The 57671-nt window shown below is 39.9% G+C and carries 42 protein-coding genes and 2 pseudogenes (2 of these 44 cut by a window edge); 14 read left to right on the forward strand and 30 right to left on the reverse strand.

Annotated elements, in window-relative coordinates; all coding sequences use genetic code 11:
- Positions 1-442, forward strand: partial view of a methionyl-tRNA formyltransferase gene (gene fmt, locus H6G28_RS11795; protein ID WP_190670930.1) — the end only. The gene continues 563 nt to the left of window position 1, outside the view; 442 of the gene's 1005 nt are visible here — the last part of the coding sequence; its start codon lies off the left edge, out of view; the stop codon is at positions 440-442.
- Positions 443-462: 20 nt separating this feature from the next.
- Here fmt and H6G28_RS11800 read toward each other — a convergent pair whose 3' ends face one another.
- From H6G28_RS11800 to H6G28_RS11815, 4 genes are all read right to left on the reverse strand, one after another.
- Positions 463-816 carry a DUF6464 family protein gene (locus H6G28_RS11800; RefSeq protein WP_190670932.1) on the reverse strand — a complete coding sequence of 118 codons (354 nt, stop codon included), beginning with the start codon at positions 814-816 and terminating at the stop codon, positions 463-465.
- Positions 817-1043: 227 nt separating this feature from the next.
- Positions 1044-1640 carry a hypothetical protein gene (locus H6G28_RS11805; RefSeq protein ID WP_190670934.1) on the reverse strand — a complete coding sequence of 199 codons (597 nt, stop codon included), beginning with the start codon at positions 1638-1640 and terminating at the stop codon, positions 1044-1046.
- Positions 1641-1683: 43 nt separating this feature from the next.
- Positions 1684-2709: a glucokinase gene (locus tag H6G28_RS11810; protein ID WP_190591760.1), complete on the reverse strand. Its 1026-nt coding sequence runs from the start codon at positions 2707-2709 to the stop codon at positions 1684-1686.
- 124 nt (positions 2710-2833) lie between these two features.
- A complete protein-coding gene (locus H6G28_RS11815; RefSeq protein ID WP_190591761.1) occupies positions 2834-3481 on the reverse strand; it encodes a histidine phosphatase family protein in 648 nt (215 codons plus the stop codon).
- A gap of 449 nt (positions 3482-3930) precedes the next feature.
- Between H6G28_RS11815 and cysC the strand changes: the two genes are divergently transcribed.
- Entirely contained in the window at positions 3931-4512 is a 582-nt protein-coding gene (cysC, locus tag H6G28_RS11820) for an adenylyl-sulfate kinase (RefSeq protein ID WP_190670936.1), read from the forward strand.
- Positions 4513-4782: 270 nt separating this feature from the next.
- Here cysC and H6G28_RS11825 read toward each other — a convergent pair whose 3' ends face one another.
- The 4 genes from H6G28_RS11825 to H6G28_RS11840 form a co-directional block, all read right to left on the reverse strand.
- The gene (locus H6G28_RS11825) at positions 4783-6210 is read right to left on the reverse strand and encodes an AAA-like domain-containing protein (RefSeq protein ID WP_396020663.1); all 1428 of its coding nucleotides are present in this window, start codon (positions 6208-6210) and stop codon (positions 4783-4785) included.
- A gap of 457 nt (positions 6211-6667) precedes the next feature.
- The gene (locus H6G28_RS11830; RefSeq protein WP_190670938.1) at positions 6668-7072 is read right to left on the reverse strand and encodes a response regulator; all 405 of its coding nucleotides are present in this window, start codon (positions 7070-7072) and stop codon (positions 6668-6670) included.
- Positions 7073-7280: 208 nt separating this feature from the next.
- A complete protein-coding gene (locus H6G28_RS11835) occupies positions 7281-7652 on the reverse strand; it encodes a response regulator (RefSeq protein ID WP_190670940.1) in 372 nt (123 codons plus the stop codon).
- A gap of 174 nt (positions 7653-7826) precedes the next feature.
- Positions 7827-9650 (reverse strand): response regulator, encoded by a 1824-nt coding sequence (locus H6G28_RS11840; protein ID WP_190670942.1) that lies wholly within the window; start codon positions 9648-9650, stop codon positions 7827-7829.
- Between the two features lie 773 nt (positions 9651-10423).
- Here H6G28_RS11840 and H6G28_RS11845 point away from each other — a divergent pair.
- The 3 genes from H6G28_RS11845 (at position 10424) to H6G28_RS11855 (ending at position 14449) form a co-directional block, all read left to right on the forward strand.
- The gene (locus H6G28_RS11845) at positions 10424-10912 is read left to right on the forward strand and encodes a hypothetical protein (protein ID WP_190670943.1); all 489 of its coding nucleotides are present in this window, start codon (positions 10424-10426) and stop codon (positions 10910-10912) included.
- Between the two features lie 70 nt (positions 10913-10982).
- Positions 10983-11810 carry a fimbrial biogenesis chaperone gene (locus H6G28_RS11850; RefSeq protein WP_242049133.1) on the forward strand — a complete coding sequence of 276 codons (828 nt, stop codon included), beginning with the start codon at positions 10983-10985 and terminating at the stop codon, positions 11808-11810.
- On the forward strand, positions 11807-14449 hold the full coding sequence (locus tag H6G28_RS11855; RefSeq protein ID WP_190670945.1) for a carboxypeptidase-like regulatory domain-containing protein: 2643 nt from the start codon (positions 11807-11809) through the stop codon (positions 14447-14449). The genes H6G28_RS11850 and H6G28_RS11855 overlap by 4 nt, the downstream gene beginning before the upstream one ends.
- A 31-nt stretch (positions 14450-14480) precedes the next feature.
- Here H6G28_RS11855 and H6G28_RS11860 read toward each other — a convergent pair whose 3' ends face one another.
- From H6G28_RS11860 to H6G28_RS11880, 5 genes are all read right to left on the reverse strand, one after another.
- Positions 14481-15575, reverse strand: coding sequence for a hybrid sensor histidine kinase/response regulator (locus H6G28_RS11860; RefSeq protein ID WP_190591768.1), 1095 nt, complete (start codon positions 15573-15575; stop codon positions 14481-14483).
- A 110-nt stretch (positions 15576-15685) separates the two neighbouring features.
- A complete protein-coding gene (locus H6G28_RS11865; RefSeq protein ID WP_190591769.1) occupies positions 15686-16420 on the reverse strand; it encodes a response regulator transcription factor in 735 nt (244 codons plus the stop codon).
- A 170-nt stretch (positions 16421-16590) separates the two neighbouring features.
- On the reverse strand, positions 16591-19791 hold the full coding sequence (locus tag H6G28_RS11870; RefSeq protein ID WP_190670947.1) for a PAS domain S-box protein: 3201 nt from the start codon (positions 19789-19791) through the stop codon (positions 16591-16593).
- A gap of 120 nt (positions 19792-19911) precedes the next feature.
- Positions 19912-20259: a hypothetical protein gene (locus H6G28_RS11875; protein ID WP_190670949.1), complete on the reverse strand. Its 348-nt coding sequence runs from the start codon at positions 20257-20259 to the stop codon at positions 19912-19914.
- A gap of 87 nt (positions 20260-20346) precedes the next feature.
- Positions 20347-20643, reverse strand: a complete 297-nt coding sequence (locus H6G28_RS11880) for a hypothetical protein (protein WP_190670951.1) — start codon at positions 20641-20643, stop codon at positions 20347-20349.
- A gap of 819 nt (positions 20644-21462) precedes the next feature.
- Between H6G28_RS11880 and H6G28_RS11885 the strand changes: the two genes are divergently transcribed.
- Both H6G28_RS11885 and H6G28_RS11890 read left to right on the forward strand, forming a co-directional pair.
- On the forward strand, positions 21463-27537 hold the full coding sequence (locus H6G28_RS11885) for a PAS domain S-box protein (RefSeq protein WP_190670952.1): 6075 nt from the start codon (positions 21463-21465) through the stop codon (positions 27535-27537).
- 9 nt (positions 27538-27546) lie between these two features.
- Positions 27547-28617, forward strand: a complete 1071-nt coding sequence (locus H6G28_RS11890) for a hybrid sensor histidine kinase/response regulator (protein ID WP_190594071.1) — start codon at positions 27547-27549, stop codon at positions 28615-28617.
- A 281-nt stretch (positions 28618-28898) separates the two neighbouring features.
- On the opposite strand, the pseudogene H6G28_RS11895 reads toward H6G28_RS11890, so the two are convergent.
- Together H6G28_RS11895 and H6G28_RS11900 are read right to left on the reverse strand one after the other, a co-directional pair.
- Positions 28899-29441 (reverse strand): annotated as a pseudogene (locus H6G28_RS11895) (ABC transporter ATP-binding protein); the annotation flags it as partial.
- Positions 29442-29479: 38 nt separating this feature from the next.
- Positions 29480-30112, reverse strand: a complete 633-nt coding sequence (locus H6G28_RS11900; RefSeq protein WP_190670954.1) for a Uma2 family endonuclease — start codon at positions 30110-30112, stop codon at positions 29480-29482.
- A gap of 288 nt (positions 30113-30400) precedes the next feature.
- Between H6G28_RS11900 and H6G28_RS11905 the strand changes: the two genes are divergently transcribed.
- Both H6G28_RS11905 and H6G28_RS11910 read left to right on the forward strand, forming a co-directional pair.
- A complete protein-coding gene (locus H6G28_RS11905) occupies positions 30401-30952 on the forward strand; it encodes a Uma2 family endonuclease (protein ID WP_190670956.1) in 552 nt (183 codons plus the stop codon).
- Between the two features lie 2 nt (positions 30953-30954).
- Positions 30955-31140 carry a DDE transposase family protein gene (locus tag H6G28_RS11910; RefSeq protein ID WP_190594065.1) on the forward strand — a complete coding sequence of 62 codons (186 nt, stop codon included), beginning with the start codon at positions 30955-30957 and terminating at the stop codon, positions 31138-31140.
- 108 nt (positions 31141-31248) lie between these two features.
- Here H6G28_RS11910 and ctpC read toward each other — a convergent pair whose 3' ends face one another.
- The 5 genes from ctpC to H6G28_RS11935 all read right to left on the reverse strand — a co-directional run bounded on the left by ctpC (position 31249) and on the right by H6G28_RS11935 (position 38621).
- On the reverse strand, positions 31249-32538 hold the full coding sequence (gene ctpC / locus H6G28_RS11915; protein WP_190594063.1) for a carboxyl-terminal processing protease CtpC: 1290 nt from the start codon (positions 32536-32538) through the stop codon (positions 31249-31251).
- 259 nt (positions 32539-32797) lie between these two features.
- Positions 32798-34024, reverse strand: a complete 1227-nt coding sequence (gene ispG / locus H6G28_RS11920) for a (E)-4-hydroxy-3-methylbut-2-enyl-diphosphate synthase (protein ID WP_190594062.1) — start codon at positions 34022-34024, stop codon at positions 32798-32800.
- Positions 34025-34058: 34 nt separating this feature from the next.
- The gene (locus tag H6G28_RS11925) at positions 34059-34232 is read right to left on the reverse strand and encodes a hypothetical protein (RefSeq protein WP_190670957.1); all 174 of its coding nucleotides are present in this window, start codon (positions 34230-34232) and stop codon (positions 34059-34061) included.
- A gap of 22 nt (positions 34233-34254) precedes the next feature.
- Entirely contained in the window at positions 34255-36753 is a 2499-nt protein-coding gene (locus tag H6G28_RS11930; protein WP_190670959.1) for a LamG-like jellyroll fold domain-containing protein, read from the reverse strand.
- A 1244-nt stretch (positions 36754-37997) separates the two neighbouring features.
- The gene (locus H6G28_RS11935; RefSeq protein ID WP_190594059.1) at positions 37998-38621 is read right to left on the reverse strand and encodes a 4Fe-4S single cluster domain-containing protein; all 624 of its coding nucleotides are present in this window, start codon (positions 38619-38621) and stop codon (positions 37998-38000) included.
- Between the two features lie 495 nt (positions 38622-39116).
- Between H6G28_RS11935 and H6G28_RS11940 the strand changes: the two genes are divergently transcribed.
- Positions 39117-44234, forward strand: a complete 5118-nt coding sequence (locus H6G28_RS11940; RefSeq protein ID WP_190670961.1) for a PAS domain S-box protein — start codon at positions 39117-39119, stop codon at positions 44232-44234.
- 146 nt (positions 44235-44380) lie between these two features.
- Here the strand turns inward: H6G28_RS11940 and H6G28_RS11945 are convergent, their stop codons facing one another.
- From H6G28_RS11945 to acs, 3 genes are all read right to left on the reverse strand, one after another.
- Positions 44381-44866, reverse strand: coding sequence for a YcxB family protein (locus H6G28_RS11945; protein ID WP_190594057.1), 486 nt, complete (start codon positions 44864-44866; stop codon positions 44381-44383).
- A gap of 5 nt (positions 44867-44871) precedes the next feature.
- On the reverse strand, positions 44872-46512 hold the full coding sequence (locus H6G28_RS11950) for a CocE/NonD family hydrolase (protein WP_190670963.1): 1641 nt from the start codon (positions 46510-46512) through the stop codon (positions 44872-44874).
- A gap of 379 nt (positions 46513-46891) precedes the next feature.
- Positions 46892-48865 carry an acetate--CoA ligase gene (gene acs, locus H6G28_RS11955; protein ID WP_190670965.1) on the reverse strand — a complete coding sequence of 658 codons (1974 nt, stop codon included), beginning with the start codon at positions 48863-48865 and terminating at the stop codon, positions 46892-46894.
- 296 nt (positions 48866-49161) lie between these two features.
- Between acs and H6G28_RS11960 the strand changes: the two genes are divergently transcribed.
- The 4 genes from H6G28_RS11960 to H6G28_RS11975 all read left to right on the forward strand — a co-directional run bounded on the left by H6G28_RS11960 (position 49162) and on the right by H6G28_RS11975 (position 51772).
- Positions 49162-49809, forward strand: coding sequence for a restriction endonuclease subunit R (locus H6G28_RS11960; protein ID WP_190670967.1), 648 nt, complete (start codon positions 49162-49164; stop codon positions 49807-49809).
- A 25-nt stretch (positions 49810-49834) separates the two neighbouring features.
- On the forward strand, positions 49835-50542 hold the full coding sequence (locus H6G28_RS11965) for a Uma2 family endonuclease (RefSeq protein WP_190670969.1): 708 nt from the start codon (positions 49835-49837) through the stop codon (positions 50540-50542).
- A gap of 69 nt (positions 50543-50611) precedes the next feature.
- Positions 50612-51304, forward strand: coding sequence for a hypothetical protein (locus tag H6G28_RS11970; protein WP_190594050.1), 693 nt, complete (start codon positions 50612-50614; stop codon positions 51302-51304).
- Between the two features lie 42 nt (positions 51305-51346).
- Entirely contained in the window at positions 51347-51772 is a 426-nt protein-coding gene (locus H6G28_RS11975) for a hypothetical protein (protein ID WP_190594048.1), read from the forward strand.
- A 264-nt stretch (positions 51773-52036) separates the two neighbouring features.
- On the opposite strand, the pseudogene H6G28_RS36810 reads toward H6G28_RS11975, so the two are convergent.
- From H6G28_RS36810 to H6G28_RS12000, 7 genes and pseudogenes are all read right to left on the reverse strand, one after another.
- Positions 52037-52369 (reverse strand): annotated as a pseudogene (locus H6G28_RS36810) (IS4 family transposase); the annotation flags it as partial.
- Positions 52370-52820: 451 nt separating this feature from the next.
- Positions 52821-53030 (reverse strand): hypothetical protein, encoded by a 210-nt coding sequence (locus tag H6G28_RS36570; RefSeq protein WP_242054540.1) that lies wholly within the window; start codon positions 53028-53030, stop codon positions 52821-52823.
- A gap of 99 nt (positions 53031-53129) precedes the next feature.
- Positions 53130-53609 carry a DUF2752 domain-containing protein gene (locus H6G28_RS11980; protein ID WP_313949907.1) on the reverse strand — a complete coding sequence of 160 codons (480 nt, stop codon included), beginning with the start codon at positions 53607-53609 and terminating at the stop codon, positions 53130-53132.
- A gap of 50 nt (positions 53610-53659) precedes the next feature.
- On the reverse strand, positions 53660-53926 hold the full coding sequence (locus H6G28_RS11985) for a TM2 domain-containing protein (RefSeq protein WP_190594047.1): 267 nt from the start codon (positions 53924-53926) through the stop codon (positions 53660-53662).
- Between the two features lie 296 nt (positions 53927-54222).
- The gene (locus H6G28_RS11990) at positions 54223-54501 is read right to left on the reverse strand and encodes a TM2 domain-containing protein (RefSeq protein ID WP_190594045.1); all 279 of its coding nucleotides are present in this window, start codon (positions 54499-54501) and stop codon (positions 54223-54225) included.
- 1000 nt (positions 54502-55501) lie between these two features.
- Positions 55502-57055 carry a CPBP family intramembrane glutamic endopeptidase gene (locus H6G28_RS11995; RefSeq protein ID WP_190670970.1) on the reverse strand — a complete coding sequence of 518 codons (1554 nt, stop codon included), beginning with the start codon at positions 57053-57055 and terminating at the stop codon, positions 55502-55504.
- 146 nt (positions 57056-57201) lie between these two features.
- On the reverse strand, positions 57202-57671 hold the 3' portion of the coding sequence (locus H6G28_RS12000; protein WP_190594041.1) for a Uma2 family endonuclease. It continues 166 nt past the right edge of the window; 470 of the gene's 636 nt are visible here — the last part of the coding sequence; its start codon lies beyond the right edge, outside the window; it ends in the stop codon at positions 57202-57204.

Consider the following 57671-nt stretch of genomic DNA (forward strand, 5'->3'; position numbering starts at 1 on the left):
AGAAATTCAACCAATTCCGCAAAATAACGCAGAAGCTACCTACGCACCTTTGATTCAAAAGCAAGATTACCAGTTAGATTGGACAAAGAGTGCAATACAATTACACAATCAAATTCGGGGATTTTACCCTAATTGTTGGACAACTTTTCGGAACCAGACTCTGAAAATTACAGCTACCCTTCCCCTTGGTTCTGCTGACGCTGAAGAAATACCACCAGAATTAGCAACCATACGCCAAAAACTACCTGATTTATCCAATATATCTGGCATTCCTGGAGAAATAGTCAGCATTACCAAGGGAATAGGTGCGATCGCCCAAACTGGAGCAGGTTTATTATTATTACGGGAAGTTCAGTTAGCGGGTAAACGTCCCCAGTCGGGATGGGATTTTGTTAATGGTGCGCGGTTGACAGTGGGAGAAATTCTGAAGTCTGAAGTGTGAAGTCTGAAATTTTTCATACTTCATACTGGTTCATAGTAGCGACAGTCTTGGCAAGGGCCTTGGGGGTTGACTGCACAGCGAACAATTTCAGAATGAGCATTATAAACACAAGTAGCGTCACCAACCACCCAGCGTCCATTTAGTAAACTTTTTTCTGCTGGTCTTTGAGCAGATTGGACGTAGATTGCTATATTGTGCAGTCGATAACGCCCAGATTTAAATTGATATCTATGGCGACGCTCTAGAACAGCGTAGGTTTTACCTTGAAAATCAAGATAGTTTCCTGGTTGGGGTGTCCAGTCAAGTTGCAATTTACCGAGGGACTGACGCGGGTGCGTCAGTATCACCTCGGTTGGTAAAGAGTCTGGCTCCATAGGTTTATGTGATGTGATTTACATTATAAAAATAGTATCGCAGGAGCCTACTTTTGCTGATCTGACCTCGACTATAATTAACGATCGCCTTCATAGTGATCCACTTTAGGATGCGATCGCTCTAGCGTGGTAGTGTCAAGTTTGAGAATCCAAAAAATTATCTGTAAAGGCTGGGAGTGGCGAGTAGGGAGGGGTATTTCCCTCCTGCCTCCTTAATACTTGTCTTGCTATTTCAAAACAACTTGGAAAGAATTCAAATACCCGGTAATAGTTTTGTTGAGGGTTTGTTGTTGCTTTTTCGTAGTAATAGCCATGACTTGATACAACCTACCTTGGGCAACATACATCCGACTGCGAGTAATTTTACCGCCGGGATTAATAAACTCAATTTCTTTGCCGGGATGACCATTAGAACTGCGAATATTACGCTGACGAATCAAATTACTTTTTGTCGTTTTTAGCACCATAACTTGTGCTTGGTCTAATATGGTCTGCGGATTGGTCAATGTGCCGTAACTGTGGGGGAAATCATTATAAACAACTACATAAGCAACTTGCTGCTTTGGTGGTTGAGCAAAAAATATATTTAAGTCAATTTCCCCTATCTGGGTTTTTTGGGTTTGGGTTTCTTTGTTTGGTGTTCCCGGCATTAATACGGTAAAACGTCCATCAGGCGCACGGAATAATTTCCATTTTGGTTGGACTGGTTGCGCGGCGGTTTCTGGCTTTTTAACTGCCGTTTGGGGTTGACGTGCTTCTACAACAAAACAGCTACCACAAACCAGTGTGGCAGCTATCAAAGGTAATAATTTAGGGAATGTCATAGTTTTAGCTTTACTGATGCAGATATCACTGATGATGATAGTGTTATAACCTAGCTGCACACAAAGCCGCACCTATTAATCCTACTTGGGGGTTGAGAATAATATATACTGGTACTTCTTCTAAAAGAGAACGCATTCTGCCTTTTTGAGTGAAGTTCAATAAAAAACTACCATTTTGAATTAATGGCAGAATTTTCGGTGCAATTCCCCCAGCAATGTACAAGCCACCGTAGGGTAAAAGTTTCAAGGCGAGGTTGCCAGCTTCTGCACCGTAAGCATCAACAAATAATTGTAATGTTTGTTCCGAGAGGCGATCGCTTTTTTGAACTGCGGCTTTACCAATCACTGCACCGGGATCAACACTTTTTTCTGGCTGTCCGGCTTCCTGTTCCCAGGTTCTCACAGCTTGGGCAATTTCTGGCGATTCCGTGGCATGTTTGCGGTCGCGCAAAAATTGGTAGATAGCAACAATACCTAAACCAGAAACCACTCGTTCTACCGAAACACGCTGAATATCATGTTTATCCAGCAAATATTTCAGCAGTTGAAATTCTAACTCGTTGCGGGGGGCAAAGTCGGTGTGACCACCTTCGGAGGGAAACACTTGATAATGATTTCCCTGCTTGATTAAAAAGCCTTGTCCTAATCCTGTACCGGCACCAATCACAGCGATGGGTGCTTCTGGTTTTGGTTTACCTGGTTGTAAAGTCAGTAAATCTGGGGAACTTAACCCAAAAATGCCATAGCCAACAGCCGCAAAGTCATTAATTAAGGAAATTGCGGCGATACCTAATTCTTGTTGCAGACGTTCGGTATCTAAAAACCAAGCTAGGTTAGTAAGTTTAGCAGTGTTGTTGACCACTGGCCCGGCGATCGCAAAACAAGCCTTTTGGGGAGTAGCTGTATTTGCTTTGAGTAAAAATTGCTGTACCATCGGCACTAAATCAGGAAAATCCCCACTGCGATAACTGTCCTCATAAACTGTCTGCAATTCTGATGAATTTGAGGTTTCCACCAATCGCAAAATAGTTTTTGTGCCGCCGATATCTCCTGCTAGTAACAAAGTCATAAATAATTACTTAGTAGTTTAGTTATTGTTTTTGTAGAATTAATTCCCGCCTGAAAATAGATTCAGACTTCATCTTTCATCTTCTTACGGCTTATAACCCCAGTCTTCTCTCCTGTTGCGGAATTTACGCAAATCGAACCACTTCTTCGACTTGAGTTAAATGAGAAGTATCCCCCTTTAGTTCTAACAACCATTCTGGGCCTTGAAGTACAACCTTGACTAAAGAACATAAAGAAGCTTTAACTTCGGTTTTGGCAACTTCTCCCACTAACCCCATTGCTGCGCCTAACACAGAAGCACCATGCGCTACCAATAAAATTTGTTCGGGAAAACATTCTGTGGCTAAACATCTGGCTGTTTGTCCAGAACGTGCGCGTACTTGTTCGTGAGTTTCGGGATATTTAGCGGCGATGCGTGGTGTGTAGCTATGGTCAATCCTGGGAAATAATTCTTTTAAGGCAAGAGTGGAAAGTCTTTCTGGTTCTTCTGTCATCCATTCAGGATTTAACCATTCACTCAAACCTGTTTCTAATTTGATAGATAAATCCAAGGCTTCGGCTACTGCATTAGCTGTTTGCACCGTTCGCAAAAAGGGAGAAGCAAAAATATGGGTGATTTTCTCACTTTTCAAGCGTTGAGCTAATTGTTTTGCCTGCACGAAACCATCATCAGATAAAGGCGGATCGTAACGTCGTTCGGCGGTGAGGAACCAATCAGGATTTACAAAGTCGAGGCGGTTGGCGTGTCTTGCTATCCAGACTATTTGACTCATGGGTGTTTTCAGGCCAGTAAAGTTTACACCTAGAAAAAATTAAGGTGCTAAAAGATGGTTGCAAACCCAATATTATGACAAATCTTGTAATGTTTTGTAATAATTAAATGTTTTCACAGGTATAAACTCAGATAATCAATTAATTTCCTAAATATTTAGGACTTACGCAAAAAAACGAAAAAATAAGGTTTTAGTAAAGGGTGCGGGGGTATAAGGGTGTAAGTATTCAAAACTCTTACACTCCATACCCTTTCACCCCCACACCCAATCCCCACAGACAATTGTGGTGCGTAAGTCCTGAGATTCTGGACTGCGATCAACAAACACTCCCTAGAAATATAAGTATAAAATTTGTAATATATGATACTTAGATTCAGTCTTCCTGATCTATCCACCTACATCAGATTGACATTTAGTCACAGTTATTAAAGATTTATTGTAGAGGTAAGATGGTAGAGAAACAGCGTGGTATCACAATCTGGTTAACTGGTTTGAGTGGTGCTGGTAAAACCACTATCTGTCAGTTTTTGGAAACAGAACTGCGATCGCAAGACTATAAACTGGAAGTACTCGATGGTGACGTAATTCGTCAAAACTTAAGCAAAGGTTTAACCTTCAGCAAAGAGGATCGAGACGAAAATATTCGGCGGATTGGTTTTGTTGCACACTTGCTAACGAGAAATAATGTGATTGTGATTGTTGCGGCTATCTCGCCATATCGAGCAGTTCGAGAAGAAGTCAAAGCCAAAATTGGAGATTTTATTGAAGTATATATCAACGCTCCATTAGAAGTTTGCGAACAGCGTGATATTAAAGGTTTGTATAAAAAAGCCAGAGCCGGGGAAATCAAAAACTTTACTGGTATTGATGATATCTACGAAGTACCTCTGACACCCGATGTTGAATGTAAAACCAATCAAGAAACAATTGCTCAAAGCGCCAGTAAAATTTTAAATAAATTAGAAGAATTAAGATATATCCAACCTTTCACATCACCCCAATTACAAAATCATCATTCACCTGTAGGATAAAAATTATGAATTTATGGATCTTCTCTAGTATTAGTTGATAAATCAGTTGGGATTTTGCTTGAAGAGACCATTTATAAAGTAAATATGAGAAATTCTAGTTTTACTTTATAAATCATCTCTGAGTTATTTGAACAATAGAGAAGTTATGTAGGACTCATATTTGATTTGGGAAAAAAATCAGTACACTCAGATCAGGCTTCTTTCCTACTCCCGACTCCCCATTCCCTATTCCCGACCTACACAAATAAATTCAGAAATCAAACCGGATTCCTATACCATTGTTGTATGTAGCTGTTTTTGAAAATAATTACGGTAAAGTTCGCAACGCGGTAGAATGCGATCGCCATCAAAACAAATCAATCCTAAACTTTCCAGTTTATAAGCATCAATAGGGTCAACAGACATGCTTGCCTGTGAGCCAACTAGCTCAGTATATTTTTTAACCAAATTGGGATTACCTTGTAATTTAATCCAGTGTCGCCAGAGGTGATGGCGATAGATCCCTCCGTTGGCGATCGCTTCTGTGATCAAATCTTGTAAAGTAGTAATACCAGAAGCTAGATGATATAAAGCTAGTTGAATTAAAGCTGGATGACCACCAACTAAAGACATCAATTGAGTAGATTCTTGACCAGGACTCCAGTCTAACTCATATCTTCTGGCTAAATCTTCCACCTGGGTTTGGGTAAATTCACTCAGACGTATAGGTAAGCCAATATTAAATGGAGAACGATTAATATCTAGAGAAACATATTGTTCTGTAGAATATACCACTACTAATCTCAGTTTTTGCCAAGTTTGATTTTGACGTGCTTCCTCACACCAAGAACGCAACAAAGCAAAAAATTCTTGAGCTATATGGGGATAATCAAAAAACCGATCCACATCACTCAATACCAATACTATGGGGTTATCACTTTGTTGCAGAATATACTTTTGTAAGTAGAAACTACAGCTTAATTTATAACCAACCTCTTCATCCCATTCATCATCCAAGTTAGGCTCAATTTCTAATTGTTGGGCAATTTCCCAGCAAAGACAACGTAAAAGCTTATTTAAATCAGTCAAACAATGGTTATCTATTTGATGACAATTAACATTAACAGTCCGATATTTTTTGAGATTTGCAAAAGCTAAAAGACGTAATACTAAAGAACTTTTACCCATCTGTCTCGGAGCGCGAATCCGAATCAAACAACCTGGGCGAGTAATTTCTCGACAAACTATTTCTTCGATTGGTGGACGTTCAATATATAAGGGAGAATCTAAAGCTACAGGGCCATTGGGATATAACCAATACTGTTCTTGGTGATGAGAAAATTGAGCAAAATTATCTGTTTGCAAGGATGAATATTTTGATAGAAAACTGAATATTCCTGTTTCTTCTGCGTCATTTAAAATGGTGTAATCTTCTTTTTGTAGTTTTAAATTAAATGCACTAAAGCATAATTTGAGAGTTTTTTGATCTACACCTTTACTCAAAGACCATAATCGGCTTAAAGTTTTTGTAGAAATATTTACCTGTCTACTCAGTTCCTCTAGAGTTAAACGATATCCCTGATTTTTAAGAATTTCCCAAGATATAATTGCTTCTTGTAAACGTTGTATACCTGTGGAAGTGAGTATAACACCTCTCCTTCTCTTAGTTTTATGTTGCTGTAGATTCATGGTTTTTGGAGCAAAATTTTTGGCGTACATAAAATCTAATGGATAAATTGTGATGGTTTATCTATGCCGAGAATTAGAGGGAAACTAGTATGTATTTTGCTCTACTTGCTTTAAGTGTCAAGAGTTATAGGAATCCGGTTTGATTTCTGAATTTATTTGTGTAGGTCGGGAATAGGGAATGGGGAGTCGGGAGTAGGAAAGAAGCCTGATCTGAGTGTACTGATTTTTTTCCCAAATCAAAGATGAGTCCTATATTTAGCAAAGTAATTGTGATTTAGTTCACAGTATCTGATACCAATTTTATGTAAATCTGCACAGTATTTTACCCCTCCCTAACCCTCCCCTTATAAAGGGGAGGGAACTAGATTGTCTTATTTCCCCCCTTTCCAAGGGGGGAATAAGGGGGGTAATTGATTTTTATATGCGTCTTCATATTAAATTGGTATGAGATGGCAAAACATGATATTGTTTGTGGCTTATTTATTATTTAAAGAACAGATTCACATTCAGGTTTTACACTCCAGCCTAAAGCGCAAATAATTTGCTCAGGTAAAGTTAAGGGGTTAAAAGGTTTAGCAATTGCTTTCACCACACCAAGTTGCTGGAGTTGTTGTGAGGTAAACCAATCAGCAATTACACTCAAAAAAATTATTGGAATTAATTTAGTTGAATGTCTTTCGTGAAATCTATGCAAAAATGTCGTAACGTCCATACCGGGCATAACAACATCCAGCAGGATAGCATCAGGAGATTCTACCTCTAGGTGTTGAAGGGCGGCTTGGGCGGAAGCAGCAGTTATAACTTTCCATCCCACCAAATCGTGTAAACAAATTTGTACCAGTTCTCGAATAGTCGGTTCATCATCAATTAACAATATTGTCTTGATGGTCATGTAAAAAACGCTGGATGAATAGTGATGAACTCAGCTTAAATCAAGAAAATAAGAAACTGATAAGGGTGTTCAATGATCATTTGTTATTGGTCATGATTATCTACCTCCAGGGGTGTGGGAAGGGTGGGAGGATGGTGAAGAAATCTTTCCCCCCACACTCCCCATACGTGAGAAATTCGGGATCTACTCCCAACTCCCCTAATTAGGCTTACCAAGCAAGCATTTGAGCTATTTGTTCACAAATCAGAACGGGGTTAAATGGTTTATTGATGATGCCTTCTATATCTAATTGAGCAAAACGCTTGTAGTCGTCTGGTAAGACTTTGGCGGTGAGTAGAATTATGGGAATTGTTTGGGTTTTAGGGTTGGCTTTGATTTGCTCGTAAAATTGAAACCCATCCATATCAGGCATAGACACATCTAGGAGAATAGCATCTAAAATCTGCTCTTGGACTTGTAAAAGTCCTTCATGGCCTGATTGGGCGGGTATTGTTTCCCAGCCACCTAAATCTTCTAAGCATGTGCAGGCTAAATCTCGAAGTGATTCTTCATCATCGATGACAAGAATGCGTTTGCTCATGGTTCTGTTAATGCTACTGACAAAATTGTGGAAGTGCGATCGCTTGGGTGGTAAGGTAATTAATACAGCAGACTCGATGTTGATGAATGATTGAAAAAAGTAACGAGTAAAAAATTTACTTATTACTCATTACTCATTACTTAATACTCAGAGTACTGTATGAGTGTGGTCTTATTAAGTCAAGAGTTGTTGCTGTACACGATAGCGATCAATTCGGCTCATAACACGATGGATTAAATCTGTCCCCACCACAGGTTTCCCAATAAAATCATCGGCTCCTGCTGCTAATACTTGTTGAACAGATTTCATATCTTTATGGGCAGTTACTACTAAAATTGGTAAATTTCTCCAATGAGGATCTTGTCTCACCACCCGACACAAGTCTACACCACTATATGTCGGCATTTCTAAATCAATCATTAATAAATCAGGTTGAGTTTCAACCAGTGCTTCCCAAAATTTTTGCGGATTTTGCAATGTCTTGACTTGTAATCCCCAAGATAGAAGTATGTTGCTCAATATCTCCAGCATCATCGGATCATCGTCTAAAATCATCACCTTAGCTGGATGAGCCGGAGTTTTGGGTAAAACTTGGGTGATTACTTGAAAAACTTCCCTAGTGTTGGGGTTAGAGAGAAATCCTTGGACACCAGCACGAGCCACCGCAACTCGCTGCGTTAAATTTTCCTGCTCGGCGATGACAAAAATTGGGATTTTAGGAAACTGTTGTTTGAGTTGATTCAGCAGTTGTAAACTCTTTGGCATTGATGCTTGCTCATTTAAATAAAGCAAAATCACCTTGGGCAGTTGTGAAACTTGATGTTGAATACTCTCCCAATTCATCGCTACTTCTATCTGCATTCCCCAATTCACAGCTTCCGTTTTGAGTTGGTGATTAAAAGATTGATCATTGATAGCCAGCACGAGAGGAAGTTGGATATTGACAAATTGCTCAAGGGTGCTGGATGTGGGTGGTTGAGTTAGTGTTTCTTGGATTTGAGTAATTAATTGCGATAGTTTCACTGCATCCTGTGAGGTGAGATTTTTATCCTGAATCAGTAAATGTTCAATAGACTGAGCTAACTTTGAGCCTGTGCTGTAACCAAACGAGCCTAATGTTCCGGCTAGTTTATGTGCTTCTTGACTGGTTTGCTGTCGTAGTTTAGATGATAGTTGTCCTTGCTGTAAGGCTTGTGCAGCTTGTTCTAGCAAACTTACTCGTTGGTGAAATGTATCTTTGTAGCGTTCTAGAGTTTTCTTAATAGAAGCGATCGCAGTTTGCCGTTTTGCTGTTATTGTGATGTCTGTCTGCTGAGTTTGTGGCACAGTCTTCAGCCGATAACCCAAACCATAAACTGTCTCTAATAATTCCGCAGACATTCCTGCTGTTTTCAGCTTGTGTCGCAAGTCTTTAATCAAATTAGTCACAGCGCCTTCACTAGGTGACGTATCGATTGACCAAAGACGGTCAATAATTTCACTGCGACTAAATACGCGCTGTGGATGACGCAAAAACAGCCCTAGCAAACTATATTCCTTGGGACTTAAAGATATAACTTTATCTTGGTATGTCACTTCTGCTGAGACGGTATTAATGCAGAGATTTTCCCAACGCAGCAGACTTGGTGTTAGTTCTGTCTGTCCACGCCGCAGCAATGCTCGTATCCTGGCTAATAATTCTGAAATATCGTAAGGTTTTGTGACGTAATCATCTGCACCTGCATCCAATCCTGTAACCACATCATGACTGTGGTCTTTCGCCGTGAGCAACAGAATCGGCTTCTGCACCCCCTGAGCGCGGAGTTGACGACAAAGATTAATTCCATCGAGTTTGGGTATCAGCAAATCTAACAATATCAAGTCAAAATTAGACAAGCTTGCTAAAGCCAATCCCTTTTGACCATCGGTTGCTAATTCAACTGTATAATACTCCGCCTTGAGAACATCACTCAGTACGGATGCAGTTGGTAAATCATCTTCTACCAGCAGAATTTTCACAACTTCTACGATTTCCTAACCAATGAGCCACCCTACTCAGCACAGCCAAAAAAATCTTAATTTCTGAAAATTAAGCTCATAAGGCGAAATCGCCTCAGATGGTTTTAGCTATGACTTTATTTAGCAGACACTTTTTAAGATACATCTGTTTGCTTGATAGAGCAAGCATAAATTATGCCTGATCGCCAGTGGGACTTACGCAAAAACTTTGTCTGTTAAAAATGGGTGTAAAGATAAGTAGTTAGTGCTGCAACTACGGATACCTTTAAAAGTATACAGACAAATATACGCAAGTTGATCTGCAAAGCATCTGGGATACTGCCTGTAGCATTTTTGCTTTAACCTGCTGACTCTGCGGATTGAATAATCAGGCTTTACTCAACAAAACTTTATACTCCCTTGTCTCCTTATCCCCCTACATACATACATAAACCCTGATAGGAAAGTTAAGGATTCAGAACAAACACTTACTTCTGTACTGGAAGTTTTGTCGTAGTTTTACTTGGATAGCATCTATTGAGATTTTGGTAATTTTTCGCTTCTTCATAGTTGATGAAATTGTTAAATTAACAATATCGAAAGCAACAAAATTGAAGAAGAAACACCTAAATAACTTCTAATATTGTTTGCTTTTCAAATCACTGAGTGTCAGTAATTGGTTTGATGTTTGGTTGAGCATTTAGCTAATATTAATTAGCTAAATGCCAGCTTTTGGAACATTGAATTCTTTGATAAATCAATTCCATTAACTTATTGAATAGGGGGGATTTACTATGGTTCGTCGTTTTTTAGTTACTGCTGCTTTATTGGTTACAGGTACTTTATTGGCTGCTCCCAGAGCCTTTGCTGAAACTCAAAATGTTTCTGCAAGCGGTACTATTGCTCCAACTTGTGTTTTTGGAAGTGCTACCGCAGGTGCTTTAGGAGTTGCAGGTGCTAACTCAACTTCTATTAGTACAGCCAATGGTAGTACTGGTTCAACCAGTGTTACTTGTAACTATGCTGCCAAATTGAGTATCTCTGCACCAACTCAAAGTGGTAGTGATACTGTTGCTTTAGGTAGTGCCACAAAGACTAGTACATTAACAGCAACTAGTACATCTTTAAATTCAAGTAACACCACGACAAATGCTGGTACTCCTGTGACTTTAGCGACTGGTGAAGCCACAAATATTTCAATTGGGATGAATGTCAGTAATGGTTCGACTATTATTCCAGCCAGTACATACAATTACACTGTTACTTTAACAGTTGCACCATAAGTAATTCTGAACTTGATGTAGGGGGGTTAATGGCTCCTAAAAACTTTTTTAGGAGCTTTAATTTTTGAAAATGATTACCAAAAATTTATTTATTAAATCAACTTTAAAACTAGCAAGTTGGAGTTTACTAGCAACTTTGTTAGCGAATATTCCTGCACATTCACAAGTCAATCTTTCACCAATGATTGTTGAGTTGCAGGCTAATCGTGGTCAAGCCCAAGCTAGTATTAATGTTAGTAATACAAGTGATCAGCCCTTTCGCGCTCGTGTCTATGCTCAACCTTTTACCTATGACCGCGTGACGGGATTTACAACTTTAACTTCTAGTCCCAATGACCTGAATCCATATCTGCAATTCTCACCGCGAGAGTTAGTCATCCCTCCAGGAGTCACCAGAAAAGTGCGTTTGATAACTCGCTTTCCGCCTAATTTCCCTGAAGGAGAATATCGGGCGGTAATTTTTACTGAAAAATTGGACGAGGTGAAAGATAACAGTGGTAATAAAGTTAATATTGCCACAAGAATAGGCGCAACCATTTATGTCCACCAAGGCAATTTATCTCCCAATTTAGTAGTTGATAGTGCCGTTTGGAATCCAGAACAGCAGCAAATTCAATTATTAATTAAAAATTCCGGTAAAGTCTCTGCTAAAACAACAGTTAAATGGACTTTACAGCAAGATAACAAGGTAATTAAACAAGGTAGGGCAGAGTCTAATTATATTATTGCTGAAAGCGATCGCTACATTCCCATCAATTATCTACAGCCAGGAAAAACAGCTTTAGCATCTGGTCAATATCAGCTAACAGGTGAATTGCTCTGGGGTGATAAACAACAAAATCAGCAGAAATTCAATGTCAATTTCATAATTCCTGTGCATACCGTTTCTGGTAAATGAATCAATTTCCCTGGGTGCTAGTATTTTTTACTTTTTCTCTACTACCAATCACTTCTTGTCAAGTATTTGCGGCAGATTCTCACTCAAATTTATTCCGCCAAAACACACAATCCTCTGCACCACAAATCGGGGTACCAGAGGAATTTTCTATTTTTCCCGTAGGAATCAATGTCGGTAAACAAAATGTACTTCCCAGTGTATTTGTCCGTGGTCAAGAAAACGGCACAGCAGCCGTTAACTTAGAACACTGGTTGATTTCCTATGATGCGGTGATTCAAGCTCTCAAATTATCTGTGACATCTTTAGGCGATGGTCAGATAGAAGTGCGTTCTCCTGGGTTCGTAATTCGCCTTGACTCCCAGCAATTAATTCATGATCCAGAATTAGGTGTAGTATTTTCGATTCAACAATTACAAACTTTGTTTGGGGTAACAGCAGAGTTTGATATTAATGATTATGCCATTATCTTAAATCCGTCTTGGTTAAACCAAACAGTATCTTCTGTTGAGCAGAAAAATGTAATTCCTCTGCAATTAGCTGGATTACCAACTGTTAAAGCTCCTCAACAAACTATTACAGCCATTGAGCAAAGAGTTAATACCAGTGGTTCAGGTACTTCAACGCCTACTTTTGTAGGAGAAACTATAGCTGTTGGTAGTATTTTTAATGGTAGTTTCTTTCTGCGTGGGCAGCAAAAAGACTTAACAGACTCCCAGACTTGGAATTTAGCAGAAGCTCAATATTTAAGAGAAACAGATAACGCTGATTATATTGTTGGTTCTCAGCCAACTTTTTGGCGTAGTCACAGCAGCAAACAATATTGGGGTTTGACTACGATTCAAAGACAGGGATTCAAAGCATTAATCCCCCAAGAAGGTGGTAGTTTTAGCCCCACTCAACGTTTACAAGCTGAAAAAATTAGCCGCACAATTGTTGGTGAAGCTGCACCGGGAACATTAGTTAGGTTAATGCAAGGTTTAGGCGATCGCCCAATCGCCGAAATTTTAGTAGATTCTGCGGGGATATACCGCTTTGAAAATTTAACTAGTGGACAATTATCAGCAGGTAACTATCGTGTCTTTCTGTATCCCGAAGGAAGACTAACAGCACAACCAGAAATTCGCGCTGCAACTTTCTCCAATATTCCCGGACAAATTCCCCCAGGTGCATCAGCAACAATTGTTTCCGGTGGCTGGCGACGAAAATTATCTGGCGAACCAAGTCAAAATTTTTTTGGAGATTTGCAGGAATTTCAAGGGGGAATCGCCCGTAGGTGGGGTGTGTCAGAAAACTTAACATTAGGCGCTGGCTTGATCTACGATCAAAATCTTCAAGCATTAGGGGAAATATTTTTTCGACCAGATAATTTTCCTCTAGAAGTAGCAGCTTCCGTACTTTCAGGCGATCAAGATGGTAAGTGGGATCTTGATGCGAATGCGCGTTTCTTTCCCACTCAGAATTTAACTGTCAAATTGAATACTGATAAATTTTCCAGCCGATTGAATTTGGATTGGCGCTTTTCGCCTCATTTAACTTTGTTGGGTAACTATGACAGTCGTCATGGTTGGGAAACTGGTGTGCAGACATCATTTAGTTTTGGAGAATGGTTTTCTTTAGGTCGTTTTAGCTTGGATGCAGAAAACCATTGCCATTGGAGCCTTGATCAACGTTTAGGGTTATTATCTTTGAGTCATCAAGGTAATGAAATTGCTACCAGATCCCAACTAAATTACAACTTATCTGGTGATACGGTTTTACAAAGTGGACATTCTCTCAGACTGGGTTATGAAACACGCAACTTAAATCACTTTGATAACTTAGCAACTTTAGCTTGGCGTTATCGTACACCAGAACGAACTGCTGATGGTAGAAATCTTTGGGATGTGGAATTGGGATATGGTATTGGTTCTCGTCATTCAGGGTTAATCGTCACTTTGCAAACTGCGGTGATTCCGGGGCTATTAGTGCGAGGAAGATATGAAGGCGGTTCCATTAGTTCTGATCAAACTTCTTACAGTTTAGAGATTGTCTCTAGTCTGAATTTTCATAACGGGATATTTCCTGGCGATCGCCAATCAGATCGATTGCGTTCTGTGGGAGGATTATTGATCCAACCATTTTTTGACAAAAATAATAACAACAAACGCGATCGCGGTGAACCAATATATACAGAAAACTCTGATTTACTCTTCATCCTGAATAATTTACCCATCAAATCATTTCGTCCAGATGTTCAAAAAAAACGCATTATAGTCTCGTTAGTACCTGGAACTTATCGTCTGGACATTGATCCTTCAGGATTCCCGATAGATTGGGAAACCGCAGTTGATAGCTATGCAGTTGAAGTCATTGCTGGTAGTTATACTCCTGTGCTTGTACCTTTTCACCTCTGCTATAGTCTCTCTGGGATAGTTACAGATGAATCAGGTACTCCCATTGCAGGTGCGCGTGTCGAAGCAATTGCGCCCCAAACACAACAACGCCGTTTTTCTGTAACTAATGATGCTGGCGTTTACTATTTAGAGCGGTTGCCCCAAGGTACTTATCACATCAAAATTAATGAGCAAGTAGCAAAACCCGATAAATTAATTTTGAATGAATCTTCTCAACACTTCCAAGAATTAAACCTCAAACAGTAGGAGCAGATATTTCTCTGTTCCTACTAACAAGTCATAAACAAGGTAAAGTAACACTAATCTTAGTGCCTTGACCAGGAGTACTATGAATGAAAAATTCACCTTGATACAATTTCACGATATGCTGCACAATCGCTAATCCTAAACCAGAACCTTGTTGTTCATATAACTTGCGATTAAATTGAATTAATGCCCCAATTTTTTCGATTTCTTCAGATGTCATACCTTGACCATGATCAATGACATCTAATTGATATTTATCACCATTTACCTGGCTCAAGACTTGCACTTCATTACTGGGGAGCGAAAATTTCAAAGCATTATCTATTAGTTCTTCAACCAGAATATGCAATTTTTCTTGCGGTAATTTTAGCAGAGATTCGGTTAATCCTAACTTTAAATCTTTTTCTCTACTTGCTGCTTTCACTTTCTGAAAGCAAATCTCACTAATTACTGTTTTACTCAAGCAGTTATCTAATTCTTCTTGAATTTGTCGCACCTTTTCTGGGTTTCTGGCGACTAGTTCCAAATTACTATAGAGTAAAAACCTTTGTGCTAGTCTATGCAACCGATTAGCTGATGTGTAAATCGATTCGACAATTTCAATTTCTTCAGATTCATCAATCATATCTGAATGCTCAATTAACAATTGAGTCATCCCAATAATGCCATTTAAAGGCGTATTAATTTCATGGGGTAATGAGTGGATAATATTCATCCGTAACTCATCTAGCTTGGCTTGCGATTGGCGATCAACCATAGCTTTTTTGTTCAGCCGGACGGCAATTGCATTCAGCAGTTCTTCGGGAGTAAAGGGCTTAGTTAAATAGTCATCAGCACCAAAATCCATTCCTACACGAAAATCTGAACGTTCTGCTTTTGCCGTCACAAATATTAAAGGGATATTAATCGTTGCTTCATTTTGACGCAGCGCCGACAGCACACTATAGCCATCTAACTCAGGCATCATAATGTCGCAGATAATTAAATCGGGTAATTGTGTCTGAGCAATTTCTAATCCTATTTTGCCATTGGGTGCTGCCAAGGTTTCAAAGTTGGAAAATTGTAAAATTTCCAGAATATTTTCTCGAACTTGGGGTTCGTCTTCTATAATCAAAATTGTGTTCATCTAAAGAATTTAAAAAGATAAATTATTGTTTTTGGGAATAGAATGACAACCCTGATAGCCTTAAAAATATATAGGTATTGGAATCAATAATCTCAGGCATCAAATACAATTTATTTACTGTGATGAAGTAAATTAAACTTTTGCAAAATTTTGGCATTTTCTGGAGTTAATAATGCTTGTAAATTTTTCATTTCATTTAAAAGCATTATTTCCCGGTCATACTCTTCTTGTAAAATCTTCAAGTAGCGATCGCGGTCATTATCTGATTGCACCTGCTTGAGCATATGCACCGCCATATTAATATTAGAAAGCGGATTACTTAAATCTTGCAACAGCTTTTCTAAAACATCATTCCGCATATCAGCCAACTGCTTAGTTTCTTCTAACTTTTGCTGGCTAACTTGAATTTCTTGTTTGAGTTTGATATTTTGTTGACGTTCTTTTTCATACTTTTGTTTCATCAAGGTAGGTTTTACTACCCGTGCTAATCTCATCTCAATTGCCTTCAACAGTTCTTCTGGTGAAAAAGGTTTTGTGATGTAATCATCTGCTCCTAATTCCATGCCATAACGTAAATCACTACGCTCAACTTTTGCTGTCAGCAAAATTACCGGGATAGAATCAGTTTCCGGGTCTTCACGTAAGGCTTTAAGTACGCCATAACCATCTAAATCAGGCATCATAATGTCACAACATATCAAATCTGGTTTGTCTGATTTAGCTAGGCTTAATCCATCGATGCCATTATTAGCACTAATAGTCTGAAAATCCGATAAACCTAAAATCTGCTGAATGTTCGAGCAGATTTGAACTTCATCTTCAATCACTAATATTTTTTTGGTCATTAATTTTATTAAAAAATTATCTCAAAAGTTTCCCCATATTCATCTGCACAGAAGAAAGTCTATGAGGAAGTTTGCTAAGTCTAGAAGTTAGCTCACCTAGACTTATTACCACATAGATTCTCTATATTTATATTTCCCAAAAATCCGTGATGAATAACATCAAATAAAATTTAATTTATCGATTTAACCACCAAGGGTAATTCCACTCTAAATGTTGTCCCAAAGCCGACTTGACTGGCGATGGTAATTCTGCCTTGATGTAGGTCTACACACTTATGAACGATTGCCAAACCCAATCCTGTACCGGGGACATTCCCCACATTACTAGCTCGGAAAAATGGCTCAAACAAGTTTTGATGTTCTTCGGGAGAAATGCCAATACCTTCATCTTGAATGAGAAAAACAGCATTTTGATTTTGAATTAATAAATCAATTTGAATACGACTGTTATTTGGTGAGTATTTGACTGCGTTAGAAAGCAAGTTGCTTAAGATTTGTCGCAGGAGTTTTTTATCCATATAAGCCATGACTGACTCACCATCTAGCTGGCTATTTTGAGGCGGATGACAAAAAACTAAATGATGTTCAGGAGAACTCAGTTGAATTTCTTCGACTAAGGTATGACAGAAATTGACTAAATCAAGATAATTTGGCTCAAAAGCTAATTTACCTGCTTCAGCTTTATTAATTAGCAAAATATCATCTAAAAGTTGAGTAGTGTGCTGTACATAGGTTTGAATGCACTGGAGATGTTTTTGTTTTTGTTGTTCCTCCAGTTTATGGCTGAAGCTTTTTAAAATACCAGCCGAAGAAGCAATGACAGCTAAAGGAGTGCGGAACTCATGGGAGGTCATGGAAATAAACCGAGATTTTAACTCGCTGAGTTCTTTTTCTTTGGCTAATGCTTTGCAAATATCTGCTTCTGCTTTTTTGCGATCGCTAATATCCCGACAGACACAAATTAAATCACCTTGTTCGGAAATAGTTAAGGATACTTCCTCAGCAAAATAACTACCATCTTTACGTTTGGCGATCGTCTCCCCTCGCCAATGTTTCTGCTGCATTAAAGTGGGAAAAATTTCGTTTTCAAAACGTTGAACTTCTTGTGGCTCGTAAATTTCTGACCAACTCTTACCAATCAGTTCTTCTGGATTAGTATAGCCAAACATCTCAACATGAGCTTGATTCAGATAAGTGTAGACATTACCACTTAAAATTGCAATTCCATCTATAGCCGCTTCAACTGCGGCAAATTGACGTTTTAAATCTTCTTCGGCTTGTTTTTGATTCCGAATATCTTTCACTATTCCCACCGAATAAAGTGGTTTACCAACCACATCTCGAATTAGAGAAACTGTGAGATTAATCCAAATCGGATGACCATTTTTATGTAAACACCGCTTTTCTATGGAAAATGTTTCTATTTCTCCTGAAATTAATTTTGCTAAGTTTTTTTGATGATGGGCAATATCATCTGCATAAGTCAAATCTTTAAAGGTTTTATTCATCAGTTCTACTTGGCTATAACCCAACAGTTCACATAATTTTTGATTGACCTTGAGTAACTGCCCATCTAAAGTTTCTAGTTTAATTCCTACAGCAGCTTGATTAAAAATAGCTCTGAGTTCAGCTTCACTTTCTTGTAATGCTAAAGTGCGCTGCTCAACCCTAGCTTCTAAATCTCGATTCAGTTGTTGCAGTGCTTCTTGCGCTCGTTGTAAAGCAATTTCTGTTTGCTTGCGATCTGTAATATCGTTGGTAATAATTACTGCACCTGTAACTTGTTGGTTGTGCCAAATGGGGCCAATCTGAGAGTGACAATATTGCAAATTTGTTTGCCTGTCTAAAGCACGAGTTTCGTAGCTGACAACTTCTCCTTGGGCAAAAACCTTCTCTAAAGCAGAACGTTGAATTTCCGAGTCTTCTGGTAATACATAGTCATCAATACTTGTACCTACAACTTCCTCCCAGGATAGATGGGGTGTAGTTTGGTTAATAAAAGAAATTTTCCCTTCAGCATTAACAACTCGTACCATGCTAGGTGTACTTTTCAAGACAGAGCGCAACATGGCTTCTGATTCTGCTAAGGCAATTTCTGCTTGCTTGCGTTCTGTAATGTCAATTCCCACAGCCACCGCCGCCGTGTTTTGTTGATATTTTTGCGCTATGACTAAGTATTTACGTGTGAACCCGTTGATTTGGGTATCGACAACACTAGAATCAGCTACATCTTGTCGATGTAGAAAGTCGTGCATAAACTCTGTAAATTGGGGGCTATTTTGCAGAAAACCCAATTCTTGTCCCACAAAATTATCGGCTGTTAAGTTGAAACTTTCCGCCAAATGACGATTCACCCCTAAATAATAGCCATCCGTACTTACCCAAGATACAAACCCTGGTACTGCATCTAAGACTGTTTGTAATTGTTCTTTGGCTTGTTGCAGTTCTTCTTGGGCTTGGCGACTTTCGGTGATGTCTATCCCTGTACAGACGATATAGTGAATTTGGTCATCATTATTGAGTAAAACTTTATTTGACCAGGAAATTAAGCGGCGATCGCCATCCTGATTAATTAAAATAGCTTCATAACGTTGGGGAAACTCTCTGGTTGCCAAATTTTGAAAGAGATTTTTCAGACATTCTGTGATGTCTGGTAACATCAGCACATTCCAAACAGATTTTCCTTGAGCCGCTTCAAATGCGTAACCTGTAGCTTGTTCGCAAGTCTGATTAAAGCGGACAATTCTTCCTTGACTATCTAAGACAACTACTAAAGCATCTGTCAGATTAAAAATTGTCGAAATAAAATTACGCTCTAAACGCAACTCAGCCTCAATGCGTTGGCGTTCGGCAAGCTTGACTCGCGCATAATTATATAGTCCAGCTTGTTGAATAGTAACTGCCAGTAGACTCGTAGGTGTCACTAATCCAATCAATTCCTCTTGCTCCCCGATAATTGGTAGATGACAAATCCGATGTTTTCTCAGTAAATTTAACGCTGTAAAAACATCTTTAAAATCTTCTATCTTCAGCGTTACTAACTCTGTTGTCATCACTTCAGCAACACTGATACCTTCTAGATTCTTTCTTTCGGCTGCCATTTTAATTAAGTCTCGCTGGGTGAGAATCCCGACTAACTGCGAGTCATCAACCACTAAAACACAACTAGCAACTTGAGATGCAATATTATTAATATCTTTAGTGAAGTTGTTTGATGCAGAATTATTTTTGCTAGGCGCATCCCGAAAATTAGCTTGTGCTTCATTTATGAGCGCAATCACATCCAGAAGCCGCATCTTGGGATGAACCGTTAGCGGCTGACGGACGATAGTCTGGTGTATATTATCGGGGCTGTGATAGTTGAGAAGCATTATATAGATGTCTGGAACAAGATAGATGATGAGATGTCAGGTATCATTAATATTTTTGCTTACAAAAATTTAATACACCTCAGTATTTTCTATGATCAGAATTAATCTTAAACTTGCCAGTCAAGGATGGGAATATATCGACCTTTTTGCAGGGAATAAAGTTGTGGGAATTGATGGCACTACTTCTATCATACAAAGTGTTCCCATCAAGGCTGTAATAATTCTTAAACCAGACTTGGTAACTATTACTTGATTTAGTTGCTGATAAATTGGGTAATTGAGACGTTTTTTAGATTTTTTATCCTTACCAACCCTGATTATTAGAGAAAAATGCTGCTTTGGTAAAGGAATAGAGAATTTGATATCCACAGCCGCACAATTACTAAATTTTTGTTGAAATGCTTGTTGAATTGCTATTAATTGTATTTCCGTAAACGTTGCTGCTGTTTGCGGCGGAATACTAGCCAAAAACTGTTTTAGAAAAGCATGATGTTTGTGCGTAGTACTTGTTAAGCTATGGCAATACATATCTCTATGAAGGATTGTGACGGAGGATTAAAACATTAAGCTATGTTCATGATCCCAACATTTATTATCCTGCCAACTTCTGCCAGTATGTCTACAGTCAGACTCATTATTAATCCAAGGAATAGATGTCGGATGAGCCGTAGGTAATGAAAGGGCAGAAGTAATTGCAGGAATAACAGAAGAGAGGATCATCAAGCTAGAAGTTGATAAAATGATGCAGGAACTTACAAAAAACACGATGTTAATAGGATTAGCAAAAGTTTGGGTGTTTTTTGCTGTGTGTAGTGCTTGATGAGAATGACTTGGGATGCCTGCGAAAGACATAATTCTACACTCCTTTGGTGATTGTAGCTAAATCTACTTTTCTCAAAGAAACTAACGACAATTACAGAAAATCTATTCTTATGTCTAGCTATTAGCTAGGAGGAGAAAGAGTTGAGAATTGGGAGTTAGTGCCAATTGAGAATTAAAAAACCTCAAGGTAGATGCAGAATTGATTTGAGTTTTTGAATTTAGATAACTGAAAATTCAAAAGCCTCTGGCAATGACATTAGGAAGTGACTAGCTTCTTTGTCTTTACCATAACTTTATTATTCAAGTTTTTGAGCAAAAAAGAATCGAGGAAAAACAGGAAATTTGTTACTGATGAATTTGAGAGAATTTACTTGTGTATAAATTTGGGATGAGGGCGAGAATACGGAGGTTCTTGACTGGATAATCTGAGGATTTACGCAAAAAAAACGAAAAATAAGGTTTTGGAACAGGGTACAGGGGTGTGGGGAGTTTGGGGAGTTTGGGGGGTGTGGGAAGTGTGGGGGGTTTGGGGAGTTTGGGGGGAAAGATTTCTTCACCATCCTCCCACACCTCCCACCCCCTTTTCCCTGCGGTTTTGATGCTCAGTCTTTTACCGGACATGATATAAGTCCTATCTACGGAAAACTGTACGTGGGTTCTTAAGTATGTTTGCGAAACTGATTGGTGAATAGCACGGAATGAGGATGGGGATACAAAAGTTTATTATGAAGATGAGGTTTTTTGGGAAGTATAAACATAAGAGAGGTATTGCAACTGTTCTACTTCCCTGTTGAGAGTGGACTGGATTAGTCAAGACCTATAATTCTATCGCGTCGGTATCTTTGACTTATGAGCGATCGCTCTGCCCTAACTATCTTCTTAATTGATGATTCTGCTGTAGATCGTTATGTCTATCGTCAGTATTTACAGCACGACAGATTGCAGTCTTATGAAATTTTAGAATTTGAGACGGCAACACAAGCGATGCTCTGGTGTGAGCAACAAACACCAGATGTAATTTTGCTGGATTATTTATTGCCAGATGAAGATGGACTAGAGTTTTTGCAACAGTTGAGACAAAAGCTTCAGAATCGGCAATCTGCTGTGATTATGCTCACAGGGGCTGGGGATGAAATGATCGCCGTTAACGCGATGAAATATGGCGCTCAAGATTACTTGGTGAAAAATCATTTCACGCCCAAAGCCTTACACAATGCCATTCATCATGCAGTAGAACGAATACATCTGACTCGCAAGTTAGAACAAATTCAGGAACAACAACAACTGATTGCCACGATCGCTTTACGCATTCGCCAATCTCTCCAACTCTCAGAAATTCTCAGTACCACAGCCACAGAAGTACGGCAATTTTTACAGGCAGACCGAGTACTGGTTTATCAATTTGAGTCGGATATGAGTGGCAATATTGTAGCCGAGTCAGTGCTACCTGGCTGGACAATCGCTTTAGGAAGGCAAATTCAAGATACCTGCTTTCAACAGGGTGGAGGGCGTGATTATCACCAAGGCACAAAAAGAGCCGTCGATAATATTTATCAAGCCGGTTTAACCAAATGTCATTTACATCTTTTAGAACAATTTGAAGTCAAAGCTTATCTCGTAGTCCCAATTTTAGTCAAAGAGCAATTATGGGGATTATTAATTGCTCAACAATGCAGCAATTTTCGCCACTGGCAAGCGGTAGAGTTGGACTTGTTAGATCAATTAGGGGTGCAAATTGCGATCGCCATTCAACAAGCCAGTGCTTATGAACAATTAAAAACAGAACTAGCAGAACGAAGACGTGCCGAATCAGCCTTAAAAGCCAGTGAAGAGAAACTCAAGCTAACCTTAAATTTTACGGGGATTGGCTATTGGGAGTGGAATCCCATTACTAATCAAATCGTTGCCAGCCAAAACGCTATTCACGGAGTTATCAATAGTATCAATGATTTACTATTGACTTTAGAAGAATGGTTGAGTTATGTACATCCAGAAGATCGGCAATGGGTGGAACAGAAATTGAGACAGGCGATCGCCACCCAAAACGATTATGCTGTGGAATACCGCGTGATTTGGCAAGATAGGAGCATTCACTGGGTATCCGTGAAGGGTAGGGGAATCTATAACAAGACTGGACAACTGCTCAGAATGCTAGGCGTGTTGACAGACATTACTGAACGCAAACACTCAGAAGCAGAACGGCAGCAATCAGAAATGCTGCGAATGGAATTAAATCTCCTAGAACAAATTCTCGAAGTTAGTCTAGCAGGTTATTGGGACTGGGATATTCCCAACAATCAAGAGTACCTCAGCCCCACCTTCAAGCAAATGTTTGGCTACGCAGATCATGAATTGCCCAACACGCCAGAAACATGGCAAAGGCTGATTTTTCCAGAAGATTTAGCCAGTTCCCTAGAAATGTTCCAGCAGCATGTTCAAAGTCATGGCAAAATCCCTTATCACAGCGAGTTACGATATCAACATAAAGATGGTTCTACTGTGTGGGTCATTTGTTCTGGGCGCGTCATTGCCTGGGATCAAGAAGGTAATCCCCTGCGAATGATTGGTTGTCATGTTGACATTACCCAACGTAAACAAATCGAAGCCCAATTAATTGCCGTCAATCGCTTGCAACAAGCCATTTTAGATGGCAGCGACTATGCAATTATTTTCAATAACTGCAATGGTATCCAAACCTTTAACAAAGCTGCTCAAACAATGTTGGGCTACACAGCAGATGAAGTGATCAATCAAATCAAGCCGACTGTGTTTCATGATCCAGAAGAACTCCAACAACGAGCAGTAGAGCTTTCTGCAAAACTAGGGAGAGAAATTGCCCCAGGGACAGAATTTTTTATGACTGTCACTCAAAATGGCAATACCTATGAAAATGAATGGACTTACATTCGCAAAGATGGGACTCGCTTCCCTGTATTTTTGTCAGTGAAAACCTTGCTCGATATAGAAGGTAATAACATCGGATTTTTAGGGATTGCCAAAGACATTACCGAGCAGAAACAAATTGAAGCCGCCCTCAAAGAAAGCCAACGTCGTTATGAAACTTTAACAGAAGCCGCGCCAGTGGCAATTTTCCGGCTGGATACGACTGGTCAATGTCTTTACGTGAATGATTACTGGAGCAAGCTCACAGGTAGACCAACATCAGAGGCAATAGCACTGGGTTGGTTAGAAAGTTTACATCCCGAAGACCGCGATTGTTTGTGGATGCAGTTATCCCAGGGACTTTGGCAAATTCGCCAAGAAGGTAGATATTTACATCCAGATGGCAGTATCACTTGGTTTTACTTGCAACTCCTCGCAGAAAGTAATCCTTTCGGCAATATTATTAGTTACATTGGCACTTTTACCGACATCACTGAACGCAAACAAGCAGAAGAAGCACTCAAAGAAAGCGAAAGTCGTTATGCCCATTTAACAGAAGCTGCGCCTGTGGGGATTTTCCGCATGGATGCTGCTGGTCAATGTATTTATGTCAACGATCGCTGGAGCGAAATGACTGGTAGACCAACACAGTCTGCATTAGGTCTGGGGTGGTTAGCAGCAATTCACCCAGAAGACCGCGATCGCTTAAAGCAAGAATGGGAACTTACATTTGATCAGGAAACTGTTGACTTCCGAGAATACTATGAAAGTGAAGGTAGACATCTGCGCCCAGATGGTAGTATTAGCTGGTTTTATGTCCAGGGAGTACCCGAAATTGATAGTAACGGCAGTGTTAGTGGCTACATCGGCACATTAACAGATATTAGCGATCGCCGTCAGGCAGAAGAAGCCCTACAAGATAGTGAACACCGTTATGCTACCCTAGCTAAAGCCGCGCCTGTGGCTATTTTTCGACTAGATGCCGCAGGTAATTGTGTCTACATTAATGATCGCTGGAGTGAAATGACAGGTAGACCCACATCAGCCGGATTAGGAACTGGTTGGTTAGATGCTATACACCCAGAAGATAGCGATCGCATTCTCCAGAAATGGTTTGCGGCAGATTTAGCACCAAACGAACTGTTTGACAACGAAGGTAGACATCTGCTTCCCGATGGTAGTGTGAAGTGGTTTCACTGCTATGTGTTAGCCGAGACTAACGCCAATGGAGAAGTAATTGGTTATATCGGCACACTCACAGATATTACCAGTCGCAAACAAACCGAAGAACAACTGCATCACCTCTCAGAAAGACTGACTTTAGCACTGCAATCAGGGAAATTTGGGATTTGGGAATATGATTTTGCCGAAGCAAAACAAATTTGGGATGACCAAATGTATGAACTGTATGGGTTGAGTCCAGGGGAGTTTAGTGGTACTTATGATGCTTGGTTGAACTTCTTGTACCCAGAAGATTGGGATTATATGTTGGCAAGTATCCAGCAAGCGATTGACGGTAAGCAAGAATATAATGTTGAGTTTCGGATCATTCAACCCAGTGGAGCAATTCGCTTCCTCAAAGGCTATGGTATTCTCAAGCGTGACGCGCAAGGTGAACCTGTACGAGTGATTGGCGTAAACTTTGACATCACCGATCACAAACAAGCAGAACAAGAACTGATTCGCAACCGAGATTTGCGGGAAGCAATTTTTAACGAATCAGCCGATGCAATTTTCTTAGTTGATTGGTCTACTCTACTCACCTTAGATTGTAATCGTCGGGCTGTAGAACTATTTGAAGCAGCAAACAAAACTGAATTAATTAATATTAATGGTCAGGCACTCCAGCGCCAACCATTCACTGCCCAGGAAACCCAGGCAATTATGGCAGAAATGGAGTGTCAAGGAGTCTGGAGCCGCGAAATTGAATATGTAACCTTAAAGGGTAATATTTTTTGGGGAAACGCTGCCGCCAAACCAATTACTGTCGCCGGACGTACTATGAATATAGTGCGGATAACTGACATCAGCGATCGCAAACAAGCCCAAGAAGCCCTGGCGAAATATGCCCATGAAGTTGAAGATTTATATAATAATGCTCCTTGTGGCTATCATTCCCTAGATCAAGAAGGTCGGTTTATTAAAGTCAACGAAACAGAATTGCAATGGTTGGGCTACAGTCGTGCAGAAATGATTGGTCAACCATTAGTCAACTTTTTCACCGCCGATAGTCGCTTGGCCTTTGAGCAGAACTATCCTCGCTTCAAACAGCAGGGCTGGGCTAAAGACTTAGAGTATGAAATGGTGTGTAAAGATGGCACAATCTTGCCAGTATTGATTAACGCTACGGCGGTGAAAGATGCTGAGGGTAATTATTTATATAACCGCGCCACTTTATTTGATATTAGCGATCGCAAACAAGCCGAAGAAGAACTCCGACAAACCAATAAGCAACTGGTGAACACAAATATCGAACTGGCTCGCGCCACTCGACTCAAAGACGAATTTTTGGCAAACATGAGCCATGAATTACGGACACCACTGAATGCAATTTTGGGGATGTCAGAGGGTTTGCAAGAAAGTGTGTTTGGCTCACTCAATGAACGCCAAGTCAAAGCGATTGCCACCATTGAACGCAGTGGTAGACATTTACTTGAACTAATCAATGACATCCTCGACTTATCAAAAATTGAGTCTGGCAAACTGGAATTGCAATTAAGTGATGTTTCTGTCAGAAGTTTGTGTGATGCAAGTCTCACCTTTGTCAAACAAATGGCGTTAAAAAAGAATATCCGCCTCAATACTTGTATTGATGGCAACATCGACAGTATCCAAGTAGATGAGCGCCGTCTACGTCAAGTACTGATCAACCTACTAAGCAACGCTGTCAAATTCACCCCAGAAGGAGGTTCTGTCACCATCGAAGTCCGGCAGGAAACAACAGAAATCACTTCAGCCACCAATAATGCCCATCTGTACTTTCATGTGATTGATACGGGCATTGGCATTGCTCCAGAAGAAATCGGTAAATTGTTTCAGCCCTTTGTTCAGCTTGACAGTAGCCTGAACCGCCACTATAATGGCACCGGTTTAGGTTTGGCACTGGTACAGCGCATTGTCAATCTGCATGGGGGAACAGTCTCAGTTAGCAGTAAAGTTGGCGAAGGAAGTTGTTTTACTGTCCGCGTTCCCAGTCATAGCAGTGAGCATATAGTTACAACACCAATCATTACTGCTCCCTTACCCAGCCATAGCTGGCCTGTGGACAATGCTCAGGTTTTGATTATCGAAGATTCTGTCGCAGCAGCAGATCAAATTACTCGCTACTTCCAGGAAATGGGAATCCAACCCATTACCTATCCTCAAGGGGAAGGAGCCGTAGAAGAAGTGCTACGGGTTCAACCTGCCTTAGTCATTTTGGATTTGCAACTACCTAACCTATCGGGTTGGGATGTGCTTCATCAACTCAAGACTCATCCCCAAACTCAAAATATTCCTGTGATTATCTTTTCTGTCGTTGATGAGCGTCTTAAAGGACTAGCTCAGGGCGCATTTGAATATTTAGTGAAACCGATTACCCGCGAGCAACTCCAGTCTACTATTGGCAAGCTGCGAAATTCTTCGGCTGCGGCAGAGCAGAATCTCAATTTAGCACCTGCGGCAACTTTAGCTAATCCAGTGATTTTGTTAGTAGAAGATAATCAAGCAAATATTGATACGATGTCTGGTTATCTGGCAAGTCGAGGCTATGATTTGATATTTGCCCACAATGGACAACAAGCTATTGATTTGGTGACAATTCATCGCCCAGACTTAATTGTGATGGATATTCAAATGCCGGGAATGGATGGCTTAGAGGCTATGCGTCGCATCCGTGGTGATCAGCAGTTTATGAATATCCCGATGATTGCCCTGACAGCTTTAGCTATGCCGGGCGATCGCGAAACTTGTTTAGCTGCTGGTGCTAACGAATATTTAACCAAACCCGTAAAACTTAAACAACTGGTAGCCACCATTCAAACACTTTTAGGAAGATCGTAAAACTTTTCGATGAAGACTCAACCCACTATTTTAGTTATTGATGATGAACCGGATAACTTTGATGTTGTTGAAACTTTGCTGGATGGTGAAAACTACCAGTTACACTATTCTCCTGATGGTCAACAAGCCCTAAGTCGTCTTGATAATTTTCAGCCTGATTTGATTTTGTTGGATGTAATGATGCCTGATATGGATGGGATGGAAGTTTGCAAACGCATCAAGTCCCAACCCAAGTGGCAAGCAGTCCCGATTATTATGGTGACGGCATTAACGGCAAAGGAAGATTTAGCTCGATGTCTGGCTACGGGTGCAGATGACTTTATTAGTAAACCCGTCAACCGGGTAGAATTACGTGCCAGAGTTCATTCCATGTTGCGAATTAAGCAGCAGTATGACAGCCTGCAATTATTACTCAAACTGCGCGAAGACATGGTAAACATGATTGTCCATGATTTGCGAAATCCCCTGGCCAGTATTATTTTAGGGGCTGAAATGCTGAAATTCCCTGGCTTATCTCAAAAACAGCAACAAGGCAAAGTCGAGCAAATTTTACTGGCTGGACAACAACTCCAATCTTTAATTGATAGCTTGTTGTTGATGGCGAAGCTAGAATCAGGCAAAATGGTTCTCAATTACAGTCAAGTAGATTTACATTCTTTGTGTAAATCAGCATTATCAGATGTGGAAGCGATCGCTGCTCAAAAGAAAATCACCTTAATTAGTGAATTACCAAACCCCGGTGACACAATTGAAATCGATGCTTTAATGTTCCGCCGCGTTTTAGATAATTTATTCACGAATGCCATTAAGTTTTCCCCATCCAACTCACAAGTTACCTTGCGTGCAGAATATTTACCAACAGGTGGGGCGAAATTACAAGTGATTGATTCTGGTAAAGGGGTTTCTGAAGATTTACGCAAAATTATTTTTGAGAAATATGAAGTAGGAACCAGGATGCCTGATGTGTCACAAATTGGCTTAGGATTAGCTTTTTGTAAAATGGCAGTCGAGGCACATTGCGGCACAATTACCATTGAAAATAATCAATCTAGGGGTAGTATCTTTACAGTCACAATTTAAAATAATTCGGCATGAACCTATCTCTAATTCCTCGGTACTGACCTATCATCATCAAAAATTAATTATTATCCCAAATAAGCTTTTTTCACCCGCTCATCACTAATTAATTCTGATGCTGCACCTGTTAAAGTGATAGAACCAGCTTCGAGTACATATCCCCGGTCAGCAATTTGTAAGGCTAAATTTGCGTTCTGCTCAACTAATAAAATAGTTACACCTGTCGCCCTTAAATTTTCAATAATTGCGAAGATTTCTTTGACAATAGCTGGTGCTAAACCCAAGCTTGGCTCATCTAACAATAACAATTGTGGTCTACTCATTAAAGCCCTTGCGATCGCCAACATTTGTTGTTCACCACCACTGAGAGTTCCGGCTAACTGATTGCGGCGTTGTAGCAATCGCGGAAATAACTCAAATTGACGTTGAATATCAGCTTTAATTTCTGCTTGATTAGAACGGATATAAGCACCTAATAATAAATTATCAAAAACAGTTTGCTTTGCCAAAACTCTCCGCCCTTCTGGACAATGGGCAATCCCCAATTTCACAACTTCATGAGGTTGACGGCGGGTAACATTGCGTCCACTATAAATAATTTCGCCACGCACAGGATTAACTATTTTGGATATAGCTCTGAGTGTAGTAGTTTTACCAGCACCATTCGCACCAATTAAAGTAACTACCTCACCTTTATTAATAGTTAAATTAATCTTTTTCAGTGCTTGAATCCCGCCATAGTTTACATCCAAATTTTGAACATCCAAAATTTTAAAATCTTCTGTATTTTCATATCGGCGTTCATCGGCGTTCATCGGCGGTTGCATCTCAAAAGTATCTATAAAAAATTATCTACCTTTGTGAATCATTTTTGTGTGGATACAAGAAAGTTCCGCAACCATCTAATTGCTTCGCTTGTCGTGTCTTCCCGCGCAATTCGGAAACAGTGCTGTACAATTTCTGGAATGTTAGGAAAATAACTGCTTTCACTCAGTGTATAATCTTCCCCTTGTAACCTATAAATTAACAACTGTTTATTTCTCAGCAGCCAGACCTCCGGCACTTTATATACTAAATAATCATTAACATCGGTATAACTAGTAACATCTATTTCAATGGCTAAATCTGGCGGCGGATCATTTTGCCAATCAATCCAGCTTTTACCGACTGCTGATTGCCAATTTTCAATATAAAAGCAAAAATCAGGCTCAATACCGCTAACCTCTGGCAAACTCATGGTGATGGGTGTAAACGACTCATACTTACGGTTTAAATAGTCAAGTATAGTTATTGCAACCAACGCCAGTAAGCTTGTATCTCTTCCATGTTCTGGTAATGGTGCCATCAATAAAATCTCCCCTGGTCGATATTTAATCCGAGGGATGGAGCGATCGCCTAACACTGATACCATTCTTTGATAGTCTTGCCAGTTTCCCAAAAGTTTCAGGACAGCGCCAGCAGGGAGATGAATTTTTTCTGATGTAACTACGGTATTCATGAGTTATGCAGAAATATAACAGTCATATTTGAGAAATTAACAAAAGAGACAAGGTAGACACAGGAGACAAGGGAGAGAGGTTTGTTAATCATTTAGGATTGCTATCTTAAGAATGATCTAATAGAAAATATCAATATATTTAATGGCTACTAACTTTTCTAGTCCCTAAGTCTTGAGAATGTTGGGTTCCGTTCCTCCACCCAACCTACACCTTTTCTAGCCCCTAATCCCTTCTCTCACCCTCTTGCTAAGATAACATCATGATTGACATGGGAGGAATCAATCGTCATGAGTGTGATTGTGGCTAAATGGACGATTGACGAATATCATCGCATGATTGAGGCTGGCATTTTAAGCGATCGCCAAGTTGAACTTTTGCAAGGAGAAATTATCGAAATTTCACCAGAAAGCGAACCTCATGCTTATTCTAGTGATGAAGCGGGTGAATATCTAGCAAAGTTACTGGGTGAACGAGCCTCAATTCGTGAAGCTAAACCAATTACCTTACCTAACAACTCTGAACCAGAACCAGATATTGCCATTGTCCAACGTTTGGGACGGCAATATAAACACCATCATCCATATCCAGAAAATATTTTTTGGTTGATTGAGTATGCTAACTCTAGTTTAGAAAAAGATTTAGAGATAAAAACTAAAATCTACGCCCTAGCAGGTATTTTAGAATATTGGGTTGTGAATTTAAAAAAGCAAAGTCTCATTATATTTCGAGAAATTCTCAATGGAGAATACACCTCAAAGCAAACATTAACGGCTGGTATAATTCAGCCACTAGCATTTCCCGATGTTGATGTGGCAGTAGAAAAAATTATTAATAACTAATAATGGAAAATACACAACTTTGGTATATTGTCAAGCGCAAAGCCCAAAACTGCGAAATCGTCCCCAGCAATTTAGTTAGAGACGATGATCCAGAGATTATAGAAAAGTGGGGAACATTTACTTCCCAAGAAGAAGCGATCGCGCGGCGGATCGGGCTAATCAGGGCTGGTAAATGCCAACCCCAATAATAGTGCTGAGTGCTGAGTATGCGGGATGAATTGCGATTTTAGCCAAGCTTAAAGGTTGATTTTTTGCGTCTTGGCACGAGTCAGAAATCATCCCATGTTTAAAACCCTCTAATTATTTTTCTCCGCCCTAGTTATACCTTTGGCAGCAATTTGTTTACCCAAAATTTCCACGCCTTTAGCATATTGTGGATCAGCCATAGTTGCTAGTTTGTCACGCTCATGCAGCCATAAATCTTGCCGTTGAGCATCTGTCAAATCCACTTTCACATCGGGGTCAATCCCGTGCTTATTAATATCTTTACCGCTAGGAGTGTGATATTTAGCAATTGTCACCGCCAATCCAGAGCCATCATCTAGGGGACGCACCGACTGTACCAATCCTTTACCAAAGGTTTGAGTACCTACCAAAACAGCCCGTTTATTGTCCTTTAAAGCTCCCGATAAAATTTCACTAGCACTAGCAGAACCCTTATCTACCAACACTACTAATGGTTTATTGGTGAGAGCGCGGCCATTGGCAACTTCTCGCTCTTGCTCGCCTTGGCGGTCAATGGTAGAAACAATTGTGCCTTTATCTAGCCACATCCGAGCAATTTCTACACTAGAGAATAACAAGCCACCAGGGTTGCCACGCAAATCGAGAACATAGCCAGCAACTTTCTTAGACTCTAAATCTTTGATGGCGTTTTGCATTTCTTTACCAGCATTAGCACTGAATTGGTTCAGGCGGATGTAACCGATATTCCCTGCTGGTGATTTTTTTTGCGAATAACGTACTGGATGAATTTCAATCCTGGCGCGTGTGATGTTGAACTGCTTGATAGCACCGTTACGCTGAATTGTAAGTGTAACTTTAGTATTTGGTTCGCCACGGATTAAGGATACAGCTTGGTTTGTATCCATACCCTTAGTGCTTTTATCATTAATTTTGAGGATGATATCTTTGGCTAAGATTCCCGCCTTAAATGCCGGTGTATCTTCAATGGGCGCAATCACAACCAATTGCTTGGTTTTTTCATCCTGACTGATAGTAATCCCGATACCTGTGAGTTCTCCAGAGGTATCAACCTGCATATTTTTGAACTCTTCCGGGTCCATAAACCTAGTGTAAGGATCACCAAGTTTCTTCAGCATTTCCCGGATGGATTTATAGGCTTCTTGCTGATTACTGTAGGACTTGTTCAGGTACTCCTTACGAACAGCCTGCCAATCTACTTGGTTAAAAGTGCCATCTACGTATTGGCGGTTAACAATTTGCCAAACTTCATCTACTGTTTCCTTGGGACTTGCTTTAAATAAAGCCTGACCACGCGAGTGAATGCCCAAGCTAGTAACAGCAATTGTGGAGAGTGTTACTGCCGTAGCACCCAAAACAAGCCTACTTTTTGTAATCACCATAATGACAGCTGTGTCAGAGGGAAAATAATAGTCAGTATGCCCAATCTAACACAGGTATTCTGCAAAGACCGGGTATGTATTTCTAATTTCATGAAAATACTTGACAATCCGGCGAACTTGGGAAGTATAAAGTCTGAAGTATGAAGGATGAAGTATGAAATTGAGCTTTGATGGTTCCTGGTAGTGATGGGTTTCGCTTCTTACAGACAAGCAGCCCCAAACAATTTTACATAACTTCATACTTCATACTTCACACTTCTTATGGATCTACCCAACGTCCATCGGCTTTAATCAAATTGATTAACTCTTCTACACCTTGGTCTTCTGGAACTTTTTTAATTTCCTCTCGCCCGCGATATAAAGAAATGTAACCAGGAGTTTTGCCCACATAACCATAGTCAGCATCTGCCATTTCGCCAGGGCCGTTGACAATACAACCCATCACGGCGATATCTAACCCTGTTAAGTGTTTGGTGGCTTCCCGGACTTTATGTAGTACTTCTTCTAAGTTAAATAAGGTGCGTCCACAGGAAGGACAAGCGACATATTCCACCATTGTTTTCCGCAGTCCCAAAGCTTGCAAAATGCTATAGCAGACCGGGATTTCGTTTTCTGGTGCTTCTGTGAGGGAGACGCGGATGGTGTCACCAATGCCATCTGCTAGTAAGGTGGCAATACCCGCCGTAGACTTGATTCTGCCGTATTCACCATCACCTGCTTCTGTGACACCCAAATGTAAAGGATAGTCCATACCTAATTCGTCCATCCGCTTGGCTAACAGACGATAGGCGGCTACCATCACGGGAACGCGAGAGGCTTTCATGGAAACCACTAAGTTGCGGAAATCTAATGATTCACAAATACGAATGAATTCTAAAGCTGATTCCACCATTCCTTCTGGAGTATCACCGTAGGTAAATAGCATTCTTTCCGCTAGGGAACCATGATTTACCCCAATCCGCATCGCTTTGCCTTGGTCGCGCAAGGAAACTACTAGAGGCTCTAGAGTTTCGCGGATTTTATCGCCAATTTCCTCAAATTCGGATTGAGTATATTCGGTACGGTTGGCGTTTGGTTTTTCAAACACATACAATCCAGGGTTAATCCGTACTTTCTCGATGTGTTTGGCAACTTCTAAAGCAATTTTCATGCCATTGTGATGTACATCAGCCACAATGGGTACATCTTGGTAAGTTGTAATGATTTTTTGCTTAATTTCTGCCAATGCTACAGCGTGAGCGAGGCTAGGCACTGTGACACGAACGATTTCGCAGCCGACTTCGTGCAAGCGACGAATTGCGGCGACAGAACCATCAATATCCAGAGTGTCTTCGTTAATCATTGACTGCACCACCACAGGGTGTCCGCCGCCGATGGTGACATTGCCTACTTTGACTGGCCGAGTTTTACGCCGTTTGATTGTAGTATCAAAGGTGGGTTGACTAGATGTGGTGTTTGAGCTTGTAGGTGTAGGCAGAGTTTGCATAACTCATTCAGTAAATTTTTGTAGCTAAAAATATTCAGACTAAACAATCCTGTCTCTCAGAGTGCCACAATGGGGGCTTTTTTTGGCGACGGGATGGGAAAAAAGCAGATGACGATCGCCATACATCATCATATATAGCAGGTGATAGGTGACAGGTGATAGGGATAAAATGAAAAGCGATCGCATCATCACGGCGATCGCTCTTCATTTTTACTATTTTAGTTCTGTGCTTAATTCGGCTTAAATAGCTGCCAAGCTATCAGTAAAATCAGCACAATCAAAAACAAATAAACAATTAGGTCGGTTTTATCATATCTAGTCTTAGTTTGGGTTTGACGCTGATTGTTGTTAGCTCTGCTATTATTTGTGTCTGGTCTTGGTTGCGGTGTGATTGGAATAACAGGTTTAACTTGTTCTGCAACTGGAAGATTATTGGTTTCTGGCGGTGATGGTGGTGTCACTGGTTGAACAGGTTTGATTTGTTCTGCAACTGGAAGATTATTAGTTTCTGGCGGTGATGGTGGTGTCACTGGTTGAACAGGTATGACTTGTTCCGCTACAGGAAGATTATTAGTTTCTGGCGGTGGTGGTGGTATGACTGGTTCCGCTACAGGAAGATTATTGGTTTCTGGCGGTGGTGGTGGTGTAACTGGTTCTACAGGTATAACTTGTTCCGCCACAGGAAGATTATTGACTTCTGGCGGTGGTGGTGGTGTGACTGGTTCCGCAACTGGAAGATTATTGGCTTCTGGCGGTGGTGGTGGTGTGACTGGTTCCGCAACTGGAAGATTATTGGTTTCTGGTTGTGGTTCTGGCGTTACTGGTGCAATAGGAGTGACTTGTTCCGCAGTCGGTTTGCTATCTTCAGCCGGAATAACTTCCAGGTTCCACTCATTACCGATACCTGTACCCCAAGTTGTGACACCTTGTTGAGAGTCTGGACGATGTAAGTAATCACCTTTCCAAGATTTTAGTCTGATGGTGCGATCGCTTACTGATTCCACCAGCCACTCATTACCGATACCAGTTCCCCAAGTGGTGACACCCTGTTCTGAGTCTGGACGATGTAAGTAATCACCTTTCCAAGATTTTAGTCTGATGGTGCGATCGCTGACCGACTCCACCAGCCATTCATTACCGATACCAGTTCCCCAAGTGGTGACACCCTGTTCTGAGTCTGGACGGTGTAAGTAATCACCTTTCCAAGATTGCAGCTTGATTTTGCTATTGTTTGGTAGATTTACTGCTGCATCTGTAGAATTTTTTTCAGGTTCAATGTTAGTTGTGGCTGACTCTGGCTGTGGTGCAACTGCTGGTTCTACTGCTTTTTCAGGTTCAAGGTTAGTTGCGGGTGCAGGTTTGATGAGTAGTTCTTGCTGTTGCCAAATCGCGCCGTTAACTGTACCGTTGTTTGCACGGCTAGTCTTGTCGGCTACTACAGTACCGGAACATTCATTTAACTGCCAGTAACCAACTAACCCGTCCTCATTTCCTGCAAGTCTGCTGTGCAGATGCTGTTGAATTTCTGCTTGGCTGCGAGCAATATTCCAAACCCGCACTTCTGAAATTTGACCATCAAAGTAACCATCCTGCGGCCAGTTACTTCTACCGATGTAGTTTTGTGTCCGGTTAATATTTGCTGGGAGTTGTAGCTGTCCACTTTGAATTAACTCACCATTTTTGTAAAGTTTCGCAAATCCTGACTGATCAATTGTTGCAGCTAAGTGCGTCCACTTGCCAGTTTCTAGAACTGCGGCGCTAGTAATTCGTCTTTCTCCGGCGCTAGTTTTGACATCTAAAGCTAGTTGATTAGTGGTTTCTGGATTGGCAAAAACAATATTATTGCTACTTACGCCATTGCCAAAATCGATAATTCTTGACCAATATTTAAAGCTGTTGTAGCGTACCCATGCTTCTACACTAAAGCCCTGAGAATAATCAATATTTACAGCAGGTAAAGATACATAATTATTTTGACCATTAAATTCTAAAACACACTGTCTAAGTGCAGTTGGAAATTCATAAAGTTCTTGAATATCTTTTTCAGATAATGCTCGATTATAAATCCGCACATCATCTATCACACCTTTGAAAAATTCGGTATGAGAGTTATGGGCTGCACCAATTTTTAAAGTTAAAGAATTAGTATTAACTGCCTCACTATGATGTTGTCCTGAACCATCAAGATTACCATCTAAATAAAAGGTTGATACACCTTTAGAGAAAACTACAGCTACGTGATGCCACTCGTTGAGAGAATAAGCAGTGTGAGCAGATACGTTTTGTTTTCCGCCAGTTAGACGCAATCTTCTGCCAGTACTGCCATCGTAGGTATCAAAATTATAGCCATCGTTGACACCTGCTGTAGTTTTGTCAATTAGTCTGTAACCTCTTAATGAATTATCTTCTGGTTGGTTAATCCAGAGGGAAATAGTAAAGTTATCAGTAAGGTTTAGCAGGTCATTGTGGGCGATTTCGATATAGTCATCAATGCCATCAAATTGATAAGCACTGTTAGGATTCCCAAATCTATCCTTGGTAAGTGTTGCACCGTAGACAGTTCCATGAAGTCCGTGTCCACTGCTATCATCTGCATTGCCGTTAAATGGATAATGAGCTACTAAACCTTGTTTGAGTAGTTCTGTTGCTAATTCTTGAAACTCTGCACTACTCAAAATCCATGCGTCGGAATTGCCGACAATTTTGCTCAGTTTTTCAGCAGCTTGCATAATTATTGCCCTGTGTTGTTGATTGAAATGATCTGTTGAAGCTACGCAAAAAAAAGAAAGATAAGGGTTTGATGAAGGGTGAAGGGGTATAGGGGTGTATGTATTAAAAACCCTTATATAACCTCAAGCCCTTACACCCATTCTTAACAGACAAACTTTGTCTGTAAGTCCTGGAGATGTTTTGCAGTCCGATACTTCAACAATTGGTTACAATGGGGGAATTTCTAGTGAAAATTAACGATACTCATTTCCACTTCATCAAGATATCCACTTATTGGCTGATCGTCCTACGTATAATTACTGAAATCTCTGGAAATCTACTTAAAACTAGGATGTTATTATTACTATGATTTCAATTAGTAAATTTATATGATTGTGAGTTTTTAGAACTTCAAAGTGCTGAATTTTGAGAGGCGATCGCACTCAATATCAGTTCCCAAAATGCACGAAATCTCCTAGACAATTTCCTAGTTTAATGAGGTACAAATTTATTTAATCTTATTCTGTCTCAAGCAGATAGTGATGAAAGATTTTATGTACTAAGTGAAGATGGGCAAGAGGGAGATACAATTGTAGTTCTGTTAAATCCATCTATATTTAAATTTCTTCAAGACATTAGTAAGTTTGAGAATCAAGACGTACCAAAGCCTATCGAGACATATTTTGAGAGTATATTGTCCTGAATATCAAGTAAAAAGTGCTGCACCAACTGTGCAGAATAAATATTGCCAGTGTTGTTTTCAAAAGTAAAGATTGAGAAAAACCTGAGATATAGGAATACGGTTTGATTTCTGAATCTAGTTGTGCAGACAGGGAGTAGGGAATGGGGAGTAGGGAGTAGGAAAGAAGCCTGAACTGGGTGTACTGATTTTTTCCCAAATCAAATATGAGTCCTATAAGTAACCACGCAAAATTAATTACAGTCATTGCGAGCGAAGCGAAGCAATCCCAGCCCTTGCGATTGCTTCATTTCGCTTCGCTCCATTCGCAATGACTTTGTGTAATTAATTATGTTTAACTACTTATTGCAATACAGTTCAGTTAAGGCAACAACTTAGACTGGTGTAGGTTGGATGGAGGAACGGAACCCAACATTTTCAAGGTTTTGTTGGGTTACGCGGCTACACCCAACCTACTATTCTCTTAACTGAACCGTATTGTCCTATATTGCTGGTTATTTAACTGGTTACGATTTCCTCTTCAATGCTTTATCTGTGGCAAACATTTTTTGAATTGGGATTACTTTAAGTTAATTCCAGTCGTCCGCGATAACCGGTGACAATGCGGCTACCATCCTTGAGAATGTGAATTTCAATTTGGTCACTAGCCCAAGTAATTTGGTCGGCTAAAGCAGGGTTAAAGACATTTACTCGCTGGTTACTAGAAGAAACTGGGGAGTTGGGGGAATTAATCGCCAGGGATTCGACAAATGGCCCATCAATTAAAATATCTAATTGTGCTAATAGTTCTTGTGAACCTGGAGGTGCGGAGTCGGACTGGAGTTGCTTGAGGGTAAAACCTGTAAAAGACATCACATTTAAGCCCGCAGCTTTTAGTTTACGTGCTAAAGCGGCTAAAGCAGGTGCTTGCCAAAACGGTTCGCCACCAGAGAAGGTGACACCTGTGTTTTGGGGTTTACTGAGAATTTGCTCGGCGAGGGTATCAACAGCAATCAGTTGGTTAATCTCAAAAGGCCAAGACTCAGGATTAAAGCAACCAGAACAGGCGCGGGGACAACCTTGCACCCAAATCACAGCGCGACAACCAGGGCCATTAACTTCTGACTCATCAACATAACCCATAATGTTGAGATAGCCAGGGGGAATTTCTAGAAGTGTTGGTGATGGGTAAGTTGGTTGCGTTTCCATCTGTTTCCTCCTGTGCTGAAATTACCCAATACTCTTGATGTGTTGATTTGGAATTATGCGGTGCGATCGCCGTCAAAACCTACATCAAAGCAATTATCGCTACCAGTCACTCGACATACTGCATTTGATTTGACTAAACTGCCATTCTCCATAATTCCATCAACATTGAACCCGAAAAAAATGAGGAACTTGTGAAGATATCTCGCCTAACTCGTAATTCACGTTTTCTGTGGAACACAAGTAAATTCGGCAATCAAACCAAATTACTATAGGACTCATATTTGATTTCTGAAAAAAATCAGTACACCCAGATCAGGCTTCTTTCCTACTCCCTACTCCCCATTCCCTACTCCCTGTCTACACAACTAGATTCAGGAATCAAACCGTATTCCTATATCTCTGCGTTATATTTATTAATAATATTCTAATTTTATGAAAATATTTTCCCTTTGATCCCCAGAAATTTTTAATAAATTATAAAATCAAGAGACATTTATGTATGATCAATCGATGAAAATTCTATTGGTTGATGATCAGCCCACTGATTTAAATTTTTTAACTCAAATTCTTGAAGGCGAAAATTATCAGGTACAAAAAATAACTTCAGGTAAACTGGCAATTGACGCAGTACTCAAAATATTGCCTGACTTAATTTTACTAGACATTCTCATGCCGGAAATGGATGGTTATGCAGTCTGTCAGTATCTCAAAACTCAGCCACAAACTCGACATATTCCGGTTATTTTGCTCAGTTCTATAGAAACCTTACAAGATAGAGAGAAATTTTTTCAATTAGGGGCTGTTGACTATATTACCAAGCCACTGTGCGCTCCCGAAATTTTAATTCGTGTGCAGAATTGCATTCATCGTCACATCCAGTCTCAGCAAATAAAGTTGGCATCAATACCAACAAAGGATACATCTCAGGCACAAGCTTTAAAATTGCTAAATCTTAAACTCCGTAACCATAACTTAGTATTAACGGAATTAGCTAAAAATCAGATATTATATCAAGGTGAGATCAAACAAGCATTTGGCGCAATTACAGAAGCAGCTACGAAAAGCTTGGAAACAGAACGAGCTAGTATCTGGTTATATAATCAAACTGCAACTGCGATTTCTTGCCTAGATTTATTTGAGCAAAGTCATCAGCGTCATAGTGAAGGGCGTACCTTAGCTGTAGTAGATTATCCGATTTATTTTCAAGCTTTGCAGCAAGAAGAAATCATTGCGGTGGAGAATGTTCACATTGATCCGCGAACCCAAGAATTTGCTCAACCTTATTCCGAAATCAACGTTATTTCGATTTTAGATATACCGATTCGATCAGCCGGAAAAACGGTGGGAGTTTTGTGTTTAGAAGCGGTGGGAGAATTGCGAAATTGGACATTAGAAGACCAAAACGTTGCCCGTTCCCTGGCAAATATCGCATCTTTAATATTGGAAGCGCGGGAACGTCAACGCGCCGAAACCGCACGTCAAGCTTCGGAAGCCAAGTTAGCATCAGCCTTTAAAGCTTCTCCTGACCCAATTATTTTGTGTAAACTGCCAGAAACTCGCTACATCGAAGTTAATGATAGTTTTTGTCGGCTATTTGGTTATTCTCGTACCCAAGTGATTGGTCACACTGATCAAGAATTGCAGATTTGGGCTAATTCGCAAGAAAGTGTGTTTCTGACACAAATTTTGCAACAAACTAAATCTTTACGCAATTATGAAGTTGATTTCCGTACCGCCAATAGAGAAATCAAAACTATGTTGTTCAGTGCGGAAATGATTGAAATTGATGGTCAAAAATATGTGTTAGCTACAGCGAAAGATATTACAGACCGGAAGCAGGCAGAAAATGAAAGTCGGCTACTACTATTAACATCCCAAGCTATTACCCGCGCGGTGGATGTTAATAGTGCTTTAAAAGTGGTGTTGCGTTTAATTTGCCATTCTATTCACTGGGATTTTGGGGAAGTATGGCTACCGAGTAAAGATGGGAAATGTTTAGAACATAGTTTAGTTTGGTATGGCGAAGAAACCAGCTTAGGACAATTTTCTCTCAATAGCCAAACAGTCAAGTTTGTTGTGGGTGAGGGGCTACCTGGGCGGATTTGGCAAAATAAACAACCAGAATGGATTGAAGATGTTTCTGTGGCTACGCAACCATTATTTTTGCGATCGCCACAAGCAGCCCAAGTAGGATTAAAAGCAGCCTTTGGTGTGCCAATTTTAGCTGATGGTGAAGTATTAGCAATTTTAGTCTTCTTTAAACGCACTGCTGTATCTATTGATAAGCGGTTACTGATGTTAGTTGGGGCTGTGGCGACTCAGTTAGGCAGTTTAATTCAGCGCAAAATGATCGAAGCGGCCCACAGACAAAGTGAAGAACGTTTACAACTTGCCTTAGAAGCCAGCGACTTGGGTTTGTGGGATTGGAATTTGATCACAGATCAAGCTTACTGTGGCTGGCAATGGAAACACATTATGGGATACGAAGGCCATTATCTAACAAATACTTCTCAAGCACTGGAGAAATATATCCATCCAGAAGATTTACCAGCAGTCAGTTCTGCTTTAAAAGCCCATCTGCAAGGGGTGAGTGCTGTTTATGAAGTTGAGTATCGGATGCTCGGTGGTAATAATGAATGGAAATGGATTCATTCTCGCGGGAAAATTGTTGAATGTGATGATTGGGGTCAGCCGTTGCGGATGATCGGTACTCATAAAGATATTACAGAACGCAAAACTTTAGAGCGAGAATTGGCACTGCGAGAAGCGCGTCTGAATGCCTTTTTTAGTAGTGCGCCTGTGGGGATGAAAATACTCGATAATCAATTACGGTATGTACAGGTAAATCAAGTTTTAGCTGATATTCACGGATTATCCCCAGAATCACATATTGGTAAAACGGTATACGAAGTTATACCCCAAATTGCACCTTTATTAGTGCCATTTTACGAACATATATTATCGACTGGCGAAAAAATTCTCAATATAGAAATTTGTACAACCACACCCAAGCAACCAGAAATATTGAGTTATTTTTTAACTTCTTATTTTCCGATTCCCGATGAAGACAATCGGATTTCGGGAGTGGGGACAGTGGTAGTAGACATTAGCGATCGCAAACGTGCAGAATTGGCTTTGCAAGAAAGTCGGCTGCGCTATCAAACCTTAGCGGATGCTTCACCAGTTGGCATCTACCATACAGATAAATTTGGTCATTGCATCTATCTTAATCAGCGTTGGTCGGAAATTACTGGTTTACCACAAGCAGAAGCAATGGGTACTGGCTGGGCAAAGTCCTTGCATCCTGATGATCGCGATCGCGTTTTTGCTACCTGGAATGAAGCCGCCGCCGCTAAATCTTTATATACATGCGAACATCGTTGTCTGCGTCCTGATGGAAAAAGTGTTTGGGTGATTTGCCAAGCCATACCAGAACTCGATGAACATGGAGAAATTACCGGACATATAGGGACAATTACAGATATTACCGAGAGTAAACTAGCAGAAGCCGCTTTACGAGAGAGTGCTGAACGAGAAAAAGCAATTGCCCAAGTCATTCAAAGAATGCGCCAAACTTTAGATTTACAGACAATTTTTGCCGCGACAACTGAAGAATTACGCCAAGCATTAAATTGCGATCGCGTGGTTGTCTATCGTTTTAATTCTGACTGGAGTGGTGAATTTGTCTCAGAATCAATGAGCGAAGGTTGGGTTTCTTTAATGTTAGAACAAATCCATGATCCCATCATTGCCAACGATGTTTTAGAAGATGGTCGCTGTCTAGAAACGATTTTACAAAGTGCCACTTATCCCATTCAAGATACTTATCTGCAAGCCAATCAAGGCGGTGTTTATGAGCAAGAGATAAATTTTCGGTGTGTGGCAGATATTTACAAAGCCGATTTTGACTCTTGTTATTTAGACTTATTAGAACGTTTTCAAGCCAAAGCTTATATTCTTGTCCCAATTTTTTGTGGAAGCAAATTGTGGGGTTTACTCGCCAGTTATCAAAACTCTAATCCGCGAGAATGGAAAACAGGTGAAATTAATATTGTTGTGCAAATTGGCAATCATTTGGGCATTGCTTTGCAACAAGCCGAACTACTAGCACAAACCCAAAGACAATCACAAGCATTACAAGCAGCAGTAATTACTGCTGATGCTGCTAATAAAGCCAAAAGCGAATTTCTCGCCAACATGAGCCACGAATTACGCACACCACTCAACGCAATTCTTGGCTTTACCCAAGTTATGAGTTATGACAATCAACTGTCAACAGAACACCAACAACACCTAGCAATTATTAATCGTGCTGGCGAACATTTGCTCAACTTAATTAACGACATCTTAGAAATGTCTAAAATTGAAGCCGGCAGAACCACATTAAACATCAGTCATTTTGATTTAATTGCCTTATTAAATAACCTAGAAGAAATGTTGCGGTTGCGTGCCGAATCAAAAGGTTTACAACTACAGTTTGAATACGCACCACAGCTACCTCAGTATGTGCAAACAGATGATAATAAACTACGGCAAGTTTTACTTAATCTTTTAGGCAATGCGATAAAATTTACCGCTAAAGGTAGTGTGATTTTGCGTGTCAAATTAGCCCAAAAATCTCAACAACATACAGAAAATATTTTTTCTCACTCGCTTCTCTTCGAGATACAAGATACAGGCGTTGGTATTTCTCCTCAAGAAATTGATTTGTTATTTAAAGCCTTTGAACAAACTGAAATTGGACGAAAATCTCAACAAGGAACGGGACTCGGTTTAGCCATCAGTCGTAAATATGTGCAGCTGATGGGAGGAGATATCACTGTTACTAGTCAAGAAGGTATTGGCACTACTTTTACTTTTCAGATTGATATTGATTTCGCCGCAACTAGTCAACTTACAATCAGTCAAAATCAGTGTCGAGTTCTTTGTTTAGCACCAGGACAACCTGAGTACCGAGTTTTAGTTGTAGATGATGTTTTAGAAAACCGTTTAGTATTAGTTAAATTACTACAACTCAGAGGTTTTGTAGTGCGTGAAGCAACAAATGGCCAGGAGGCGATTAACTTATGGCAAGAATGGCAACCACATCTAATTTTTATGGATATGCGTATGCCTGTGATGGATGGCTATGTAGCAACAAAGTTAATTAAAACTGCAAATGAAACCGCAGTGTCTTCGTCAGTCAATGCGATTATTATTGCTTTAACTGCCCATGCTTTTGAAGAGCAAAGAGCAGCTATCCTATCAGCAGGTTGTGATGATTTGATTAATAAGCCGTTTCGTGAAGCAGAAATATTGGAAAAAATTCAACAATATTTAAATGTTCAATATATCTATCAGGAAGGAACTCAGCCTAAGATTAATGAAATACAATCAAATATTAGCCATAATACCATACACCAAGAAGTATTAGATTGGTTAGACCAAATGCCTGATGAATGGCTGAAAAAACTACATCATGCTGCGGCTCAGTGTAGTGATGATTTAATTTTAAAGTTAATGTCAGAAATTACCCTTAAAAATCCCAGATATCAAAAGTATTTAATCGAATTAGCGCAAAACTTTCGGTTTGAAATCATTATGGATTTAGCGAGCCAGAAATCAAATATATAGGAATCCGGTTTTATTTCTGAATTTATTTGTGTAGGTAGGGAATAGGGAATGGGGAGTCGGGAGTAGGAAAGAAACCTGATCTGGGTGTACTGATTTTTTTCCAAATCAAATATGAGTCCTATAGTTAAATGATAAAATTTCAGCAATTACCAGATTTTAATTAATTGCTTGCTCTGTAAAAATAAATCAAATCGATGGATATCTTTTTCACTTTCAAAAGCAGCAACTGGTAAATAATGAAATTGAGCTTTAGTCATGTATAAAAAATAATAGTCTGCTTTTGTGATGACTTGCATAAAGTGTGAGTAATTAAGTTTAACAATACTGCCATCTTCATAAAACATTGCAAAAAAGTTTTCATCAATTTCACAGTAGCGATTTTGAAAATTTAACGTAGAATTGCGCTTTCGTGGTTGAAAAAACAAAGGCAAGGAGACAAAATACGCTCCTAATCCGACAAAATATATTAACCACCAATCAAAGCGATTTTGTAAGACGGAAACAACAATATTGATAACTAGCAAAATTGCGAAGAGAATAAAAAAAAATTTCATCCGTCTGTAATAGTCAACAGTTAACAGTGCGCCTAATTCTTTTGGAGTAATTTGAAAACTTTTAGTTTTGATGTACATTTCATTTAAACCAGTGGTAAGAAAATTTGAGAATTGCGATCGCCACCACAGTGTACTGTCAATGTGATAACCTGAGCATTGCGTAAATCATTACTGTTCAGTACTGCACCATTACCAGAGTTCATGGCATAAGCAGGAAAACAAGCTGCACTCAAACTCAAACGCAAAGCATTACCTTTGGCAATTTGTACACAAGTTGTTTGCAGTTTAATTTTAATCGGAACAGCAGTATTTTGTGGACAATGTATATAGCCTTGAGTCAAATTATATACTTTGCCATCAGGCTGGACTTGGGATAACACAGCGCATACGTCATAACTAGGCTGTTCGGCATTACAATCAATTTCTACCACTACATTCCCCAGGATATGCAGGTCTTCTGTGAGTGGTTGAGTTGTATAAGTTAACACATCAGAACGACAATCAAGATGCGATCGCTCAAATACACCTGCTGGTAAGCCGGCATGACCACCTAAAGAAGGTACAGGTCGCCAAGGGTCGTGGACTAAAACGTCGTGAGTACTGAGTTCTGGATACTGTACACTGAGCGCAGTCGAAGTGTGAGTGCTGAGTATTCCTGAGTCTTCGCGGATGCTGGCGAGTCCGGTGGTTGACAGAAAATAAGATTCCTGTTTAGCTGTATTTAAGCTAGGGAAAGTCCGCCAAATATTACTTCCCATTTCAAACAGGCAAATAGAAGACTCCCGCAATAAGCCTGTATCTATATCTTTTAAAAATTGATCAAACCAGCGAATTTGCATTCTATCTACAGGGCTGGCGGCTTTCGCACCAAAGTCAACTTCGCCGACTTTTCTTCCCCAAGGCAAATGCGCCCAAGGGCCGACTAATAAATGTTGGGGTTGGGTGCTGCGGGTTGCCATATCTTGGTAAAAACCCAGAGTTCCACGCAGATAAGTATCAAACCATCCGCCGATATGAAATATTGGCAAGTCCACAGCTTGCAAGTGGCGTTTGGGTGAAAGTTCTTCCCAATAATCATCGGCTTGGGGATGGGCTATCCATTCATGATAAAACGACTCCGGGGCAAGTTGTTGGAGAACTTCGGGATTATTTAGCGGTAAATTGCGTGCCACAGTAAATAAAGCCTGATAAGCTGTGTGATCGTAACGGAGACGCGCGGTTTCTGTAGCTAATTGAATTGCCCAAGCGAGATTAGTTTGTAAACAGAATGCGCCACCTTCATAAGCCCAATCTGTATATAAATCATAGGCAATCATCGCCGGACAAATTGTTTTTAAAGCACTGGGTTTAGCAGCTGCGGCGTAGAGTTGGGTCATTCCTTGATAAGAAAAACCATACATTCCGACTTTGCCATTACTCCCAGGTAAATGGGCTGCCCAATAAATGCTATCTTCACCATCAGCAATTTCATGGGCAAATAACTTAAATTCCCCAGCAGAAGTACCGCGCCCACGAACATCTTGAATCACGACAATATAACCTTGGGCAGCATACCAACTGGGATGGGCATAGACTACAGTTGATGCGATCGCTCTACCATAAGGTTGTCGCATTAATAATACCGGAAAATTCTCTGCGGCATCAGGGCGATAAATATCTGCATCCAGTCTGACACCATCGCGGGTGTACATAGATGCAGTTTGTTTAGGAAGAACTCTATACATAAGTAGTTGCACAAAATTAAATCAGGGAATAGGGAACAGGGAGAGAATTTGTGTAATTAATTCTGTGTGATTATTTAAGACAAGCACAGATGAGTAAGAGAAGTTTAGTAGGGTGCATTGCGTTACATCCAGGACTTACGCAAAAATTCCCAAAAAGCTTAATTTATCGAACCGCAAAGAGCGCAAAGGACACGAAATTAAGAGGATTTGAGAGGGTTCTTGCGTAAGTCCTAACATCAAAAAACACGCCCTACTGTTTACTCATACCTTTTCTTGATGAAGATGTACTTTATTTTGTAATGTAGAGACGTTGCATACAACGTCTCTACATCTATTTGGCGTAACTTCATAGAGAATTGGTCTCAGCACTCAGCACTTTTTAAGCACCTTCACGTAATTTATCTAACACGCTACGGTCTTCGAGAGTTGAGGTGTCACCAGAAACTTCTTGTCCGGCGGCGAGGTTACGCAACAATCGCCGCATAATCTTGCCTGATCGCGTTTTGGGTAAAGCATCGGTAAAGCGGATTTCTCCGGGACGGGCGATCGCACCAATTTCCTGCACGACGTGTTTTTTCAGTTCTTTACTCAGTTCCTCGCTTGGTTGATGTGTACCTTCTAAGGTAACGAAAGCTACAACATCCTCACCTTTGAGTTCATCTGGCTTACCCACAACCGCCGCCTCAGCAACGGCTGGGTGAGAAACTAAGGCTGATTCAATTTCCATAGTGCCGAGGCGATGTCCTGAAACATTCAACACATCGTCTACCCGTCCCATCACCCAGAAATAACCATCTTCATCGCGTCTCGCACCATCGCCAGCAAAGTATGTATACTTGCCATCCTGGGGCGGAATATGTTCCCAATAGGTACGGCGGAAGCGGTCAGGGTCGCCGTAAACAGTCCGCATCATCCCCGGCCAAGGATGGCGCACTGCTAAATAGCCGCCTTCGTTATCGCCTAAAGAATTACCATCTAAATCAACGATGTCTGCCAAAATTCCGGGGAAGGGACGGGTTGCGGAACCGGGTTTAGTGGGAATTGCCCCTGGTAGGGGTGTAATCATAATTCCACCTGTTTCAGTTTGCCACCAAGTATCGACAATTGGGCAGCGATCGCCACCAATTACGCGGTGATACCACATCCAAGCTTCTGGGTTAATTGGTTCGCCGACGGTTCCCAGCAAACGCAGTGAAGACAAGTTGCGGGTTTTGGGATGGTGTTCGCCCATCTTAATAAACGCCCGAATCGCCGTTGGTGCAGTGTAGAAAATATTCACGCCGTATTTTTCAATCACATCCCAGAAGCAGCCAGGATTAGAAGCACGGGGCGCACCTTCATACATCAGTGTGGTTGCACCGTTGGATAATGGCCCATAGACAATGTAACTATGTCCGGTAATCCAACCCACATCGGCAGTACACCAATAAACATCTGTGTCTTGTAAATCAAATATCCACTTGGTGGTGATATGGGTGTACAAGTTATAACCAGCAGTGGTATGCACAACGCCCTTGGGTTTGCCTGTACTGCCAGAAGTGTAGAGAATAAACAGCATATCTTCGCTGTCCATTGGTTCCGCCGGACAATCAGCCGAGACACCTTTTTGTAAATCGTGCCACCAATGGTCACGTCCGCCCAACTGCATATAAATATCTTGTCCGGTGCGCTTAACTACCAAGACATTTTCTACAGAAGGAACAGCGCCATCTGCCAAAGCTTTATCGACTTGTTCTTTCAGGGGAACGATCGCATCTTTGCGCCAACCACCATCAGCCGTAATCACTAATTTAGCTTGGGCATCAATCAAGCGATCGCGTAAAGCTTCGGCACTAAAACCACCAAATACCACACTGTGGGGTGCGCCAATTCTCGCACAAGCTAACATAGCGATCGCCGCTTCCGGTATCATCGGCATATAAATACCAACGCAATCGCCTTTCTGCACACCCAACTGCTTTAATACATTGGCAAATTGGCACACTTCTCGATGTAGTTGGGCGTAAGTTAAAGTTCGGGAATCCCCTGGTTCACCTTCCCAAATCAACGCCGCTTTATTCTTGCGCCAGGTGGTGAGATGTCTATCTAAACAGTTGTAAGAAATATTTGTCTTCCCACCGACAAACCACTTAGCAAACGGTGGTTGCCAATCTAAAACTGTGTGCCACTTTTCAAACCAATGCAACTCTGTTTCCGCTAAATCTGCCCAAAATTTTTCCGGGTCAGCCTTGGCTTTATCGTAAAGTTGTTGATAATCTTCTAAGCTTTTAATATGGGCGTTTTGCGAGAATCCCGCCGCCGGATGGAATAAACGCTTCTCTTGTAGGATTGACTCTATAGTTGGTTGAGACATAGTTGATCAGCACAATCACTATATGTTAGTAAAAACCATTCTTAGCCTAGTTAGGCTCTCAAGAGTTTAGATTTTCGTTAAGCTGGATGAAAAGAGGGGCTAGGGGCTAGTACAACAAGGCAAAAGGAAAAAAGCAAAAGGAAAAAGAAAGAATAACGATACCACAAGCCTTTTAGCAATTCTAGATAGTCTGTTTATTTACACCGACCTGTACTAGTTTTTGTTGAGTATCCAGGATTTTCACATTAAATAAAATAAGTATAAAATCTCATACTTCACACTTCATACTTCACACCATGCCGCTAATTCTTGAAGCTAGTAACTTATCACTCAACGATGTTCATCGCTTGCTGAAACTCGAAAAGCTTCCAAATGGCTCATTTACAGACTTTTTAAGTTTAGAACCAGTTTCTGAATTTGAACAGCAGGATTTATTGCGAATCAGAAATGACTTTGAGCGTTACTCTAGTGAAGGTAAAATTTCTGAAGGATTAGTTAAATTTTTAACACTAGCGCCATTAATGCGACTGGCTGGATTTTATGATGTGCCGATTCGGTTAACAATGGAAGATAGTGTGGCGATCGCAGTCGAAGATGAAGACAGAAGAATTACCGGACGGATGGATATTTTAGCCGTCAATAACTCTCAAACTCATACCGCAGCACCTTTTTGGATTTTAGTCATTGAAACAAAAAATAGTGCTATCCATGTAGGTGAGGGTTTGCCACAATTAATTACTTACGCCTTTAAAAGTTTAGAGCAACAATCATCTGTGTGGGGTTTAGTTACCAACGGACAGCTTTATCAATTTGTTCATGTAACCCGCGAACCACAGCCAACTTATCAACTTATGCCATTATTAAATCTTAATGAATCACCCGATGCGATCGAGTTATTACAAGTTCTTAAAGGCATCTGTCAGTTAGTAAATCTTCAGAAATAATAAACGTAGATATTGAGAGCCGCTTATGTCTGAACCTGCCATTGTAGACAGGATCAAGAGTGAAATCACAGCAGATGGTATACCATTTCCGCCTAGTGATTTACTAAGTGACGAACCACCATTGGAAAGTGATTTACACCGCGACCAAATTGAACTGCTAATTCGCACATTAAAGTTATGGTGGCAAGAAAGACAAGATTTCTATGCTTCTGGTAACTTGACAATTTACTACAGCCCCAGGCAAAAAAAATCAGAAGAATTTCGCGGCCCAGATTTTTTCGTGGTGTTAGGTACAGAAAAAAGAGACCGCAATAGTTGGATAGTCTGGCATGAAGACGGCAAATATCCTAATGTGATTGTCGAAATTTTGTCAGATTCCACAGCCGCAGTAGACAGAGGCTTGAAAAAACAAATTTATCAAGACACCTTCCGCACCCCTGACTACTTCTGGTTTGACCCTGTTACTCTTGAGTTCCAAGGATTTCATTTAGTAGAAGGTAGATATCAACCAATTACACCCACCCCAGAAGGCAAATTCTGGAGTCAGCAGTTAGAACTGTATCTCGGCATGTATGAGGGCAAATTAAGATACTTTACGGCGGATAATCAGTTAATACCCACACCAGAAGAAAAAGCCCAACAAGCAGAAAGCCGCGCCCAACAAGCCCAAGAGGAAGTTAATCGGTTAAGGGAGATTTTACTAGCGCAAGGTATTGACCCCGACAATATTTAATAGCATCATGAAGTTAATACGAAGTTTTTTAAATAAAATAAGTATCATTGACCACGAGCAGGACATCATTTGCAAGCGAAAGAGATTAAGGAGCAGTTAAAATCACTTATCGAGGAAGCATCCTCGGTAGATCAAAATCTAGCGAGAAAATTGCATGAAATTAATCGTTGGGTTAAAGATATTAAGTTAGGTTCCCTGACGGCAAAACCTTTGGTTCTGGCATTTCTGTTGGAAGTAATCACGGACTCTACCATTTGGTTAATGATTAAATCATTACCTTCCGAAGCAGAACAACAAGCTAAATTTGCCCAAATGACAGCAAATGAAAGATATTGGTATAGTTATCTTTTTCCTAAGTGGATTAATGCAACTGACACTAAATTTTATATTTGGAAACAAAAATTAATGTCGGGTGAATTTAATCAAGTGGATGATGGTATTATTAAATCTATAGCTCAAGATATTGTGAGTCGTGAAGGTAGTTTTTGGCAGAGGTATATTGCCGACCTTTCGATGGCGACAGACTTAATTGTTAGCAGTCGCAACAATCAACCATTATGTATTCAAATTACTAGTGTATCTGAAGAACTAAGTAACCAAAAATATCATGATTGGAAAAGTACACTTAACTCATGGGAGATAGAAAGAGGCTTGTTTGTTAGTTACAATCCTAAAGATGCAAATTTCATTAATCAGTTAGTCAACGTTGCTTTGTATAACAGTGATTATCTTGCGGAAGGCAAATATCTGAAATTTGCCTAATTTTTGATGTATTAATTCAATTAACTGCTTATCATAGCCTTTATGCCTAATCAAAGTGAAACTGCAAGCTACGAAGGACAATTAGATAAATTTGCCCAAGCTTTAGCAACAGCCCGTAAAATGCAACAAGATTGGCTAACTTATGGTTTAGATTTTGTACATATCTATGTTGAAGATGTTGATGGAGATTGGCTAGAAACCTGGGAACATGACGAGATTTTAGGCAATCAGTTATTAGATTCAATTAAAGAATTTTTGGTCAGTGATGATATATTAGCTGTCCAGGTGAGACAGCAGTTAGGTGAAAAATCGCTGTTTGATTTTGCAGTTAACTTAGCAGCTTGTGAACGAATTGCGGAAGAAGGTGATAGGTTATCTGCGGTGATTAGTTTATTAGCTGATGATCATGTACATAATCTAGATGTTGGAAATTTAGCAGCACATCTAGTAGGAAGATTTTTCGCCTGAAAATCTATCACCTTCGTAGTGATTCTTAGCAGTATTTTTGTTGAATAATTTCAACTTTTTTTTGAAGACCATTCGCATGAATTAAGCCTACATAACCTCTAAATTGGCATTTGTCATCACTATCATACACAGAAACATGCTGAAGGGGAGACGAAATAAGCTAGAAGACTCACTCTATAAGCCTCATAGCTCTTAGACCTTATTGATAATACTTACATTTATTGCGATTTAATCTCATTAATTCTATGAACCATATCCATACAAATATCCTTGAAAAAGTGGCATCACTTGAGATAATATCTCTTGTTGCTCAGATATGTTACTATTCCCTAATTTTGGTAATAACTTAAAGTAAATTGGCAATGCTCTTTTATCCCAAATTACACTTACCATCAATAAATTTATTCTCTTCCAATTAGTTCTATCAATTGCTAGATAAATTATTTTTTCCTCGCTACAGTATATTGATAACCATTCTTTAATAATCGGAAACCAGATTTTCTCAATTGTGAAATTCGGTAATGATAAAAATCTTTGTATTCTTTTTCTCCTACTTTCAAATTTTATTGGTAATGGTAGTCCATTCGCTAACTTTTCTGGCTCTCCCAGACTTGGGCTGATAAATTAACACTAAAAAATGGCTCTAACGATTGATATAACAAGGTTTTACTAACATAAAAACAATGATTTAATAAAAATTTACTTTATTACTCTTGAATACCAGACTATGTAAGGATTTAACCTGATATTAAGTATTAATTTGTTATAGCTAGTCTAGGAGAGCCAAAAGTTTTAAGTAAACATAAATCACATCAAATTCAAATAAGGAGTGTTACAAAAATAAATTTAGTTACACTAATGACAAATTAATAATTCTTTATATATTTTGTTATGTTGACGATTGACTGGTAGAAATAACCGAAGCTTGCCCAATCAATGTGAATAGGCATATTATTTCTCTACCTTCGCAGGCTTTGTTTGTATAGCCCCAGATTTCCAGTTTCTTGGGTTATATACAGCCTCTTATCGAATTGGGATGACTTGACTTTCAGTTGCGCTTCCAGCCTAGATAAGTAACATAAATAATTGCAGCCAACTGCATTGGTAGTAGGAAAACTACACTCTTTAAATAATAATTAATTTCTAAATTAGACATGGTACTAAAATATCCACAGCCTAATAGCAGTAAGAAAAACCAAATGAGATGTTTACGTTTGAGCATTGGCATAGTAGTAAAACTCAGACTATTTTTTCCCATCCTAATTGATATATGAACCAAAGAGACAAGGGTGAAAAGGTAGACAAGGAAGAAAGATGTTTGTAAATGATTGAGGAATAGCTCTAGCCATTCAAAGACTTACTGAAAAAGCCATTGACCCAAAGGAGATTGACTAAAGGCAATATACAATTCTCCTGTTTGTGAGATGTGATACAGCCGGAAAGTATGATAAATTAACACGATCAGTAAAAACAGTATTTGTACCTTTTTCAGTCTTAATAGTTGACAATATAAAGTTTTAATTTCCTGCCTAGTTAACAATTCTAAGGTAACGTGAACTATGGCAATGACAAAACTAGCAAATAAAATAGGGCCAAATAAATTCTCGGTAAATGCTTGGTTTAAGTCTCCTCGCCCAATAGCCATAAATGAACGTGTCATACCACAGGTAGGACAAGGGATTCCTGTTAAGTGTCTAATAGGACAGACTAAAAACCCAAGACGATAATTTTGGTTGTAAAAATATGTACCAAATAGTGGGGTATAAGAGAACCCTAATATACCCCAACGTACTAGCTTACCGTGGCACGATAGAGGAGTAGAAGATAATTTCAACACAGATGTCCTCTGAAATCACAACGGCAAATGAAACCTGCCAAAATTAAAACTTAAAACCAGCCTTTTTTGTTGACAATGTAAGCCTCAACAAATTCCTCATCGGTTTTGGTTAAGTAAATAACTCCTTCTACTAAACCAATAATGCCCATAATTGCTCCACCAAAACCACAGGTGAGGATGCTAACCAGCAACATGATTAAGCCTTCGGTTGTGTAACCGAGAATAAACTTGTGAATCCCTAAAGCTCCTAACAAGATTGCACAAATTCCTGCTGCTAGTTTTTTACTACTGGTATCGCTAGGACTGTTATTAGACATTGGTTAGAAATACGCCTCAAGCATAAATAACACTCCAATTTTATAGTAACTTTATTTACTTAGCCTCTACATATTTACAACAGATACAATTTGTTATCTATTAAACCTTCTGTCCCACTTTGCTGGGAACTTGGAGCGTCTAGCGCAGAAAGTCAAAGGTAGCATTAAATATAGTTAAGTATTGTATTTAAAATATCAAGATAAGTTACAGTATATTGATAAAATATGAACATTTTTCAGATACCCAATTTTCTGAAGAAAGTCGGGTATCTTGTTGTTCTTGTGAGATATGAGCTTTAGAACCAGCCTTGTTTATTGACAAAATAGATATCGGCAAATTCTTCTGAGGATTTGTTTAAATAAATCATGCCTTCAATCAAACCGATCAGCTGCATCACTATCAAGGCGACTCCATAAGTAAAAGTACCTGCAACTATGGATATAGCCAACATAATAAAGCCTTCAGCAGCATATCCTAAAATAAATTTATGAACGCCAAACCCGCCAAAAATTATCCCGCAGTAACCAGCCAAAAGTTGCTTATTAGGATGACTAGTAGGGTTGAGATTTGCCATAGTATTCTTACTCCTCAAAGATCAGTGGAAAACTAAATTTTTCTTTTGATGAAGAACAGTTGAGTTCAATTCATAATTTGTAATTAATGTTTTTGAATCTCAATATAGAAATGCAGAAATCACCAAGAAACACAGTGTTTTTTCTTAGTCGTACATGAATAGTCAGCTAGGAAAAACTATTTATGAAACTGATTTTTTGTTAGTATACGCCTAACGTTTACCTAAATAAAGATGTCAACACTTTAAAGGAAACACTACAAAATATAAGTAATAGGGACAAGTATTTTGTAGCTGCAAACTAGCAAGCTACTTGATTTACAGCAGAATCCGAGCATCAAAATTCAGAATTAGATTAGTTTTCTAAGCTAGGTAGAAAACTAATTTGTGTACTTTATTTACTTGAAATCTGCTGTATGTATTTAATTGTGATTATGACATCAAAAACAGTGATTTTGTAGATTCGTAAGTATGATTTCTCTGGACGAGGATAAATACTCATAATCATCAAAAAACGGCGATATCATACCATTTCTTTCAAGTCCATTAATGTTATTTCCGGACTTTTTTGATATGGCTGCAAGGATGAGATTTTAAATTAGCTGTAAAGGGATAAATTCGATACAGATGGCATGTATTCCTCAACTAGAAAATTATGCCATTTTGGTACTAGTGAATTGAAGTTACACTGAATACCTTATTTAATTGTTTTGCATCACTCCTATGGTTAAGGGCTATGATTCAATATCGCTTGCCAAATATGACACAGATAGGCAATCAACATCTGAAAAATAGCTTTCACTATCTAGATAGTACTAGAGGTTTATCTAGAAGTTTTGTAGTCTATTTGACAGTAATGTTGGAATTTTTTGGCTGTCAATATGATTAAATTTCAGCCAAATCTCATAGAATACTTGCTTTAGTAATCACCTACGAAAAATCATGACCTACGCAGATGTAATCAGATATTTTTTGCTACGGCAACCGTATTAAATATGTTTCATTAGTTACTACTGCCCAAGAGGAAAAGACTCAGTAGTGTGCCACTATTCCAGAGGCTGTGGAGTAGCATGGGAGCAAGGAGATTGCGCGATCGCGTGTACACTACTCCCAGGATGATCCCCAAGGCGGTGAGTGGTAAAACTTCTGACAAGCTCAGGTGAGCGATCGCAAACAACAAGCTACTGGCCAAAATTGCCCCCCACACAGGTAAATAACGGGTGAGGGAGGGTAGCAAAAAGCCTCTAAATAAAATTTCTTCAAATATGGGAGCAGCGATCGCGGCTGTGGAGAAAAATATTCCTAATGCGATAGAATCTTGACTTTCTAGCGCCAGTTGTAATAACGGATTACTACCACCCTGTCCTTGCCAGAGTTTTTGATTAATCAACGATACCACCACAACTACAGGTAAAGCTGTGCAGTAACCGCCTAAGCCCCACAGCCACCAACTATCTTGGAGTTGGAATTTAAACCACAACCTTGGCAGAGGGAAAAACCGTTTGATGGAAAAATACATCACTGACAGCGCCCCCGCCGCCACCAACAAGTAACTAACCAACACAGAGAAAGCTTGTAAGCGTACACCCACAATCGGGCGGGGAATTGGCAGTATAGATAATAAAACGGGAACAAAAACTTGTCCCATAAAGAAAAATCCGACAACAAAAACCTGGAGTACAGTTTCGCCATCCCAGGGTGTTGTCCAAACCAAATCACCATTTTGTGCCAATAACGCTTCTTTTCCTTTCAGCAAGCGTTGTGTCAATAAGAAAATCAGCAGAATTGTGCCGATCAATGCGGCTAAGGCGGGGATCGTGCCGATGAGGGTGAGTTTAAATACTGCTTGGGCTGCGGCTGATTGCTGTGCAGCTTTAACTGCGGCTAAAGGTTCTTGACGTTGCTGGAGTTGGTATAGCTGAATCAGAGCCGTATTCCGAAACCAACCATCTAAATTCTTTTTAATTAGCTGCTGGGCGTTGGGTAAAATTCGCGGAGGATCACTCCAGAGTCCGCTCAAGATAGTCGCGGTATCTGCAAAATCGCTGTTGAGTGCTGGTTTTTGTAATTCCGCCCAAGTTTTCAAGGCTGTGTCTTGTTGTCCTTGTTGTACTTGTAAAATTCCCAGACGTAAATCTAACTCGGCGAGTAATTTTTGCTGTTGGTAAAAAGATTGCTGTAATTGTTTCTTGGTGACTTCTGGAGATGCGCTAGTGTCAACAGTGTCTTGTGGTAGGGGTTTAGCTGGAGAACTTAACTGTGTAAGTTGGCTGTTAAGCTGATCTAAATTAGTTTGTACAGATTTACGTGCTGCTTGATATTGCTGTGTGGCATTTTCTAGGGGCTGATCTTCCAGGATAGCTTGGCGAATTACCTGAAAATTATCACCATTGCTATCTTCTGGCTGCCAAGCTTGGGCTTGCAGCGCAATATTGATTTGATAAAGTTCCAGACGACTTTGGAACTGTGGTTTCTGCCAACTACTGACTAGCGACAAAGTTGCCAATACAACTGCTATCACAGTCGAAATGATTAAAACCAATCGTTTGAGAGTCATCTATCCCCCTTGGACGAACCAGAATATGCCCCTTGGGAATTATCGCAAGAAAAAGCAGGAGGTGGATAGATATGGTCAAGATTGTGAGTCTACTTTACAAGAATAGCGATCGCTCACCGCACCACAGGATGTTAAATTACAACTCATTAACCCTCTAGCTGACTTCTTACCCAAGCACGAAATAATTTGAGTAAAGCAATTTCACCCATAGTTTTACTTTGTTCAATAAATCGGCTCACATCACGTACTGATACTATTGGAAAGGCAATGCTAAACTCACACTCAATATATTGCCCTTCTAATAATTGATAAAATTTTAAATTCTGTCCGTTATATCTCCATAGTTCAGTAATACCTAATGCGGCATAAATATTAAACTTATTAACTGAACTACTAGTAATATCAACTTCTATTGCTAAATCAGGTGGTGGATCAGTTTCTAAGTCTAAAGTTTCTTTACATCGCATCAATAGTTCGTTTTGGATATAATAACAAGCATCTGGTTCTATGCCTTTTTTAACTAACTTCTGCTTCAAGGTTGTAGAACCAGCACTTCTGATTTCAATATCTAATTCTTCAGCTAACGCAACAATAAAGTTTCCTAAATTACTTTTAG

This window comes from Nostoc sp. FACHB-190 (genome assembly GCF_014696905.1).
Lineage (GTDB): Bacteria > Cyanobacteriota > Cyanobacteriia > Cyanobacteriales > Nostocaceae > Nostoc_B.

Excerpts from the sequence above, each read along its gene's own strand:
- H6G28_RS11930 (WP_190670959.1), bottom strand. The coding sequence starts at position 36,753 with ATGCAAGCTGCTGAAAAACTGAGCAAAATTGTCGGCAATTCCGACGCA.
- acs (WP_190670965.1), bottom strand. The coding sequence starts at position 48,865 with ATGTCTCAACCAACTATAGAGTCAATCCTACAAGAGAAGCGTTTATTC.
- H6G28_RS11855 (WP_190670945.1), top strand. The coding sequence starts at position 11,807 with ATGAATCAATTTCCCTGGGTGCTAGTATTTTTTACTTTTTCTCTACTA.
- H6G28_RS11815 (WP_190591761.1), bottom strand. The coding sequence starts at position 3,481 with ATGAGTCAAATAGTCTGGATAGCAAGACACGCCAACCGCCTCGACTTT.
- H6G28_RS11805 (WP_190670934.1), bottom strand. The coding sequence starts at position 1,640 with ATGACATTCCCTAAATTATTACCTTTGATAGCTGCCACACTGGTTTGT.
- H6G28_RS11985 (WP_190594047.1), bottom strand. The coding sequence starts at position 53,926 with ATGTCTAATAACAGTCCTAGCGATACCAGTAGTAAAAAACTAGCAGCA.
- H6G28_RS11910 (WP_190594065.1), top strand. The coding sequence starts at position 30,955 with ATGGAAAATACACAACTTTGGTATATTGTCAAGCGCAAAGCCCAAAAC.
- H6G28_RS11890 (WP_190594071.1), top strand. The coding sequence starts at position 27,547 with ATGAAGACTCAACCCACTATTTTAGTTATTGATGATGAACCGGATAAC.
- H6G28_RS11870 (WP_190670947.1), bottom strand. The coding sequence starts at position 19,791 with ATGCTTCTCAACTATCACAGCCCCGATAATATACACCAGACTATCGTC.
- H6G28_RS11900 (WP_190670954.1), bottom strand. The coding sequence starts at position 30,112 with ATGAATACCGTAGTTACATCAGAAAAAATTCATCTCCCTGCTGGCGCT.
- H6G28_RS11825 (WP_396020663.1), bottom strand. The coding sequence starts at position 6,210 with ATGTACGCCAAAAATTTTGCTCCAAAAACCATGAATCTACAGCAACAT.
- H6G28_RS11865 (WP_190591769.1), bottom strand. The coding sequence starts at position 16,420 with ATGACCAAAAAAATATTAGTGATTGAAGATGAAGTTCAAATCTGCTCG.
- H6G28_RS11990 (WP_190594045.1), bottom strand. The coding sequence starts at position 54,501 with ATGGCAAATCTCAACCCTACTAGTCATCCTAATAAGCAACTTTTGGCT.
- H6G28_RS11935 (WP_190594059.1), bottom strand. The coding sequence starts at position 38,621 with ATGGAAACGCAACCAACTTACCCATCACCAACACTTCTAGAAATTCCC.
- H6G28_RS11845 (WP_190670943.1), top strand. The coding sequence starts at position 10,424 with ATGGTTCGTCGTTTTTTAGTTACTGCTGCTTTATTGGTTACAGGTACT.
- H6G28_RS11850 (WP_242049133.1), top strand. The coding sequence starts at position 10,983 with ATGATTACCAAAAATTTATTTATTAAATCAACTTTAAAACTAGCAAGT.
- cysC (WP_190670936.1), top strand. The coding sequence starts at position 3,931 with ATGGTAGAGAAACAGCGTGGTATCACAATCTGGTTAACTGGTTTGAGT.
- H6G28_RS11835 (WP_190670940.1), bottom strand. The coding sequence starts at position 7,652 with ATGAGCAAACGCATTCTTGTCATCGATGATGAAGAATCACTTCGAGAT.
- H6G28_RS11885 (WP_190670952.1), top strand. The coding sequence starts at position 21,463 with ATGAGCGATCGCTCTGCCCTAACTATCTTCTTAATTGATGATTCTGCT.
- ctpC (WP_190594063.1), bottom strand. The coding sequence starts at position 32,538 with ATGGTGATTACAAAAAGTAGGCTTGTTTTGGGTGCTACGGCAGTAACA.
- H6G28_RS11810 (WP_190591760.1), bottom strand. The coding sequence starts at position 2,709 with ATGACTTTGTTACTAGCAGGAGATATCGGCGGCACAAAAACTATTTTG.
- H6G28_RS11830 (WP_190670938.1), bottom strand. The coding sequence starts at position 7,072 with ATGACCATCAAGACAATATTGTTAATTGATGATGAACCGACTATTCGA.
- H6G28_RS11800 (WP_190670932.1), bottom strand. The coding sequence starts at position 816 with ATGGAGCCAGACTCTTTACCAACCGAGGTGATACTGACGCACCCGCGT.
- H6G28_RS36570 (WP_242054540.1), bottom strand. The coding sequence starts at position 53,030 with ATGGGAAAAAATAGTCTGAGTTTTACTACTATGCCAATGCTCAAACGT.
- H6G28_RS11995 (WP_190670970.1), bottom strand. The coding sequence starts at position 57,055 with ATGACTCTCAAACGATTGGTTTTAATCATTTCGACTGTGATAGCAGTT.
- H6G28_RS11905 (WP_190670956.1), top strand. The coding sequence starts at position 30,401 with ATGAGTGTGATTGTGGCTAAATGGACGATTGACGAATATCATCGCATG.
- H6G28_RS11945 (WP_190594057.1), bottom strand. The coding sequence starts at position 44,866 with ATGTACATCAAAACTAAAAGTTTTCAAATTACTCCAAAAGAATTAGGC.
- H6G28_RS11860 (WP_190591768.1), bottom strand. The coding sequence starts at position 15,575 with ATGAACACAATTTTGATTATAGAAGACGAACCCCAAGTTCGAGAAAAT.
- H6G28_RS11940 (WP_190670961.1), top strand. The coding sequence starts at position 39,117 with ATGTATGATCAATCGATGAAAATTCTATTGGTTGATGATCAGCCCACT.
- H6G28_RS11950 (WP_190670963.1), bottom strand. The coding sequence starts at position 46,512 with ATGTATAGAGTTCTTCCTAAACAAACTGCATCTATGTACACCCGCGAT.
- H6G28_RS11960 (WP_190670967.1), top strand. The coding sequence starts at position 49,162 with ATGCCGCTAATTCTTGAAGCTAGTAACTTATCACTCAACGATGTTCAT.
- H6G28_RS11975 (WP_190594048.1), top strand. The coding sequence starts at position 51,347 with ATGCCTAATCAAAGTGAAACTGCAAGCTACGAAGGACAATTAGATAAA.
- H6G28_RS11965 (WP_190670969.1), top strand. The coding sequence starts at position 49,835 with ATGTCTGAACCTGCCATTGTAGACAGGATCAAGAGTGAAATCACAGCA.
- H6G28_RS11925 (WP_190670957.1), bottom strand. The coding sequence starts at position 34,232 with ATGAAGAGCGATCGCCGTGATGATGCGATCGCTTTTCATTTTATCCCT.
- ispG (WP_190594062.1), bottom strand. The coding sequence starts at position 34,024 with ATGCAAACTCTGCCTACACCTACAAGCTCAAACACCACATCTAGTCAA.
- H6G28_RS11880 (WP_190670951.1), bottom strand. The coding sequence starts at position 20,643 with ATGTCTTTCGCAGGCATCCCAAGTCATTCTCATCAAGCACTACACACA.